Source organism: Consotaella aegiceratis, assembly GCF_036541425.1.
Lineage (GTDB): Bacteria > Pseudomonadota > Alphaproteobacteria > Rhizobiales > Rhizobiaceae > Consotaella > Consotaella aegiceratis.
This window is the reverse complement of the sequence record NZ_JAZHFT010000036.1, coordinates 1-44,196: the sequence shown is the minus strand read 5'-3', so window position 1 is coordinate 44,196 and position 44,196 is coordinate 1. Positions and strand designations below refer to the sequence as shown.

At 66.5% G+C, this 44,196-nt stretch carries 47 protein-coding genes and 1 pseudogene; 5 read left to right on the top strand and 43 right to left on the bottom strand.

Going from position 1 to position 44,196, the window contains the following annotated elements; genetic code table 11:
• Positions 1-269 (top strand): hypothetical protein (locus SMD10_RS19665; protein WP_331687435.1); only part of this gene is annotated, 269 nt, incomplete at its 5' end.
• A 2-nt stretch (positions 270-271) separates the two neighbouring features.
• On the opposite strand, the gene SMD10_RS19660 is transcribed toward SMD10_RS19665, so the two are convergent.
• Entirely contained in the window at positions 272-547 is a 276-nt protein-coding gene (locus tag SMD10_RS19660; RefSeq protein ID WP_331687434.1) for a hypothetical protein, read from the bottom strand.
• Between the two features lie 100 nt (positions 548-647).
• On the opposite strand from SMD10_RS19660, the gene SMD10_RS19655 reads away from it, so the two are divergent.
• Positions 648-1,064, top strand: coding sequence for a DUF4112 domain-containing protein (locus SMD10_RS19655; protein WP_331687433.1), 417 nt, complete (start codon positions 648-650; stop codon positions 1,062-1,064).
• 7 nt (positions 1,065-1,071) lie between these two features.
• Here the strand turns inward: SMD10_RS19655 and SMD10_RS19650 are convergent, their stop codons facing one another.
• Positions 1,072-2,292, bottom strand: a complete 1,221-nt coding sequence (locus tag SMD10_RS19650; RefSeq protein ID WP_331687432.1) for a type III PLP-dependent enzyme domain-containing protein — start codon at positions 2,290-2,292, stop codon at positions 1,072-1,074.
• A 30-nt stretch (positions 2,293-2,322) separates the two neighbouring features.
• Positions 2,323-4,023, bottom strand: coding sequence for an MFS transporter (locus SMD10_RS19645; RefSeq protein ID WP_331687431.1), 1,701 nt, complete (start codon positions 4,021-4,023; stop codon positions 2,323-2,325).
• 120 nt (positions 4,024-4,143) lie between these two features.
• Here SMD10_RS19645 and SMD10_RS19640 point away from each other — a divergent pair, with 120 nt between their 5' ends.
• Positions 4,144-4,602: a MarR family winged helix-turn-helix transcriptional regulator gene (locus SMD10_RS19640; protein ID WP_331687430.1), complete on the top strand. Its 459-nt coding sequence runs from the start codon at positions 4,144-4,146 to the stop codon at positions 4,600-4,602.
• Between the two features lie 593 nt (positions 4,603-5,195).
• Here SMD10_RS19640 and metF read toward each other — a convergent pair.
• A complete protein-coding gene (gene metF / locus SMD10_RS19635; protein ID WP_331687429.1) occupies positions 5,196-6,113 on the bottom strand; it encodes a methylenetetrahydrofolate reductase [NAD(P)H] in 918 nt (305 codons plus the stop codon).
• Positions 6,114-6,126: 13 nt separating this feature from the next.
• Complete coding sequence (locus SMD10_RS19630; protein WP_331687428.1) at positions 6,127-7,140, bottom strand: ArsR/SmtB family transcription factor; 1,014 nt, start codon at positions 7,138-7,140, stop codon at positions 6,127-6,129.
• 391 nt (positions 7,141-7,531) lie between these two features.
• On the opposite strand from SMD10_RS19630, the gene SMD10_RS19625 reads away from it, so the two are divergent.
• On the top strand, positions 7,532-7,918 hold the full coding sequence (locus tag SMD10_RS19625) for a DUF2293 domain-containing protein (protein WP_331687427.1): 387 nt from the start codon (positions 7,532-7,534) through the stop codon (positions 7,916-7,918).
• Positions 7,919-7,997: 79 nt separating this feature from the next.
• Here SMD10_RS19625 and SMD10_RS19620 read toward each other — a convergent pair whose 3' ends face one another.
• The 8 genes from SMD10_RS19620 to SMD10_RS19585 form a co-directional block, all read right to left on the bottom strand.
• On the bottom strand, positions 7,998-8,648 hold the full coding sequence (locus SMD10_RS19620; RefSeq protein ID WP_331687426.1) for a DedA family protein: 651 nt from the start codon (positions 8,646-8,648) through the stop codon (positions 7,998-8,000).
• Between the two features lie 174 nt (positions 8,649-8,822).
• Positions 8,823-9,215 carry a response regulator gene (locus tag SMD10_RS19615; protein WP_331687425.1) on the bottom strand — a complete coding sequence of 131 codons (393 nt, stop codon included), beginning with the start codon at positions 9,213-9,215 and terminating at the stop codon, positions 8,823-8,825.
• Complete coding sequence (locus SMD10_RS19610; RefSeq protein WP_331687424.1) at positions 9,205-10,686, bottom strand: HWE histidine kinase domain-containing protein; 1,482 nt, start codon at positions 10,684-10,686, stop codon at positions 9,205-9,207. Before SMD10_RS19610 ends, SMD10_RS19615 begins: the two co-directional genes overlap by 11 nt.
• 373 nt (positions 10,687-11,059) lie before the next feature.
• Positions 11,060-12,709, bottom strand: a complete 1,650-nt coding sequence (gene ettA / locus SMD10_RS19605) for an energy-dependent translational throttle protein EttA (protein ID WP_331687423.1) — start codon at positions 12,707-12,709, stop codon at positions 11,060-11,062.
• 129 nt (positions 12,710-12,838) lie between these two features.
• A complete protein-coding gene (locus SMD10_RS19600) occupies positions 12,839-13,828 on the bottom strand; it encodes a ribonuclease T2 family protein (RefSeq protein ID WP_331687422.1) in 990 nt (329 codons plus the stop codon).
• Positions 13,829-13,869: 41 nt separating this feature from the next.
• The gene (locus SMD10_RS19595; RefSeq protein WP_331687421.1) at positions 13,870-14,721 is read right to left on the bottom strand and encodes an ABC transporter permease; all 852 of its coding nucleotides are present in this window, start codon (positions 14,719-14,721) and stop codon (positions 13,870-13,872) included.
• Entirely contained in the window at positions 14,718-15,473 is a 756-nt protein-coding gene (locus SMD10_RS19590) for an ABC transporter ATP-binding protein (protein ID WP_432757279.1), read from the bottom strand. Before SMD10_RS19590 ends, SMD10_RS19595 begins: the two co-directional genes overlap by 4 nt.
• A 99-nt stretch (positions 15,474-15,572) precedes the next feature.
• On the bottom strand, positions 15,573-16,604 hold the full coding sequence (locus tag SMD10_RS19585; protein WP_331687438.1) for an ABC transporter substrate-binding protein: 1,032 nt from the start codon (positions 16,602-16,604) through the stop codon (positions 15,573-15,575).
• A gap of 161 nt (positions 16,605-16,765) precedes the next feature.
• On the opposite strand from SMD10_RS19585, the gene SMD10_RS19580 reads away from it, so the two are divergent.
• Complete coding sequence (locus tag SMD10_RS19580; RefSeq protein ID WP_331687419.1) at positions 16,766-17,731, top strand: alpha/beta hydrolase; 966 nt, start codon at positions 16,766-16,768, stop codon at positions 17,729-17,731.
• Positions 17,732-17,773: 42 nt separating this feature from the next.
• Here SMD10_RS19580 and SMD10_RS19575 read toward each other — a convergent pair whose 3' ends face one another.
• From SMD10_RS19575 to SMD10_RS19430, 30 genes and pseudogenes are all read right to left on the bottom strand, one after another.
• On the bottom strand, positions 17,774-18,634 hold the full coding sequence (locus SMD10_RS19575; RefSeq protein WP_331687418.1) for a COG3904 family protein: 861 nt from the start codon (positions 18,632-18,634) through the stop codon (positions 17,774-17,776).
• The gene (locus SMD10_RS19570; protein WP_331687417.1) at positions 18,634-19,920 is read right to left on the bottom strand and encodes a hypothetical protein; all 1,287 of its coding nucleotides are present in this window, start codon (positions 19,918-19,920) and stop codon (positions 18,634-18,636) included. Before SMD10_RS19570 ends, SMD10_RS19575 begins: the two co-directional genes overlap by 1 nt.
• Positions 19,921-20,213: 293 nt before the next feature.
• Positions 20,214-20,702: an iron-responsive transcriptional regulator RirA gene (gene rirA, locus SMD10_RS19565; protein ID WP_331687416.1), complete on the bottom strand. Its 489-nt coding sequence runs from the start codon at positions 20,700-20,702 to the stop codon at positions 20,214-20,216.
• Between the two features lie 260 nt (positions 20,703-20,962).
• Positions 20,963-21,466 (bottom strand): cytochrome c-type biogenesis protein, encoded by a 504-nt coding sequence (locus SMD10_RS19560; RefSeq protein WP_432757278.1) that lies wholly within the window; start codon positions 21,464-21,466, stop codon positions 20,963-20,965.
• The gene (locus tag SMD10_RS19555) at positions 21,463-23,457 is read right to left on the bottom strand and encodes a heme lyase CcmF/NrfE family subunit (RefSeq protein ID WP_331687415.1); all 1,995 of its coding nucleotides are present in this window, start codon (positions 23,455-23,457) and stop codon (positions 21,463-21,465) included. The genes SMD10_RS19560 and SMD10_RS19555 overlap by 4 nt, the downstream gene beginning before the upstream one ends.
• A complete protein-coding gene (gene ccmE / locus SMD10_RS19550) occupies positions 23,454-23,951 on the bottom strand; it encodes a cytochrome c maturation protein CcmE (protein WP_331687414.1) in 498 nt (165 codons plus the stop codon). The genes SMD10_RS19555 and ccmE overlap by 4 nt, the downstream gene beginning before the upstream one ends.
• On the bottom strand, positions 23,948-25,255 hold the full coding sequence (gene ccmI / locus SMD10_RS19545; RefSeq protein ID WP_331687413.1) for a c-type cytochrome biogenesis protein CcmI: 1,308 nt from the start codon (positions 25,253-25,255) through the stop codon (positions 23,948-23,950). The genes ccmE and ccmI overlap by 4 nt, the downstream gene beginning before the upstream one ends.
• Positions 25,256-25,404: 149 nt before the next feature.
• A complete protein-coding gene (locus SMD10_RS19540) occupies positions 25,405-25,800 on the bottom strand; it encodes a hypothetical protein (protein ID WP_331687412.1) in 396 nt (131 codons plus the stop codon).
• 85 nt (positions 25,801-25,885) lie between these two features.
• Positions 25,886-27,271 carry an ATP-binding protein gene (locus SMD10_RS19535; RefSeq protein WP_331687411.1) on the bottom strand — a complete coding sequence of 462 codons (1,386 nt, stop codon included), beginning with the start codon at positions 27,269-27,271 and terminating at the stop codon, positions 25,886-25,888.
• Positions 27,252-27,923, bottom strand: coding sequence for a response regulator transcription factor (locus SMD10_RS19530; protein WP_331687410.1), 672 nt, complete (start codon positions 27,921-27,923; stop codon positions 27,252-27,254). The genes SMD10_RS19535 and SMD10_RS19530 overlap by 20 nt, the downstream gene beginning before the upstream one ends.
• A 97-nt stretch (positions 27,924-28,020) precedes the next feature.
• Positions 28,021-28,383 carry a hypothetical protein gene (locus SMD10_RS19525; protein ID WP_331687409.1) on the bottom strand — a complete coding sequence of 121 codons (363 nt, stop codon included), beginning with the start codon at positions 28,381-28,383 and terminating at the stop codon, positions 28,021-28,023.
• A 94-nt stretch (positions 28,384-28,477) separates the two neighbouring features.
• The gene (locus tag SMD10_RS19520; RefSeq protein WP_331687408.1) at positions 28,478-28,681 is read right to left on the bottom strand and encodes a hypothetical protein; all 204 of its coding nucleotides are present in this window, start codon (positions 28,679-28,681) and stop codon (positions 28,478-28,480) included.
• A gap of 46 nt (positions 28,682-28,727) precedes the next feature.
• On the bottom strand, positions 28,728-32,627 hold the full coding sequence (locus tag SMD10_RS19515; protein WP_331687407.1) for a baseplate multidomain protein megatron: 3,900 nt from the start codon (positions 32,625-32,627) through the stop codon (positions 28,728-28,730).
• A 4-nt stretch (positions 32,628-32,631) separates the two neighbouring features.
• A complete protein-coding gene (locus SMD10_RS19510) occupies positions 32,632-33,075 on the bottom strand; it encodes an NlpC/P60 family protein (protein ID WP_331687406.1) in 444 nt (147 codons plus the stop codon).
• Positions 33,072-33,965 carry a DUF2163 domain-containing protein gene (locus tag SMD10_RS19505; RefSeq protein ID WP_331687405.1) on the bottom strand — a complete coding sequence of 298 codons (894 nt, stop codon included), beginning with the start codon at positions 33,963-33,965 and terminating at the stop codon, positions 33,072-33,074. The genes SMD10_RS19510 and SMD10_RS19505 overlap by 4 nt, the downstream gene beginning before the upstream one ends.
• On the bottom strand, positions 33,962-34,597 hold the full coding sequence (locus SMD10_RS19500; RefSeq protein WP_331687404.1) for a DUF2460 domain-containing protein: 636 nt from the start codon (positions 34,595-34,597) through the stop codon (positions 33,962-33,964). Before SMD10_RS19500 ends, SMD10_RS19505 begins: the two co-directional genes overlap by 4 nt.
• Positions 34,598-34,600: 3 nt before the next feature.
• A complete protein-coding gene (locus tag SMD10_RS19495; protein WP_331687436.1) occupies positions 34,601-35,161 on the bottom strand; it encodes a phage tail tape measure protein in 561 nt (186 codons plus the stop codon).
• 17 nt (positions 35,162-35,178) lie between these two features.
• Entirely contained in the window at positions 35,179-35,349 is a 171-nt protein-coding gene (locus tag SMD10_RS19490) for a rcc01693 family protein (protein WP_331687403.1), read from the bottom strand.
• 59 nt (positions 35,350-35,408) lie between these two features.
• On the bottom strand, positions 35,409-35,753 hold the full coding sequence (locus SMD10_RS19485; RefSeq protein WP_331687402.1) for a gene transfer agent family protein: 345 nt from the start codon (positions 35,751-35,753) through the stop codon (positions 35,409-35,411).
• Positions 35,754-35,755: 2 nt separating this feature from the next.
• A complete protein-coding gene (locus SMD10_RS19480; protein ID WP_331687401.1) occupies positions 35,756-36,169 on the bottom strand; it encodes a phage major tail protein, TP901-1 family in 414 nt (137 codons plus the stop codon).
• A 106-nt stretch (positions 36,170-36,275) separates the two neighbouring features.
• On the bottom strand, positions 36,276-36,686 hold the full coding sequence (locus SMD10_RS19475) for a DUF3168 domain-containing protein (protein ID WP_331687400.1): 411 nt from the start codon (positions 36,684-36,686) through the stop codon (positions 36,276-36,278).
• A 330-nt stretch (positions 36,687-37,016) separates the two neighbouring features.
• On the bottom strand, positions 37,017-37,349 hold the full coding sequence (locus tag SMD10_RS19470; RefSeq protein ID WP_331687399.1) for a phage head closure protein: 333 nt from the start codon (positions 37,347-37,349) through the stop codon (positions 37,017-37,019).
• On the bottom strand, positions 37,349-37,909 hold the full coding sequence (locus SMD10_RS19465) for a head-tail connector protein (protein WP_331687398.1): 561 nt from the start codon (positions 37,907-37,909) through the stop codon (positions 37,349-37,351). Before SMD10_RS19465 ends, SMD10_RS19470 begins: the two co-directional genes overlap by 1 nt.
• Positions 37,910-37,984: 75 nt before the next feature.
• Entirely contained in the window at positions 37,985-39,244 is a 1,260-nt protein-coding gene (locus SMD10_RS19460; protein ID WP_331687397.1) for a phage major capsid protein, read from the bottom strand.
• Between the two features lie 57 nt (positions 39,245-39,301).
• Complete coding sequence (locus tag SMD10_RS19455; RefSeq protein WP_331687396.1) at positions 39,302-39,751, bottom strand: HK97 family phage prohead protease; 450 nt, start codon at positions 39,749-39,751, stop codon at positions 39,302-39,304.
• On the bottom strand, positions 39,748-40,095 hold the full coding sequence (locus SMD10_RS19450; RefSeq protein WP_331687395.1) for a DUF6107 family protein: 348 nt from the start codon (positions 40,093-40,095) through the stop codon (positions 39,748-39,750). The genes SMD10_RS19455 and SMD10_RS19450 overlap by 4 nt, the downstream gene beginning before the upstream one ends.
• 141 nt (positions 40,096-40,236) lie before the next feature.
• The gene (locus SMD10_RS19445) at positions 40,237-41,472 is read right to left on the bottom strand and encodes a phage portal protein (protein ID WP_331687394.1); all 1,236 of its coding nucleotides are present in this window, start codon (positions 41,470-41,472) and stop codon (positions 40,237-40,239) included.
• Between the two features lie 329 nt (positions 41,473-41,801).
• Positions 41,802-43,139 carry a DNA-packaging protein gene (locus SMD10_RS19440; RefSeq protein WP_331687393.1) on the bottom strand — a complete coding sequence of 446 codons (1,338 nt, stop codon included), beginning with the start codon at positions 43,137-43,139 and terminating at the stop codon, positions 41,802-41,804.
• Complete coding sequence (locus SMD10_RS19435; RefSeq protein WP_331687392.1) at positions 43,136-43,726, bottom strand: hypothetical protein; 591 nt, start codon at positions 43,724-43,726, stop codon at positions 43,136-43,138. The genes SMD10_RS19440 and SMD10_RS19435 overlap by 4 nt, the downstream gene beginning before the upstream one ends.
• A gap of 338 nt (positions 43,727-44,064) precedes the next feature.
• Positions 44,065-44,196: pseudogene (locus SMD10_RS19430) on the bottom strand (IS5/IS1182 family transposase); the annotation flags it as partial.

The window sequence follows — 44,196 nt, the reverse complement described above, 5'->3', positions numbered from 1 at the left end:
GCCTTCCTGACTACGATCGCTGCCGAACAACGCCGCAGCGCATTCGGCAAACGGAACGAAACGAGTCCAACACTCAAGAGCGAAGCCGCATGACCTTGGCGCTTGCCGAGCCTTGCACAACGTCTGAAATCCTGCGGCTGGTCGCTCACCTCCTGCTTCGCCACTCTTGGCCGCCGATCTTCATCCTCGCCTGGTCGCGTTGGCGACGAAACCATCAAGCCCTTGCCGCCCTCGCTCATCAGAAAACCCGTATAAAAGTGCAACTGTAGTACTAGTCCTTGAACAGCTTGTCGAAGCTCTCCTGGTCCCACGGCAGGAACCAGACCGACGTCGCCAGATAGCCGAACCCGAAGGTGACCCCAAAGCCCATCCCTAGCATCACCAGGGGCGGAATGGGATCGCTGGCGCGGCCGACGCGGCTGCCCATGCCGCCGATGTCGAAATACAGCAGGGCGGCCGCCACGCCCCAGCCGAACAGAACGCCGATCACTGAATTCTTGAGCACGAAGCGGATCAGCTTCGGCATCTTCACGGAACTCCCCGCCATGGCATCGGTTCTCCTCGTCGTATGAGGATCATAGCGCAACCGACTGGCGATGCACATCGTTTCGCACCGCCGCTCGTTGCGCCAACCGCTGGAGCCAGCGATGTCGAGCACCGCCGGAACTGCCCCTGCCTACCTCACCCACGCCGACCGGCTGCGCCGATTGAAGCGGTTGGCGACGCTGTCGCGCGCCATGGACACGGCTGTCCGCATCCCGATCGTCGGCATCCGGTTCGGGCTCGATTCGGTCGTCGGACTGGTCCCGGGCGTCGGCGATATCGCGGGTGGCCTCGTCGGCCTCTACATGGTCAACGAAGCGCGTCAGATGGGAGTGCCGGCCCACAAGCTGGCGAAGATGCTCGCCAATGTCGGGATCGACGCCGCCGTCGGATCGGTGCCGGTGCTGGGCGACGTGTTCGACGTCTTCTTCAAGGCGCACTGGCGCAACCTCGACATTCTTCTCGACCACTTCGACGAATTGCGCCCCGACCTCGCCAAGGACGTCACGCCCGGCCGGTGATCGCGGTTCAGTCGGCCATGGTCTCCAGGCTGGCAAAGCCTTCCGCCGCCGCTCCGGCATCGAAGGGCTGTTCAACCTCGACGAAGGTATCCGGATAGAACCCGTTGAAGCGGGTGCGCAGGGCCATCGAGTAGGCGCCGATATGGCCGATCTCGATCCAGTCGCCGGTGTCGACCGTCTCCGGCAGCCAGAACGGCCGCGACAGGATGTCGACGGAATCGCAAGTGGCGCCGCAGACGCGGAAGGCGCCGATCCGCTCGGGGTCGCCGTTGCGGGTGCGCCGCGCCGGATCCGGGATGAAGCGCGCCGGCAGGGTGATCTTGCCGGTCCATGAATCCGACAGCGACGCCCAGATGCCGTCGTTGATGTAGAGCCGCCGCCCCTTCCTCAGAAGCACCCGCACGATCAGCGAGAACGCCCGCGCCACGACGACCCGGCCCGGCTCGGCGACCAGCGGCAGATCGGTGAACTCCCATTCGGCGAGGTCCGCACGCAGGCGCCCCATGATCTCCTCAAGATCGGGCAGCAGCACCTTCTTGCGGCGCGGATCGTGGCCGTAGGTGGCAGGAAAGCCGCCGCCGACGTCGAGCCCGGCCAGCGGCACGCCGGCCCGGTTGCGCACCCAGTCGGCGGTGACGATGGCGCGGTGGTAGGTCTCCGGGTCTTCGATCTGCGAGCCGACATGGAAGCAGAGGCCGACCTTGAAGCCGATCCGGGCGCAGCGCTGCAACAGTTCGACCGCGTGAGCCGGCCCGGCGCCGAACTTCTTCGACAATTCGTAGGCCGCCGATCCCTTGGTCTGGAGGCGCACGAACAGTGTCAGCGTCGACGGGTCGAGATCGAGGGCGTGGACGATCCGCAGGATCTTGGCCACCTCGTCCTCGTGGTCGAGGGCCAGCACGCGGATGCCATAGGTTTCGAGCGCGAGCCGGATGTCCGATTGCGCCTTGACGGGATGCATGTAGAGCATCCGCGCCTTGGGCGCGACGGCCCGCACCGCCGCGAATTCGCCCGGCGAAGCGACGTCGAAGCTGGTGATGCCGGCGTCGGCGAGAGCCTGCAGGACCATGGGCTCGCCATTGGTCTTGACCGCATAGGCGGTCTCGCCGGGAAACGCCTCGACGAAGCGACGCGCATCGGCCGCCAGAACCTCGGGGCGGAAGCAGTAGACCGGCGCGTCCGGTCGCAGCGTCAGCGCCGCCTCCTTGGCCGTAGCGAATCTGTCCATGGTCCCCGCCCTGTTCGACGGGGATGCCAACTAGAGCCCCGCGCCTTCGGGAACAGACGAGTCCAGGCTTTTTCCTGACGCCGGGTCGCCGGCATCGGACGGTTCCGCCACCAGCACGACCTCCAGCCCCGATGGTGCCGCACGCTCGATCGCCGAGGCGAAGCTGCCGTGAACCAGATCGGTCAGATCGTGGCGATGCGGCGTGCCGACGACCAGAACCGCCGCTCCCAGCCTTTCGGCTTCCTGAAGGACCGCCTCGGCCGCACGGGCAGCGCTTTCCTTGATGAGCAGAGGACGGACTGCCAGCCCGGCGCTGCGGACGGTGGCCAGGGAGCGATCGAGGATCGCCGCCGCACGCCCCTCTTCCTCAAGGTCCGCAGCATCCTCGGCGAAGACCTCGCGCATCTGCACGTGAAGGACCAGGACTTCCCCCGCCCCGGCGCGCGCCTTGTCGATCGCCCGCGCGAGCACGCCCGCGTCGCTTGCACTACCGTCGACGGTCGCGACCACAAGGCCAGCCGCCGGCACCGTCGGCGCAGCCGCCTCGCCGTGCCCCACTGCTTGACCAAACACGCCGAGGGTCTGCCGGCGCAGCAGAAGCACCGCCGGCGCGGCGACCGCGGCCAGGGCCGCGATGACGAAGGTCGTCTCCACGCCCCAATGCTCGGCGATCGTCGGCGCGGCGAAGGGCGCGACGACGCCCGCGAACCAGCGCAGGAAATTGTAGCCGGCCGAGGCGACCGGCCGTGGCGCGTTCGAGACCTCCAGCGCCATCTCGGTGAAGACGGTGTTGCAGATGCCGGAGATCGCGCCGCTGAGGATGACGCCGACGGCCACGGCCCAGCGCGGCATCAGCCCCATCGCCACCAGCAGGACGCCGAAGAGCACGAGGCAACCCGCCATCAGCGCGGGAGCGCTGAAGCGTGCCTGCAGCCGCGGCGCCACGATCACCGAGAAGATCGCCACCAGCAGGCCCCAGCCGAAGAAGATGCCGCCCACGGCATAGGCCGACATCTGAAGGACGAAGGGCACGAAGGCGAGCACGGTGAAGAAAGCGTAGTTGTAGAACATCGCCGCCAGCGCGACGGTCAGCAATCCGGGATGGCCGAGCGCCTGCACCGGTGCGCTCAGGCTCGTCTTCTGCGCCGGTTTGGGCTGTTCTGGCAGGAACAGCGCGATCGCGCCGAAACCGATGGCCATCAAGGTCGCCGTGCCGAAGAACGGATAGCGCCAGGACGCCGCGCCCAGGGCCGCGCCGACGAGCGGGCCGGCCGAGATGCCGAGCCCCAACGCCGCCTCGTAGAGCAGGATGGCGCTCGCCGTGCCGCCGCGCGACGCGGCGACAATGACCGAAAGTGCCGTGACGACGAAGAAGGCGTTGCCCAGCCCCCAGCCGCCCCGATAGAGAACGAGAGCCAGCACCGAGTTGGAGGTCCCGGCCAGGCCGGCGAAGACGACGATGAGCGCCGCCCCGAGGAGCAGGGTCTTGCGCCCGCCGAGCCGACTGGAGACAAAGCCGGTCAGCAACATCATCACCGAAGTCACGAAGAAATAGCTCGTGAACAGCAGCGACACCTGGCTTGCCGAAGCATTCAGCCCGGCGGCGATCGACGTCAGGATCGGATCGACGAGGCCGATCGACATGAAGCCGACGACGCAGGCAAAGGCCGTCGCCCAGACGGCACGGGGCTGATCGAGAAAATGGGGCGTGGTGGCGGAGTTCGCAGACACGGGACGGGACAATCACATAAAACGATGGGAAGACCTGCGCTTATAAAATCCAAGCCGGAGCCAGAACAAGGTGTATGATACAAATAATTTGCATAGCAGGCATTTGACGGAAACATCGCGATGACGGGACAGATCGGCAGCTCCGACCAACGGCTCGAATGGGAGATGACCTTCCTGGGGCGCAATCTTGAAGCGCTCTATCGCAAGCGGCACTATCCCCTGGAGCGGGCGCATTACCTGCTGCTGCTGTCGCTTCGGAACGGCCCGATGAGCATCGGCGAGCTCGCCGCCAGCCTGTCGCTCGACCATTCGACCGTGACCCGGCAGCTCGCCGCGATGCATCGCCGAAATCTCGTTGAGCGCCACCCGAATCCCGCCGACGGGCGCAGCTCGCTCATCGAGGCGACCGACGAGGGCCGACGTCTGGCCGATGCGATGCAAAGCGACCGCATCCGCCGCGTCGAGATGATGACGGCGGACTGGAGTGACGCCGACAAGGAGGCGTTCGGCCGACTGCTGGGCCGTCTCAACGCAACGCTCGGCGCGCGGCTCGGCGAAGACGACGAATTCCGGCCCTGACGCCGTGGCGCGCGTGGATCGATCCTCGTGGCGGATCCTACGAGAACCCTGCGACATTCCGCCTCAAGGAAAGCCCCATCTACACGTCATGGTAGAACAGCTCTGATCCCTTTCGGTCGCCTTGAACGGCTCTTGGAGGGGCCGTGAAACGATCGAAGTCGTGATCAAACCGATTAGTGAGACAGCCGAAATTGCAAGCAGAACCGGGGCTTGGCAGCGGGTGGAACCCGCCGGCCCGAAAATTCTTCTTTACGTCTATGAATAATCCGTTACCTTTGGAGACACTCGACTACGAGGAGCTAGGGAGGAGCTAGACGACCATGGAAATCGCGCGTTCGATCAATTTCGTGATGATCTGCGCCGCGTTTGTCTTCATTGGCGCTGCGGTGATGGGGGTTCTTCCCTGAGCCGCGTCCGGCGCCGTTAGCGGCGTCGCCCTGAAGGGCATTCAGCGAAGCCGGGGCTCTGTCCTCGGCTTTTTTCTTGCCCGCCTTATTCCCATTCCATGCAATTCCACGTGGAAGAGACACCGCCGAGCAGCAGCGTTTTGGCCCCGCCTCCGCAGGCGTCCGTAGGACAGGCGAAATGCCGGCCTATCCGGCCGCCGGCTCGCCCGATGCCACCCGGTCGGCCGCCACATCGCCGCGCAGGCCCAGGATGTGGCAGATCGAATAGACCAGTTCAGCGCGGTTCATGGTGTAGAAATGGAAGTCGGTGATCCCGCGCTCGACGAGATCCAGCACCTGCTCGCTGCAGACGGCCGCCGCCACGTGCGAGCGGGTTTGTGGATCGTCCTCCAGCCCTTCGAAGCGTTCGGCGAGCCAACGCGGGATCGACGCGCCGCAGGCCGCGGAAAACATGGCGATCTTCTGGAAGTCGTGGATGGGCACGATGCCGGGGACCACCGGCACGTAGATGCCGGCGCGGCGGACGCGCTCGACGTAACGCTCATAGGCGTCGTTGTCGAAGAAGAACTGGGTGATCGCCCGGCTGGCGCCGTTGTCGACCTTGCGCTTGAGGAAATCGATGTCGGTGGCGAAATCGGGACTTTGCGGATGCTTCTCGGGATAGGCCGACACCGAGATCTCGAAATCGGGGTCGATCGCCTTGATGCCGGCCACCAGGTCGATCGAATTGGTATAGCCCTCCGGGTGCGGCTGATAGCGTTCGCCGACGCCGTTGGGAGAATCGCCGCGCAGCGCCACGATGTGGCGAACCCCCGTCTCGCGATACTGCCGGACGACGGCATCCACTTCGGCTTTCGACGCGTCGACGCAGGTGAGGTGCGCCGCCGGCTGCAGATCCGTCTCGGCCAGGATGCGCTGAATCGTCTGATGCGTGCGTTCCCGCGTCGAGCCACCGGCGCCGTACGTCACCGATACGAAATCCGGCTGCAGCGGCGCCAGGCGCTGGACGGCGCTCCAGAGCGACTGTTCCATCTTCTCGGTCTTAGGCGGGAAGAACTCGAACGAGACGTCGATGCGCGAGGAGGTGGACGGTCGAAGAGACATGCAGAATTACCGTTCAGAGGGTTGCGGCCAGCTCGGCGGAGCGCTGAGCGACTTCGGCAAGCGGTCGGGTTTTACGGGCGAGCCAGATGGTCACCGTGATCTGATCCGCGCCGTGCCCTCCGGGCTCGACCGTTTCGATCGCCGTTACGTCGAGGCCTGCCGCATCGAGATAACCGCGAACGAGATCGGCCGGGAAGCCAAGGCGCAGATGCGCGTGCTCCTCGCGCAGGAACTCCAGATCGTGCGGCGCGAAATCGACGATCGCCAGACGGCCGCCGCGTCGCAACGCTGCCGTGGCTTCCAGGATCGCCGATGCGGGATCGTCGAGATGGTGCAGGACCTGATGGATGGTCACCAGGTCGAAGCTCCCCTCCTCCACCGGCAGATGATAGGCGTCTCCCTGGCGCACGGTGGCGTTGACGAGTTGCGCTTCGTCCAGCTTGGCGCGGGCGATCGCCAGCATCTCGCGCGAGGCGTCGACGCCGAGCGCACGCTCGCATTGCGGCGCCAGCACCTCCAGCAATCGGCCGGTGCCGGTGCCGATATCGAGCATCGCGCCGATACGGCGGTCGCCGAGCAGGCGGAGCAAGGCCGCCTCGACGTCGGCGTCGGGCGCGTGCAGCAGGCGAATTTCGTCCCAGCTCGCCGCGTTCTTGGCGAAATAGGCGGCGGCGCGGGCGGCGCGCTGGCGCCGCACCTCGGCGAGACGCTCGTTGTCTTCTACAATCAAGGGATCGCCCTCCTCCAGCCGGGCCAGCAGCGCCCGGATCATGCGGCCCGGCCCCCCCTCATCCGTGAGATGGAAATAGGCCCAGGCTCCCTCGCGATAACGGTCGACGATACCCGCCTCCGTCAACAGCCGCAGATGACGCGAGACGCGCGGCTGGGATTGGTTGAGGATCGAGGTCAGATCCGTCACAGTCAGGTCGTTTTTCGACAGGAGCATGGCCATGCGCAAGCGCGTCGGCTCGGCCACCGCCTTCAAGGCTTCCACGGCACACGCGAACGAGAGCGGATTGGACGGCACAACGAACTCCAACAACATATAAAGAAATGTTTATATCATAGCTTGGAGGTGATCAAGCCCATCCGGATGCTCCATTCGCGCCGCCGTCCGGTACGCCTATGAACCCTCGGGCGGGTTCTTAGGCCTTGGCGCGCGATTCTATCTTTTCCCGAAATGCTCTAACCGTTGGTTCGTCCGATGAATTCCATTCGACGAAACCCGATCATCCGTCGGCCGCGAAACCGACGACCGGCATCGATGGCCTGCAAGGGGCGGAGGTCGACGGCAGCGCCGGGATAGCCTCCGTCCTTGTGCGCTGATAGGACGGAACCATGGCGACAGCATACCATACCGGGCGGATTTCGCCGCGCTTCGGCGGTCCGCGAGCCGCTGTGGGTCGGAGCGATCCGCGATGGCCCGCGCGAGCCCGCATTCGCTGATGCCAAGCCAACGGCAAAAGGCGATCGCCCGCTCGCTGAGCCTGACGATCCCACGCGCGCCCTTCATCGACGCCGAGGCGATCCGGCAGGCAGCCGGGGCCAAGCGGCTGCGCTCGCTGCCGCCCTCGACGGCGCTGTGGCTCTCGGCGGTGGCCCATATCCGCCATGTCCACACCGATTACGATGCCCTGATCGACGAGGGCTACGGGCGCGACGCCGCCCGCTTCTTCGTCCTCGACGACATCAATGCGGTGCTCGACCATTGGGGCGCGACGCGGCATCTCGATTCGAACGAAGCAATGGACGAGGTGCCCGCCGGATCGGCCGGTTTCGATCTTCGGGATGACGATACCGACTGACAGCCCGCCCGCGAGTTGATCAGTCGATGCACCGCCTCACGCTTGGCAGACACCGGCAAGGCCAGACCGGCAACGCGCGCTATTCACTGGCCGTGGCCGAGGCATGGCTGTCGTCATCTCCGCTCGCCCGCCGGCGCTCGGTGTCGAAGGTCGCGACCCGATAGGCATAGGCCAGGACGATCACCGCGAGGGTCACGTTGGAGACCGGCCCCACATAATCCGCGACCGCCTCGTAATTGCGGCCGAGCGCATAGCCGGCAAGCGCCAGTGCCGAGGTCCAGATGGCGGAGCCGACAGCGGAAAACACCAGAAACGCGGGCATCGAAAGCCGCGCGACACCCGCCGGCACCGAGATGAGCGTACGCACCGTCGGCACCAGCCGTCCGAACAGCACGGCCAACGGACCGCGCCGACGAAACCACCGCTGGGTTGCGTCCACGTCGTCGGCGCCGAGCGTCAGCCACCGGCCGTGCCGTTCGGCCAGCCCGCGCAACCGCCGCTCGCCCAGAAGCCGCCCGGCATAATACCAGGGCACCACGCCGAGCAACGAGCCGATCGTGCCGGCGACGATCACGCCGACGATCGACAGGGTGCCTTGCGCGGCCTGGTAGCCGGCCAGCGGCATGATCAATTCCGAAGGCATCGGCGGAAAGATGTTTTCCAGGAACATCAGCAGCGCGATGCCGGAGGCGCCCAGCTGCTCCATCATGCTCTGGACGAACGTCTCCATGGGATCATCCTTATCCGCGCGGCACGCCGCCGGCACCGCCGCTCATGTGGCAAGCCGGCCATCCCAGCGTGGGGATGGCCGGCCCTACGCCCCGTCCTGCGGGATCAACGCGCCTATGCCGATTGCGTTTCGACGTCGCGATCGTCTTGCGGCCGCTTCGCCTTTTTGGGGCCTTCAGGCTTCCGGGTCGGTTCCGGCGCGCGCCGACTCGATATAGGCGGCGAGTTGGTTGGAGGTGTAGGGCTTCTGAAGGATCCGGCAGTGCCGCCAATCGACGTCGACGCCCGAGCGTCCGTAACCCGTCGCAAAGACGATGGGCACGCCGCGGCCGCAGAGCTTTTCGGCGACCGGATAAACCCGTTCGCCGCCGAGATTGACGTCGAGCACGGCGACATCGATGTCGTGCAGCTGCTCCAGCATCTCCAGCGCCTTGTTGAGACGCATGGCCAAGCCGACGACCTCGCAGCCGAAGTCGATGAGCATGTCCTCCAGCTGCATCGCGACCAGCGCTTCGTCTTCCACCAGGAATACGCGCAGCCCGGCCAGAGGCAGAGTTTCAGTTGGCAACAGAGTCGGCTCCCTGCTCGAGAACGAACAACGGCACTTCGACCTGGCAATTTATTCCGTCGGGCTGGAGTTCGATAGCCAGCCGCCCGCTCAGTTCCCCTTCGACGATGCGAGCCAGCATCATCGCACCGAAGCCGCCCTTCAAGGACTTCGGCTTCTTCGGCGCACCTGTCTCGATCCAGCGGAGCGCCAAGATGTCTCCTGTCTCGTCGGGAAACTGCGTCCACTCGACCAGCAACTCGCCGTCGTCGGACGCGAACGCGCCGTACTTGGCCGCGTTGGTCGCCAGTTCATGAAACACCATGGCCAAGGCGATCGCGGCCTTGGGATTGAGGTCGATCTCCGGACCATTGAGATCGAACCGGTCAGCGGCGAAGACCGAGAGCTCCTGTTCCAGAAGCTGCGTCAGCTCGGCCGCCTCCCAATGGCGGCCGCTGAGCAGATTGTGGGCCCGCGACAGCGCGATGATGCGCGCCTCGAAGGCGGCCTTGGCCGTTTCGGGCGCCTTTGCGCTGCGAAAGCTCTGACGGGCGATCGCCTGGACCGTGGCCAGCGTGTTCTTCACACGATGGTTGAGCTCGTCGATCAGCAACCGCTGGCGGCGCTCGAAGCGAATGGCGTCGGTCCGGTCGGCACCTTGCAGGAGCACGCCCGAAATGTTTCCGGAATGGTCGCGAACAGGGCTGAGGGAGAGCTCCACGAAGATCTGCCGGGTCGCCTCGCCCGGCAGGCCGAGAACCAGCGGCAGGCCGAAGCTCGGCTGCGCGGCCGCAGCTTCATGGACCGCATCGAGCATCTCGATCAGGCCCTGGCCCTCGATTTCCGGCAGGACCTGCCGGATCGTCGCGTTGATCACCTCCCGATCGCCCAATAGCCGACGAAAGGAATCGTTGGCGAAGCTAAACCGGTGCTCCGGCCCCTGCGTGATCGCGATCAAACCTGGAGCTTGTTGGAACAGCCTGCGAAACTCCGCGCTTTCGATCGCCGTGGCGCGATAGGCTTCCTCGGCCTCCTGCGCCCGCTGCACCAGCTCGACCTCGCCGGAACCGAGCCGGAACGGCAGCTCCGCCGCCGCTTCCTTCAGATGAACGAGTTCGGTCACGTCGGCTGCGTTCTGCAGGACGAAGATGACGTTCTTGTCCTTGTCGAACAGCGGGCTGTGAACCACCGTCCAATAGCGCTCGACAGCCATCGGGTCCTGCTCGGACCGGCTGGGCGAGCAATAGCGCAGATAGGCGATCGAATCCTTCTGGCCGCTGGAGACGACGCGCTCGATGGAGCTGCGCAGCCGCTCCACGGCGTCCTCGTTGGGAAAGAGTCCGAGCAGATTGCAGCCCACGAGCGCGTCGCGCGGGCGCCCGACCAGCCGTTCGTAAGCTTCGTTGACCGCAACGAAATTGTTGGTCAGGTCGAGAATCATATGCGGCCCGGGGAGAGCCGCAAACAATCCTTCGAAATCGAGACGTTTCATTACGGTTGCAGCTCTTTCCGCTCGGTCCGCGCCATCGTAAAACTCCGACGCGTTATAGTACGTCTGACTTAAAAATCGCTAGGCGTTTGCAGAATGGGCCGAAGTCCCCCGGCATCCATCGGCGCGTTCCCGTCTCGCTGACTTCGGCTCCCGATATTTGCGAAAGTATCCGCTTCTTTTGCGGCGACAAGACCCGCCCGGATCGCTTCGTATGCCGCCTACCGGCTCCCTTGCAGGCGAACGCGAGCGACCGCGGGGCGCCATGAGGAGCCCCCGCAGTATCGCGGCCGGGATGGCGATACGATGACCGAAGGGGTCGTCCCGCCCAAGGACCACGATCCCCTTCGGCGGCGCCGACATGCCTTAAGCCGGATCAGCGCGTCAGCGGCTTGTAGGTCACCCGCTTCGGGTTGACCGACTCGGGGCCGAGGCGGCGGATCTTGTCGGCCTCATAGTCTTCGAAATTGCCCTCGAACCACTCGACGTGGCTATCGCCCTCGAAGGACAGGATATGGGTCGCCAGCCGATCCAGAAACATTCGGTCGTGGCTGATCACCACGGCGCAGCCGGCGAAATCCTCCAGCGCATCCTCCAGCGCCGATAGCGTCTCTGTGTCGAGATCGTTGGTCGGCTCGTCCAACAGGATGACGTTGGCGCCGGACTTCAGCATCTTGGCCAGGTGAACGCGATTGCGCTGGCCGCCGGAGAGCGTCCCGACCTTCTGCTGCTGGTCGGTCCCCTTGAAATTGAAATTTCCGACATAAGCCCTTGAATTGACGTCATACTTTCCGAGCTTGATGACGTCGACGCCGCCCGAGATCTCCTCCCAGACGTTTTTCGCGCCGTCGAGCGAATCGCGGCTCTGGTCGACATAGCCGAGATGGACCGTATCGCCGATCTTGACCGAGCCTTCGTCGGGTTGCTCCTGGCCGGTGAGCATGCGGAACAGCGTGGTCTTGCCGGCGCCGTTCGGGCCGATAATGCCGACGATGCCGCCCGCCGGCAGCTTGAACGACAGATTGTCGATCAGCACCCGGTCGCCATAGCTCTTGGTGAGGCCCTCGACCTCGATGACCTGCTGGCCCAGCCGCTCGCCCGCCGGAATGACGATGCGACCCTCGGCGGGGCGGCGCTGCTCGGAGCGCTCCACCAGCTCCTGATAGGCCTGGATACGAGCCTTCGACTTGGTCTGGCGCGCCTTGGCGCCCTGCTGAATCCACTCGCGCTCGCGGGCGATGGCCCGGGCGCGGGCGTCGTCTTCGCGGCCCTCCTGCGCCATGCGCTTGGCCTTCTTCTCGAGATAGACCGTATAGTTGCCCTCGTAGGGCATGCCGCGGCCGCGATCGAGCTCGAGGATCCAGCCGGTGACGTTGTCCAGGAAGTAGCGGTCGTGGGTGATCATCAGCACGGAGCCGGGGAACTCGCGCAGGTGCTTCTCCAGCCATGCGATGGTCTCGGCATCGAGATGGTTGGTCGGCTCGTCCAGAAGCAGCAGATCGGGCTGCGACAAGAGCAGTTGGCAGAGGGCGACGCGGCGCTTTTCACCACCCGACAGGTTTTCGACGGAGGAATCGCCGGGCGGGCAGCGCAGGGCTTCCATCGCCATCTCGACCTGGCTGTCCAGGTCCCAGAGGTTCTGGGCGTCGATGACGTCCTGGAGCTTGGCGCCTTCGTCCGCCGTCTCGTCGGAGTAGTTCATCATCAGTTCGTTGTAGCGGTCGAGAATCGCCTTCTTTTCGGCAACGCCCTCCATGACGTTCTCGAAGACCGTCTTGGTGTTGTCGAGCTGTGGCTCCTGCGGAAGATAGCCGATCTTGGCGCCTTCGGCCGCCCAGGCCTCGCCGGTGAACTCGGTATCGAGGCCGGCCATGATCTTCAGAAGCGTCGACTTACCCGAACCGTTCGGCCCCAGGATGCCGATCTTGGCGTCGGGATAGAAGGAGAGATGAATGTTCTCCAGGACCTTCTTGTTGCCGTAGGCCTTGGTCAGGCCGGACATGTGATAGATGAACTGGCGTGCCATGGAGCGCGCATCTCCAGAAATCGACAAAAGGGAGAAAGTTGAGCGCTAGGTAAGCGATAACGTCGTCATGGGCAACGCTGGAGCGCAGAAATACCGTTCAACCGGCGGAAAGACGAGACCTATCCCGGGTCACTGAAAACCCGGAGGATCGACGATTCCCGATTGGCAGTCGCTGCGCACGGCCGGCGCGGCGAGGATCAGGTCGGTCAGGTCGGAGGCCGGCGCGATCAGCCCGGAAAGCCCGATCGTCATCTCGGTGATCACCCGGCGCTTACCGTCGAGCGCGCAATCGAGACCGACGCGCGCGCCGGTGCCCCGGCCATACTCTCGGTCGAAGGCTGCGCGCACGTCGCGCAGCGTCAGCGTTTCGCCGGCACGCGTGAGGAACAGGCTGACCAGATCCGAGCGGTTCAACTGGTCGACAAGGCGGATGGCGTCGTCGAAATACTCTTCCGCGTCCGAGCCGTAGCAGCTTCCATGCCTGGCCCATTCGTGGCGATGGAGGGCGGAGCGGACGCCCGGCATCACCCGCTCCAGCCTGCTCCGTGTCTCTGCGCTCAGACGCGGCTCCGGCAACCGGCTCCAGGGCACGTCGCGCAGGCTCTCCGCCTTGCCGCAATAGTCGCCCGATTGCGGCCACAGCCCATGCAGCGAAAATCCGTTACCCGTGCCGCCCCGGGCGCATTCGGGCGCCGTGGGCTTGGTCTCGCAAAAGGCGGGCTCCCAGGTGACGGCAAGGACGTTTCGGCGCGACGGCTGCACGCCGGACGCGGCGGGCGCAGGCCGCGCATCGGACGCCGCAATGACGGTGGCCGTCCGGCCGGCGCTGCGGCTCTGCTCCTCGACGCGTCCGCAGCCGATGGCGACCCAGCGCCGCTCGGGCTCGGCCCCCGGCACGACGATGTAATAGTGGCTGGCCGGGTCGGCATTGCGTCCGACGAGGTCGTAGCGCTCTCCGGGCTCGACCGCGACGTCGCCGGGATTGGTCTCGCTACGGATCGACCGCAGCGCCGGGCAGCGCGCCTCGGCGAGAAAGCTGCCGACCATGGGAACCTGCGCCAGGGCCGACGAAGCGAGCCCGAGGAACAGGACGAATGTGAGAACGATCCTGCGTATCATGCGCCGGATTTAGTCCGTTCTCGCCGTCAGGGAAATGGGGCTCATCCCGCCATCATGTTGGAGCGATGCGCCCAGCCGGTGGAACGCTGCTCGATCCAGGCCATCACGGCGTACATGACGATGCCTTCCACGGCCAGCATGACGAGACCGGCGAACACCAGCGGCACGTTGAACTGCGACTGGGCGCCGAGCATCATGTAGCCCAGGCCGGAATTGGCGGCGATCGTCTCCGAAATCACCGAGCCGACGAAGGCGAGCGTGATGGCCACCTTCAGCGAGCCGAAGAAATACGGCATCGAGCGCGGGATGCCGACCTTCGTCATGATGTCCCATTTGGAGGCGCCGAGCGCACGCAGCACGTCCTCCATCTCCGGCTCGATGGTGGCGAGGCCGGTCGCGACGTTCACCACGATCGGGAAGAAGGCGATGAGAAACGCCGTCAGGATCGCCGGGATCGTGCCGATGCCGAACCAGATCACCAGGATCGGCACCACCGCCACCTTGGGGATCGAGTTGAAGCCGATCATGAGCGGATAGAGCCCAGCATAGATCGAGCGCGACCAGCCGACGAGGAGACCGAGCGCCAGGCCGAAGACGACCGCCAGCGCGAAGCCCGCCACGGTAGTGAACAGCGTCTGCAGCGAATTGGTCCAAATCGCCGTCCAGTACTGGAAGATCGCATCCACGATGACGGTCGGCGCCGGCAGCACGTAGACGGGAACCCGGAAGCCGCGCGCGATCAATTCCCAGAGCAGGAACAGGGCGATCGTATAGACCCAGGGGGCGGCCTTGATCCAATCGATGCGCGGACCGGCCGTTTCGGCCGGGGCGATCGGCCCGACCTCGGTGACGACGGCGTCGCGGACGGTCTCGGGAGCGGGCGTGTCGGTCATGCAGCCTCCCTCGCCTCGGCGATTTCGGCGCGCAGCTCGTGGACGAGATCGACGAAACCGCGCTCGTACATCAGGTCGAGATCACGCGGTCGGGCGAAGGGCACGCGCTTTTCGATCTTCACCATGCCGGGACGCGCCGTCATGACGAAGATCCGATCGGCCAGAAAGGCGGCCTCGCGCAGATCGTGCGTGACCAGGATCACCGTGATCTTCTGCGCCTGGTGCAGATCGCGAATGACGCACCAGAGCTCTTCACGCGTGAAGGCGTCGAGCGCGCCGAACGGTTCGTCCAGCATGATCAACTCGGGCTCGTGGATCAGCGCCCGGCACAGATTGGCGCGCTGCTGCATGCCGCCCGAGAGCTGCCAGGGATACTTTTCGCCAAAACCCGCCAGCCCGACCGTCTTCAACAGCGCTTCGGCCTTGGCGACATATTCGTCGCGATTCTGGCGCAGGCGACGGCGATGCGGCTGCACGATCTCCAGAGGCAAAAGCACGTTGTCGAGCGTCGTGCGCCACGGCAGAAGCGTCGGGTTCTGAAACGCCATGCCGACGATCGAGACGGGTTCCTCGACGTATTTACCGGCCACAAGAACGGTCCCGTCCTGCGGGCGGTGAAGCCCCGTGACGAGCTTCATCAAGGTCGACTTGCCGCAACCGGACGGCCCCACCACGGCGGCGAACTCGCCGCGCTCGACGTTGAGCGAAAGGTCCTTAACCGCCAGCGTCCCGCCGGCTCCGCCATAGGTCATGGCAACTTTATCGAGGGCAACCAAGGTCATCGATCGTTCCAAAAACAGGGCCGCCGCGCGCACGAGGCACCACGGCGGCCAGCCAATTCGACAGAGCGGCTACTGGAGCATCCGTTCTTCCTTGGGCGGCAGATAGGAATCGTCGAAAACGCGATCGACCGAGGGCGGGTTCTTCAGACCCATCGAGGTCTTCAACAGGTCGATCGACTTCGCCATGCGCTCCTCGTCGATGCCGCCGAAGCCGTTTTCCTTGACCCAATCGGTGGCGATGTGCAGCTCGTTCGCCATCTCAAGACGCCCGATCTCGGTCTCCTTGGTCAGGATGTTGTTGGCTTTCATGACCGCCTCGACGCCCTCTTCGGGATTGGCCAGCGCGTCCTTGAAGCCGTGCACGATCGCCGCGAGCACACTCTTCACCGCATCCGGGTTTGCCTCGGCCCATTCGGTGTTGACCATGATGGCGTTACCGTAGAGGTCGAGCCCGTGATCGGCCATCAGCATGGTGACGATGTTGTCTTCCGGAATGCCCTGGGCCTTGAGGTTGACGGCGGAGGTAAAGGAGAAGCCGAAGACGGCATCGACGTCACCCTGGGCCAGCATCGGTTCGCGCAGCGGGAAGCCGACGTTTTCGATCTTCACCGTCGAGGTGTCGATGTCGTTCAGCTTGGCGAAGACCGGCCACTGGGCGTAGGCGGAATCGGGCGGAGGAGCCCCGAGCGTCTTGCCCTCCAGCGACTTCGGATCGTCGGTGATGCCCTTGTCGGCACGGCCGACCACCGCGAAGGCCGGCTTGTTGTAGACCATCATCACGGCCTCGATGGGCTCGTCCGGATTTTCGTCGAGGAACTTGATCAGCGCGTTGATGTCGCCGAACCCCATGTTGTAGGTGCCGGTCGTAATGCGCGGGATCGCCTCCAGAGAGCCGTTGCCCGTGTCGATCGTGACGTCGACGCCGTTCTCTTCGAAATACCCCTTGTCCTTGGCCAGCAGGAACCCCGCCGACGGCCCCTCGAAGCGAAAGTCGAGAGTGAATTTGACGGGGGTCAGCTCCTGGGCCCGCCCATGGAGCGGCGCAGCGATCGACAGGGTTGCAGCAAGGGCAAAACTCAGCGCCGCGGCGCGCCGGGACATCGGCATTCAACTCTCCTTCGACAAGATCCAACCAATCGATCCTGGCGGCTGCGAAACCGCCGCGCAAGACATTTTTGGGGCAGAATTGTCGCACGATTAAATATTACGCAAACTGCCTTTGGATTGATCAGAGTTGAACTTCGACCACGACGTGACGTTGAATGAAATCCACTCCAGCCATCCGGGCCGCGACCGTGTTCGACGACATCCAAACTCTCGATAGTCCCAGCGGTGCCGCGCTCGCCGTCCGCCTTTGCCGGCCCAGCGGAATGGTGCGCGCGGTCGTCATCGTCAGCCACGGCCTGAGCGAACATTCCGGGCGTTATGCCGCCTTCGCGGAGCGTTTGGCCGAGGACGGATTGGCGACGCTCGCCTACGACCATCGCGGCCACGGCTCCACGACGGCTCCGGATGCGCCGCTGCGCCGCTTCGCCCGTCGCAACGGCCCCTCGAAGCTGTTGACCGATCTGTCGGCCGTGCGCGCCCATGCGGGCGATTTATTCGCCGGAGCGCCGGCCATTCTGTTTGGCCACTCCCTCGGTGGGCTGATCGCGCTGGCCTATGCCATTCGCCACGGCACCGACCTGGCCGGCGTCGCGGCCTGGAACACCGGCGTCGTTTCCGGCGCGAGCCTCGCCGTGGGGCAATGGTCCCTGAAGACGGAAAGGGCCTTGAAGGGGTCGGACGTGGCGAGCCGCGTCATGGCTCGCGCGACCTTCGAGGCCTGGGCGCAAAGCATCAAGGGGCGCCGCACCGAATTCGACTGGCTGTCGCACGACCCCGAAATTGTCGACGCCTATGTCGCCGATCCCTTGTGCGGCTGGTCACCGACGATTTCGATGTGGGAGGACGTGCTGGCGCTGAATGCGGCGGTGGCGACCGGGCTGCCGTCTTTGCCGGCCGACTTGCCCGTGCACCTATTGGGCGGGACCGGCGATCCCGTCACCAAGGCCGGGCGAGACGTCGAGGCCTTGAGCGATCGGCTGTGGCGTGCGGGCTCGCGACAGACGACGATGCGCCTCATTCGCGACGCTCGGCATGAGGCGTTGAACGAGCCCTCGACCTATCGCGAACCGGCCTTCGACGCGTTTCTCGCCTGGCTTAAGGAAATCTGCCTGACGGATTGAGGACGGCCGTCCGGACGGTGGCGGAACTGGGAGTGAGCCTGTTCAGGCAGCCGGAGCCGCCTTGCCTCCGGCGCCGTCGGTGACCAGCCCGTAGTCGTGCAGTTCGTCTTCGGTCAGCACGTAGAGCGCCTCGGGCGGCGTCAGCATCGCCTTGATCCACAGGTCCGGTTTCACGCCCATGTCGAGCAACAGTTGCTGGCATTCGGCAATGGTGCCCTGCACCTCGGAAATCGAGCGGCCGACGTCCGGGGCCGGTTCCGCCCCGCTCGGCGACAGGGCGTAGACCTGATGGACGCCGATCCAGGAATCGGTCCCGGCCGACCGCGCCACGCCGCCGGCAAACAGCAGCGGACAGGCCGATGCGCAATAGCCGTCGTCGGGGACGACGGTATCGAGCCCCTTTTCGCGCACTAGGCGCGCCATGGCGATGGCATCCACCACCGAGCCGCCCGGCGAGTGGATATGAAGGGAGGCGACATCGTCCTGGTGATCATCGAGGAACGCGCGAAAGGCTTCCGCCGTGCCGACGTCGATCCGGCCGATCAACGTCGCCGCGCCATCCTCGGCCAGGATGAACTGCATCGGCTCGGCCATCGCCGTGCCGTCGACCGGACCGTCATAGCCCGGCAATGACGGCTCGCCGCGATCGGGCCCGACGGGAATCGTCTTCGGCAGATAGGGTCGGATCTGGTCGCCGGGCTGCGGCCGATCCAGAGGCAGCGGCTCGGTGCGCGCGATGCGCTCCTGATCGGCCTGGGCACGCGCCATGTCGCGATAGTCGAGTGCGACGATCGCCACGGCGAGGCCGAGCAGCGTATAGAACACGCCGCGCAGGATCAGCCCTTCCGGCAAGGCCTGGAACAGGCGCTCCGGGCGGCCCGGCGCGATCTCGGAACCGATCATCAGCGGACCGCCTTGGGGAATGCGGCGGGAGCCGCCGGCGCGGGCGGATCCTGCTCGACCACGACCTCGTCCTCGTCGGGCATGTCACCCTCCCGCGTCTCGGCGGCGCGTAGCTTACGCTGGATGCGCAGCGCGCGCATCAGTTCGGCTGCGCTCATGTCACCGACCTCCATTTCGTCGCCGTCCTCGCGGCGGATCACGTCCTGCACGATGCAGAGGATGAAGATCAGCACCGCCGGCAGCAGATCGATCGAGATGGCGCCCGCCCAGGACGGCAGGAAATCGCGGGCATAGCGGATCACCGCCTCGGGCGCCGACAGCGGCGTGAAGCGCAGATCCTCCACCGCCGGGCGCGCCAGGATCTCGTCGGCGGCCGAGGCCAGCGCCTGGCTCTGCGCCTGAACGGCCGCCTCGACCTTGCCGACGACCTCGGTCTGCCGGTTCTGCAGTTCGACGTCGCGACCGTCAGCGACCGGCGCGATGAAGCTCCGCCCCAGATCCTCCGCCGCTCGGCGCACGGCCGGAGCGACCGAGGTCTGTTCAAGCGAGGAGATGATGCCCGACAGCTTGACCGCTTCCTCGGCATAGGCGTTGGCGCGCTCGTCGATGGCACCCGACGAGGACACCAGCTCGCGCATCGCCGCCAGCCGCTCGCCGCCTTGCTGGAAGAGCGTGCGCACCGCCTCGCGCGAGCCTTCGATCTCGGTCTGCAGGCCCGACAACTGCGTCGACATCTGGCTCAAGAGCTGCACCACGGTGCCCGAGCCGGAGGTGCCCGTCAGCGCGCCGGACATCCGCTCCTCGTCGGCCAGCCGCGCGAAACGCTGCGAGGCGAGCTGGATATCAGGCAACAGACTCTGGGCGGCGAGCGCATTCTCGTGCGCCTCGTTGAGCTTGTCCTGATAGTCCTCGGTGGTGTTGGCGAGATGCTGTTCCAGCGCTGCCGAGCCGGCGAGCGCCGCGGCGTTCAGCCAGGACGACATGGCGATGATCATCGCTGCGCCGATCAACATCGCCAGATAGAGCATGCCGCGGCTGCCCGGCTGGCGCACGTGAGGCATGAAGCGCATCAGGTACGACCAGAAGGCGTAGATCGCCACGGACACCGCCGAGGCGTAGATCACCGCGCCGAGGAGCACGAGGGTGGCAGAGCCATCCAGCAGTTCGCGCACGCCGAGATAGGTGTAGACGCCGCTCGCCATCGCCAGGACCGCCAACGTGATCCGCGTCGTCGTGTCGAGGCGGGTCAACTGTCCCCGCAGCGTGTAGGATTGCGATGCGCTCATCCGCCCTGCCCATTGCCAGCCATCGACGACCGGAAGCTGCCGGTTGTCGTTAACGACAGATTAAGGCTTTCGACGGACTTGCACACCTCCTTCAAGACAAATGGCGTGCGACCCCCAACGAAACTTCAGAAAAGAGTTAACCGGACCGGGCTCGTGCAGGGGCCATCATCACGCAAACGTGGTCGGCTGCCGGTTTTTGCAGCCTATCGAATCCGAGTTTTTCGTGCGCCCAATCGCGCGCGATATCGGCGCGCGCGATATTGGCCGAAGACGGCCGATCGAGCAGACGACCCTCAGGCCGGAACCGCCTCCTGGGCCGAAGCATGCGGCAGATCGCCGGGGGCCTTGTCGAGCCCGAGCCGTTCGCGGACCGAGCCCTTTTCCTGCACCAGATTTTCGATCGTGTAGCTTCCAAGGACGCCCAGAAAGGCGTCCAGCGCCTCATGCAAAACCGAGTTGAGCGTGCAGCTGTCGACGAGTGGGCAGTCGGCAACGCCGGTCTCGAAGCACTCGGAGAGGTCGAAGCTCTCCTCAGTGATGGCAACCACGTCCCGCAAGGTGATCTCGCTGGCGGGTCGCGCCAGCCGGATGCCGCCCTTGCGGCCCCGCAAGGTCACCACCATACCGGCTTCCACCAGCGGCTGCAGGATCTTGAATAGGAACAAGTCGGAGACGCCGTAAGATTTCGCAATGTCCCCGACGCGGCTCAGACGACCACTGTCGTTGGCCGCACAGTACATCAGGAGCCGGATGGCATAGTTGGTGTGGCGCGTCAGTCGCATCACGCCCTCCCATCGTTCCAATTATCGATTCTATTCTAGAACGACTCGAAGATGAAAGGAACGAATGCCGAGCCCTGACCGCCGCGACCTGGCGACGCAACCTCGTTTCGCTTCCGATTGTCCCTGAGGCACTGCCGAAACGTCGTCAGATCACTCTATGGCGCCAGCACGCCCCGCCGGCCCATTGTTCTCCCTGGCTCTTTGGACGGCGCCTGATCGTTCCGCCCAACGGCCGAACCGAAACACCGCCCCCCCCCCCGCTACGAGGGTCGGCGACGGTTCATCACGTCGGCAATGGCCGCCTCTTCGTCGGCGGTCAAACCCGCGGCCGGCTTGTTGCGCGATCGGCCGCGGGCGGCGAAGACGAGAAAGACCGCACCGGCCAGGAGGATCACGATCGGCATCGACCAGAGGAGCAGCGTCTGTCCCTCGAACCGAGGCTTCAGGAGCACGAATTCGCCGTAGCGCGAGACCAGATAGTCGCGGACTTCCTCGTCGCTGTCGCCCGCCGTCAGGCGTTGACGGACCAGCACCCTCAGATCCTTGGCGAGGTCGGCATTGGAATCGTCGATCGACTGGTTCTGACACACCAGGCAACGCAGCCCTTCGGAGATCTCGCGCGCCCGCGCCTCCAGAGCCGGATCGGCGAGCATCTCGTCCGGCTGGACGGCGAAGGCCGGCGTGACAGGCGCCAAGACGCCCAGGCTTGGCGTTCCGCCCAACATAACGGCCAGAAAAAGCGCCGCAGCGAATGTCCGTCTCATGCCCGCGCCCCGGCCCCCTGCCCGGTCACCCGGCGCCGGCTGCGGGCCGGCGCGCCGATGCGCAGGCGCCGATCGGCCAGCGAGACCATGCCGCCGAAGGCCATGATGAAGGCGCCGCCCCAGATCAGCGTCACCAGCGGTTTCCACCAGACGCGCACGACGACCGCGCCGCCATTGGAATCCGCATCGCCCAGCGCGACGTAGAGCTGCGAGAAAAGTTGGGTGTGGATCGCCGATTCGGTGGTCGGCATCTGGCTGGCGTTGTAGACGCGCTTGGCCGGCTCCAGGGTGGTCACCTCCTGGCCTTCCCGCGACACCACGAAACGCCCGACCTCCTCGGTGTAGTTCGGGCCGTTGCCCGGCGTCATGCCTTGGAACTGCAGCGAATAGCCGCCGGCTTCCAATGTCTCGCCCGGTTTGACGGTGGTCACCAATTCGGTCTGAAACGCGGTCGCCGCGATGATGCCGAGCACGGTCGCGCCCAAGCCGAAATGCGCGAACATGGTGCCGAAGGCCGAGCGCGGCAGACCGATCAATCGCCGCCAGGCGACGCCCGGCGCGGCGCGCGGCAATCCCGTCCGCAAGACGATGTCGGTGAGGCTGCCGATCATCAGCCAGGCGGCCAGCCCAACGCCGAGCGCGGCGAGAACCCGCGTCCCGGACGTGACGGCGAGCGTTACGATGACGGCGAGCAACGTCAGCGCGGCGGTGGCATAAAGGCGCTGGGTCGCCGCCCAGAGATCGCCCCGCTTCCAGGCGAGCAGCGGCCCGATCGGCACCGCGATCAGGAGCGGAATCATCAACGGCCCGAAGGTGAGGTCGAAGAACGGCGCGCCGACCGAGATCTTGGCGCCGCCCAGCACCTCGAGCAGCAGCGGATAGAGCGTTCCGACCAGCACCGTCGCCGTCGCCGTCGTCAGGAACAGGTTGTTGTAGACGAGAGAGCCCTCGCGGGAGATCGGTGCGAACAGGCCGCCGGTCTCCAACGTCCCGGCGCGCGCGGCGAAGAGCGCCAGCGAGCCGCCGATGAAGGTCATCAGGATCGCCAGGATGAAGACGCCGCGCGACGGATCGGTGGCAAAGGCGTGCACCGAGGTCAGCACGCCGGAGCGCACCAGGAAGGTGCCGATCAGCGACAGCGAGAAGGTCAGGATCGCCAAGAGGATCGTCCAGATCTTCAGCGCCGACCGCTTTTCCATCACCAGCGCCGAATGGAGCAGCGCCGTGCCGGACAGCCACGGCATGAAGGAGGCGTTTTCCACCGGGTCCCAGTACCACCAGCCGCCCCAGCCGAGCTCGTAATAGGCCCAATAGGAGCCCATGGCGATGCCGACGGTCAGGCAGATCCAGGCGCCCAGCGTCCAGGGTCGGACCCAGCGGGCCCAGGCCGCGTCGATGCGCCCGTCGATCAGTGCCGCGACGGCGAACGAAAAGGCGACCGAAAAGCCGACATAGCCGAGATAGAGGCAGGGCGGATGCATCGCCAAGCCGATATCCTGCAGGATCGGGTTGAGATCCCGGCCCTCGAACGGCACCGGAGAAATGCGGGCGAACGGATTGGAGGTGATCAGGATGAACAACAGGAAGGCGACCATGATCCAGGCCTGGACCGAAAGGACGGTCGCCTTGAGGCTCTGTGGCAGGCCGCGGCCCAACACGGCGACCAGGGCGCTGAACAGGCCCAGGATGAACACCCAAAGGAGCATCGATCCTTCGTGGTTTCCCCATGCGCTGGTGAACTTGTAGAGCAGTGGCTGCTGCGAGTGCGAGTTTTCGTAGACGTTGAGGACGGAAAAGTCGGATGTGACATAGGCGGTGATCAGCACCCCGAAGGCCAACGCGATCAGCAGAAAACTGCCGATCGCGCAGCTCGTACCGGATTCCATCAGCCGCACCTCGCCAAGCCGCGCGCCGACCAGCGGCAACACCGACTGAACGAGCGCCAGACCGAGTGCCAGGATCAGTGCATAGTGGCCGGTCTCGACAATCATGAGCCGGCTCCGGCCACCTGCTGCGCAGGCTGGCTCGGTTCGGGCGCCTCGGCCTGGTCTTCCATATGGCGCCACAGACCGCGCTTCTTCAGATCGTCCTCGACCTCCTTCGGCATGTAGTTCTCGTCATGCTTGGCGAGCACGGAGTCGGCGACGAACACGTGGTTGGGACCGAGCGTACCCTCGGTCACGACGCCCTGCCCTTCGCGAAACAGGTCGGGAAGAAGACCGGTATAGGTGACCTGGACCGCTTCCACCGTATCGGTGACGCGGAAGCGGACCGTCTGTGAGGCGCCGCGCTCGACCGAGCCCTCTTCCACCAGTCCGCCCAGCCGCACCCGCTGGCCCGGCCCGGGAGCCTGGGCGACGATATCGGACGGCGACATGAAGAAGGCGATGGAATCGGACAGCGCCGAAAGCACGAGGCCGGCCGCCGCCGCCAGGACGATCAGGATACCGCCGATGGAATAGAGACGCTTCTGCTTGCGTGTCATGGTGTGTTGGTCTCCTCCGGGCTGCCCAGCCCGAGCTGACGCGCCAGCGCGGCGATTTCGGTGTGCTCTTCCGAGCCCTCCGGAAACACCTGCTCGGCGCGGTCGTAAGCCGCCTCGGCGCGCTTCGCATCGTTGAGCACGCTATAGGAACGGATCAGCCGCTTCCAGCCCTCGACGTCATTGGGCGAATCCTCCAGACGCTGGGCCAACTGCGCGACCATACCCTCGATCATCGCCTTCTGATCGTCGGGCGACAATTCGGCCGCCGCGGCCATGTCGGCGCTGGTCGGCCCTGGCGTGGCCTGGCTGTCCGGCACTGGAGCAGCCGGTTCGACGGCGCCGGATTGACCCGATGGCTCGTCCGTCGCGGCGGTCTGTTCGGGATCGGAGGGCACATCCTGCAGGGCCGTGATCGGCTGATCCCCGCCGGCCTCCATCTCCGCGGCGAGCAGGGCCTCCCGCGCCATGGAATTCCAGGGCGCGTCGGGCGGGCTGTCCTTCAGCAGGGAGCGCCACGCCGGGATGGATTCTGCGACCCTGCCCTCCTGCGCCATGTCGAGCGCCACGAAGAAGCGAGCCGGCAGGAAATCCTCGTTCTGCGCCAGAGCTCGATCGAAGGCGGCCCGTGCCTCGTCCGTCACCTCGCCGCCGGCGACTCGGGTCAGTGCCTCGCCCAGCCCCGACTCGCGCATCGCCGTGGAGCCGAGCAGGCGGATCGCGTTGCGGAAGGCGGTCACCGCGTCGGCTGGGCGGTTCAGCCGCAGATAGACTGGCGCGATCACGTCCCAGCCGCGACCGTCCTCCGGAGCCGCCTTCAGCCGCTCCTCGACATGCGCCACCAGCGACGACACGCCGGTGTCGGTCGGTGCGTCGCCGCGACGCGACGCCAACGGAACGTCCGGCATGCCGGGCGAGCCGATCATCTGATAGAGGCCGACGGTCACGACGGGAATGACGATCGCGGCGCCGATGGCAGACACCGCCGCTCCCTTCCACTGGCGCGCGTGCGACACCGTCGACTCGCGGTCCGCCCGCCGCGCCGCCTTGAGCAGCCGTCGGCCGATCTCGGCCTTGGCGGTCTCCGCCTCGTCGGAGGTGATCGTTCCGCGAGCGAGGTCGCTTTCCAGTTCCGAGAGCTGCGAACTGTAGACCTCGACATCCAGATCGGCTTGCGCAAGCGCCGCACTCGTCGTGCGTCGCAACAGCGGCCATAAGGCGATGATCGTGAAAAGCGCGGTCAGGCCTGCGGCAATGAACCAAAACAGCATGACGTCCGTGGTCTCTTGGTCCCCGATCGAAGCCAAGGACCGGCTTCGATCATTGCGCCGCCTCGTCCTGCCGGGTTCGCGCAAGGGCGAGACGCGCCGACGCCGCTCTAGCAGAAATCCTGACTACGAGGCCATGGAATTCAACGTGAGATACACCGCTTAATGTGGAACGATTATGATCTGAATCATACAACGAGCTTCCACGCACCGGCCTCGGTGCGGCAAGCGGTGCCAATCTGCTCGACGGTCTGCGAGCCCCGTGTGACCTTTTGCCTATAACCGCGACAATCCTGCGACCCGACGCGATAGAGTTGTGTCGGAATCGCCTCGCCGTGATAGCTTCCCGCTTGCCACGGCACGGCTTGGCCGGCCGGCGCGAATTCGAGCGCCTGGAATTCGGCGTCGAGCGCGCTGCGTCGCACATCCTCGGGCAGGCCGCCCCCCGGCATCTGCCCAATCAATCCGCCGCCGAGCGATGCCGCGCCAGCATCCAGCGGGCCCAGCTCCGAGCCGCTTGTCAAACAGCCGCCGAGCACACCAGTCGTCAGGACAATGAGAGCCGCATTCAGAAACTTACGCATTTACCCCTTCCGAGCATGACGTCCTTTGCCGCTTGCGCGGCCGCCCGCCGGGAGCAGAAGGCGCGTCGCCGAGCCAAATAATATCTCAGGAAACGTCCTCGCCAAGGGCTCGCGGCAAGGTAACCTTAGCGCGCAGTCCACCAAGGTCGGAGACACCGAGCGCGAAGGAGCCGCGATATTCCGCAACCGTGTCGGCGACGATCGAGAGTCCCAGTCCGCTGCCGGGACGGGCTTCGTCGAGACGGCGGCCACGTTTCATCACCTCGGCCATCTCGGTCTCGGAAAGGCCGCGGCCATTGTCGTCGACCTCGACCGTAAAGGCAGTGGCGGAGATGGCGCGGGCCGCCAGGCGGATGTCGCCCCGGCTCCATTTGGCGGCGTTTTCGAGAAGATTGCCGATGATCTCCTCGAAGTCCTGCTGTTCGCCGGCAAAGACCAGTTCGTCGGCGCCGTCCATGTCGAGTTCGACACCGAGCTCCGGATTGAGCTTGGCGACGACGCGCAGAAGCCGTTCCAGCGCCGGGCGCACCGGCGTGCGAAACGTCGTTCCCTTGCTCTGTGCCGCCACTCGCGCACGGTCGAGATGATGCTGCACCTGCACGCGCATCGCCTCGCCCTGTTCGGCGATCAGACGCCCCTTGTCCCCGCCTATGGCGCCGGCCTCGTTCATCAGAACTGCGATCGGCGTCTTCAGCGAATGCGCCAGATTGCCGACCTGCGTGCGGGCGCGCTCGATAATCCGGCGGTTGCTGTCGAGAAGCGCGTTGAGCTCGCCGGCCAGCGGGCGGATCTCGGCCGGGAACTCGCCATGAAGCCGCTCGGCCCGCCCCGTTCGGACATCCCACATCGCACGGCGGACGCGCCCCAGCGGCCGCAGGCCGAACAGGATCGCCGACGCGTTGATCAGCGTCGATCCGAAGCCAAAGATGCCGAGATAGAGGATGAGGCGCTCGTTGAACTGCTCGACGTCGGTGCCGAAGGTCGCCGTATCCCCCATCACGCGGAATCGGGCGACGTGATTGTCGTTGTCGAGCAGAACCTCCGTCTCCACGACCTGGAGCGTCGCCCCGCGGGGACCCTCGACCTGATATTGCCGGCGGTACTGTTCTCCGAAAGGCGCCTCGCCGACCGGAACGGCGGCGACCTTGGCAATGCCGAGCGATCGCGACGCCAGCCGGCCGCTGGTGTTGTCGCTGGCCGGGATCACCTCCCAATACCAGCCGGAGAGCGGCTGCAGATAGCGCAGGTCGCCGAGGTCCGGCGCGCCTTCAAGAACGCCCTGCGGCGTCGCGCCGACGCTGTTGACGAGGTTGTAGAGCTGGGCGACCAGCAGGTCCTGAAAGGCGCGGGACGCGGCTTCGCGATAGAGCGTCGAGATCAGGCCGCCGATCACGATCAGCGCGGCGACGGCCCATAAGGTGGAGAGACCGACGACCCGGCCGGTGAGCGAATCAGACGGTCTGATCCGCATTGCGTATCCTGTAGCCGAGCCCGCGGACGGTTTCGATGAGATCCACGCCGATCTTCTTGCGAAGACGGCCGACGAAGACTTCGATCGTATTGGAATCGCGATCGAAATCCTGATCGTAAAGATGTTCGATCAACTCGGTGCGCGAGACGATCTCCCCGGCATGATGCATCAGATAGGAGAGCAGCCGGTACTCGTGCGACGTGAGTTTCAGCGGCGTGCCGTCGACCGTGACCTTGGAGGCCTTGGTATCGAGCCGCAGCGGCCCGCACAGGATCTCGGAGGAGGCATGGCCGGCGGCGCGCCGGATCAGCGCCCGCACTCTCGCCAGCACTTCCTCCATATGGAAGGGCTTGGCGACATAGTCGTCCGCGCCGGCATCGATGCCGGCCACCTTGTCGCTCCAGCGGTCCCGCGCGGTAAGGATCAGCACCGGCATCGTGCGACCGTCGCGGCGCCAGCGCTCCAGCACGCTGATCCCATCCATCTCGGGCAGGCCCACATCGAGGATGACGACATCGTAGGGCTCGGTATCGCCGAGGAAATGCCCCTCCTCGCCGTCGGTGGCGCGGTCGACCACATAGCCGGCGCCGATCAGCGCTTCGCTCAGCTGGCGATTGAGATTGTGATCGTCTTCGACGACGAGGATCCGCATCCCTGTCCCCTCTACTCGGCGGCAACAGCCGTCAAACTCCGGTCCGCCTACGTTCGTTCGCTCCCGTCGGCCAGCGGCAATCCTGGTCCGCGGCCCCTCACTGCGGTACGGTGATGGTCGTCTTGCGCGGCCGTCCGCCGTCCGGACTGGGCACCAGGACCGTCACCACGCAGACCGTGCGTCCGCCCTGCTGCCGGCTTTGTACCGAAAGCACCTGGCCGCCGGTCTGAGAGCGCGCTTTGGCCGCCGCACCGGAGCAGTCGCCTTCGGCCACCAGCATCGGCCTGCCGGCCGGCGCCCGGTTTTCCATCCGAGCGTCGGGACCGTAACCGAGGATGGGATGGGCGGCCGGAGGAGGCACTTGGCGCGGCGCCGCCGCGACGGGCGCGGAGACCAGAAGGAGGGCGGCCCAGAGCGCCCAGGCCAACCCGATAGTCCTGTTTGCGAGACGGTTCGTCATGAGTGACCTGAGTTCAAACTCCTGTCTTTGTATCGCGATCTCGCTGAATGTCGAATGAACGGTGGGCGCGTCCTGGAACCGCACCCCACCGCCATCAACCGATGGTCGTGCGGGCGCTCAACCGGCCGACGATGGCAACGACCGCTCCGACAGCAGCCGCGCCGTTGGTGAGCGCCACCGTCAAGGCCTCCCCCGAAGCCGCGTCGATCTCGTGCCCGAAGAGGCCGAGAACGCACGAGCCGAGGACCACCAGCGATCCCCATATGGTCTTCGATTCATACCATTTCTTGGCGTCCATCCCTGTCTCCTTTCGTCTGGGTTGGTCGTCTCGTCTGGGTTAGTCGTCAGTTCTGGCGATCGAACCAGCGGCGCCGAGCCGTTCCGGCTCCGTAGCCGACGCTGACCTGAGAGACGGTGGCGGACAGGCGGACCGGCAGGGCGCCGAAGGCCTCGATCTGGTCCGCCGCGTCGACCACCGCACGAGGCGTTGCCGTCTCCAGCGACAGCGTTCGTCCGACCTCGTCGGAAAGCGTTAGCGCATAGCGCTCGTCCTCCTCGCCGAGTGGCACGTCGAGACCCTCCCAGCGGTCGCCGCCGATCCGTGTCCGCCGCAGCCAGGTGATCGTCACGGCTCCGTCCGCCGCGAACGTGGCACACAGATGAACGGGCGACAGCGGCAGCATCGCCCGGCTGCCGAGATTCGTGACCGCCTCGACCCGCGTCGCGGCCTCGATCGGCCGGCCGGAAGGCAAGACCCGCCAGTAGATCTCCCGGCCGATCTCGCTGGTGCGGAGGTCGAGCGCTGCCGTGCCCTCGTCCAGCAGAACGAAGGCGCTGCCTGCCGATGCCCCCACGGCCATGGCATCCTCGGTCCCGCCTTGAGCTCTGAGCAGGCCCGACAGAACGAAGCGCATCGACGCCACCTCCTCCGCCGTCTCGAACTGAAGCACCTCCCAGTCGGCGCCGCCGCTCCGGACGGCGCAGAGATTGCCGCCGGCCAACAGCTGTTCGCGGGTAATCGAAAACAGCGCGCCGCGCTTGAGATCGACGACGATCCGATTGGCCCGGTCGATCAGCCCTTCCGGTCCCGCCTCCAGGGACTCGACCAACGTTCCGACGGTGGCCCGGCGCGCCTGGATCAGGCGTGTCGTATAGTCCGAACCGGTGGCGGACGCCTGAACGGCATAAGGCACCCAGGGCACGGCATGGATCGCGATCCGCGCGGCACTCTCTGGCTCGCCTCCCTCCATGAGCGGCAGGTCGAGCCAATGAACCAGAGGCCGCGACGCAACGGCGGGTGCCTTCGTGCGCGGCGCCGGAAGATCGGCCGTCGTGTCGCGCGTTTCGTAGGCCCGTTCCGGCAGGCGGCGCGCTTCCAGCCGGCGCGACAGACCTGTTTCGATCCGCGTCACCAGCCAGTCGCCGGCCCGCCCGTCGAGCCTGACGACGTCGCCGCTTTCACGGCCGATCTCGGCCGGCGAGATCGCGAACCGCGCACTTTCTCTGGCCCCAAGCCGGTCGGCAAGCACCGATGCGGCCAGGCGGCGCGCCTCGCCTTCGCCAAGCACGACGGGCAGTTCGACCGTCTCCTGGCGCGGATGGTCGGTCCCCGCAAGCAGTGCGTCGGCAGCCCCGGTCTGATAGTCCCGCGAGGGGTCGGAAAACCCGACGACGATCTCGTCCGGCAGTTCGTCCGCCTGCGCCCTGCGATATTCGACGATCGGCGTCTCGTCCGCATCGACGTAGCCGGCAATCGGATCGGCCAACCCGGCCCGGCGCAGCGATCGGAACACCAGCCGATCGCCGCTCGCATAAGCAACCGTCCCGGTCAGCGTCAGCAAATCCTCCAACGCCGCCCGTGCCGAGACCGGGCCGTCGATCAGATAGCCTGCGACCTCGGCGTCGACCGCGCCGACATCGAAATCGGCGAACCCGTGCGCGCTGAGAAGCTCGGCGATCAGATCCCCCAGCGGCGCGCGGCCGAACCGGCCCGAGAGCCAGTGGCCACGCCGCCAGTTGGGACCGTCGCTCCAGATGTCGGTTCGATCGGGAAAGGTCGGATAGGGCCGGGCGTCCCAGGCCCAGAGATGGATCGCGGTCGGCTCCACCATGCGCGTGCCATAGACCGGCGAAACCGGGTTGTCGGCAGCCTCGAAGCCATCCGCCTGCGGATTCCAGAACGCCAGATGCGCCTCGAGAAAACGGCGCTGCGCCAAGCTGTCCTCGGCCCCGCTGGAAGCGTGCGGCAAAGCACTTTCCGCCGATTTGGGATCGACGAACACGTTGGGCTGGTTCGCACCCTTGTCGACGGCGGGACAGCCGAGTTCGGTGAACCAGATCGGCTTGCCTTTCGGCGCCCAGGCGGTCGCCTCGCCCAGTTCCAGGCCGCCGCGCCGCTCGACATGCGGCATGGCCCACCAGTTCCAGAGGTCCTTGGCGCGAAACACCCAAGGCTTTGCGGCCTCCCCATCGGTGATCGGGGTACGCCGGCGCTGTCGGCGGTCCTCGTCGCTTGCATAGTACCAGTCATAGCACTCGCCGCCGCGAATGCCGGCCCGGAGAGCATCCCGATCGTAGGGCGACGGGATGGCATCCGGTCCGCCGTCGGACCAATCGACAGTCCGCCAGTCGGCGATCGGCAGATAGTTGTCGATGCCGACCATGTCGATCGCCGAGCACGCCCAGAGCGCATCGAGATTGTAGAAGACGTCGCCCGAGCCGTCGGCCGGCTGATAGCCGAAATATTCGCTCCAGTCGGCGGCATAGGTGACGAGGGCCTCCGGCAGCACCATCTTCACAGCCTCCGCCAGCGCGATCAGGGCGTCGACGAAGGGGAAATTGCCCTCTGCTCCTCGAATACGGGTCAGGCCGCGCAGCTCCGACCCGATGACGAAGGCCGCAACACCACCGGCCGCCTTGGCGAGATGCGCCTGATGCAGGATCATTCGGCGATAGGACCATTCGTCCGGCCCGTGATAGGAAACCGTGCGTCCGGACAGCGAGAAGTCGTCGACATCGGCCGTGCCGATGAAGGCGGCGATCGCGTCGTCGGCTGCCGTGGTCCCGTCCGGCGAGGTCGCTTCGCCGACCGCAACGTCGAGGCTGATGCGCCCACGCCAGGGATAGGCGCCCTGCTCGGCCGCGCCATAGGGGTCGGCCAACCCGTTGCCCGGTGGGATATCCATCAACAGAAACGGATAGTATGTGACCGCCAGGCCGCGCGCCGCCAAATCCCGGATCGCGCGGACGACACCGGCGTCCGACGGCGTTCCGCCATAGGCCGGCCCGCCATCTTTGGTCGAGATGAGATGAGCGTCGCCGCGCTCCGTCCCGCCGACCCGCCAGGTCTCGCTTTCGTCGCGCAGGCGCGTTTCGACGCCCGGCTTCGATTGGCAGTGGCCGGCGCGCAGATCGGTGCCGAACCATGCGACGGCCAGCGCCACCCGTTGGAGCGCCGGTGCGAGCGCCTGCAATTCGTCCAGTGAGGCCTCGATATCGCTGACGCCGTGCAGGCAGTGGCGGTTGAGGACCTCGTCCTCGCCCTCGTCGAGCGTTTCGCGCACCGGGTCGGGATCGAGCCCGTGTTCGGTCGCGCCGGGGATCAGCGCGACGGCCGTCATCCGGCGTTCCAGATCGCCCACCGGCCGGATCACCTCGCAGGCGATCTGCGGAATGCGATTCCCCCAGCGCTCCAGCGGCATCCGCTCGAACACGATGTAGGCCAGCCCCCGATAGGCCGGCGCGTTGCCTTCCCCCTGCTTGGCCTCGATCAGCGGGTCCGGCAACTGTTCCTCGGTGCCAGCGTAGAGCCGCCAGGTCACCGCCGTGAGATCCAGTTCCTCGCCATCGGCCCAGACGCGTCGGATGCCAGCCACCGGCCCCTCGCAGAGGCCGATCGCGACATTGCCGAAATAGCTGTAGGTGGTGACCTCGACGCCGCCGCCTCCCCCCTTGCCGCCCTGGCGTTCGGTCTCACTCGTTTCCTCAAAGCGCGTCGTCCAGATGACCTGGCCGGCGATCCGCGCCGTGCCGAAGAGCTGTGCCACGCCGGCACCTTCGTCGGCCTCGACGACGCGGCTCGTGGTCAGCCGCGTCCCCTCGACCGAGCGGGTCTGGGAAAACAGCATGTTGTCGATGGCGGCACCGCCCAGCGCTCCGAGCGCACGCCCGGCGATCGCGCCGAAGGGACCGCCGATCAGGCCACCGACGAGCCCGCCGGCCGCTTGCAGGAGAATGGTCGCCATGAGGTTAGGCCTCTGTCGGGTCGGGAAACGAGAAAGCGCCGGCGATACGGCGCGACCAGCCGGGCGTCAGGACGGACGACACCACGGCCGCTCCTTCGTAGGCATGGAACAGCCGGCCGCCGTCGTCGATGATGCCGCAATGCTTGGCCGGCGCGACGCGGCGCCAGCGGAACAGAAGCACGTCGCCCGGCTGTGCTTCGGCCGTTTCCAAGGGTCGCAGATGTCGGCGTGCGGCTTCCAACAGCCGGTCGCGGCCGCCCGTCTCCGCCCAATCGGCGGAATAGGCGCCGGGAGCCTCGGCCTCTTGCCCATAGAGCTCCCGCCAGACGCCGCGGATCAGGCCAAGGCAGTCGCAGCCGACGCCCTTGCGGCTGCCCTGATGGCGGTAGGGCGTGCCGCAAAAGGTGCGCGCGATCGAAAGCGCCCGCCGGCGCGTCGCCTCGCTCACGGGACCACCGGCGAGCCGTCGTTGACGGCGTCCTTCTTGGCGATGCCGAGCGCCGCGTCGGTGCCGGGCAGATGCGGAAAGCCGCGAAAGTTCAGGCCGTTGGCGTAGCGGTCGCGGCAGGTCGCGAAACTCTTGTCGCAGCCGGCAAAGATCGTGAGCTGGTCGCCGGTCTCGATCTCGACGTCCGGCATATCGATCAGCGCGAGTTCGGCCTGCCCGGCTTCTCCGCCGAGCGTGAAGCTGGCTATTGCGGCGCGCAGTCCGACAGCGGCGCCGCTCGTCCATGCCACATGACCATAGCCGAACGGCTCGGCCTCGAGGTCGGGCAGCCCACCGATGCGGCACCAGCCGCCGCGCGCTTCGAGCACGACGGCGGCGATCGACAGGCCCGCTGCCGTCAGATCGATGCCGCAACGGTCATCGCCGAACACCGCATCGCAGCGCCGGCGATAGATCCGGCCTCGCCGTCGGTCGAGCGCCGCGGTGATGTCGCGCAGTTCGGCGCTGAACGCCGTGCCGTCCCGCTTCACCTCACCGAGTTCGGCGACGCCGACGAGGAGATGATCGTCGGGCTGCAGCCAGTTGACGGCGAAGGTCTCGATGCGCGAGCCGTCATAGCGCCCGGCGCGGATGTCGGCTTCATCGATCGCCAGCGACGACAGCGCGCCTTCCACTTCCTGGGTCCCCGCCGACAGGCCGATCTCGGTTTCGGCCTCGCCCGCCGAGAGGCCTGTCGCGGCCTCGAAGGTCGTGCCGTCGAAGGTCAGCGGCTCGTCGTGGTCGGTGAACCCCAGGACGATCCCGTCTCGACGGCTTAGGCGCCAGCAGTTGGCGAGCGTCGTCGACTGGCCGGCGAGATGCGCGGCCAAGGATGCCGGAACAGGTCTCACGGGCGGATCTCCACCAGCGGGATGGACGGTATCTCGCCGGCCTCGAAGGCGGCGAGATTGACGGTGATCTGATCGAGGTCGAAGCGCACCGGCACGTCGAACTCGAAGCCCGCGGTGATCGCGGCTCCATCAAGTGGCGCTTCATCGAAGAAGACCGTTCCCGTGGTCTCATCGACCTGGAATCCGTCGGACATTTCAGTCCCGGCTACGGCGACGCGCACGGTTCCCGCGACGGGTTTCTCGATCGGCCGGGCATAGGCGCCCTCGCCCTCTCCATAGGTCTTCGTCAACGAAAAGACCGTGGTGGTGCCGTCTCCCGTCCCGATCGACTGATCGAACGGCGTCACCGCCATTCCGAAGCGCGTGGACCGATGGTCGAACGGATCGCGAAAGCGGAAGCCCGTCAATTGGCCGCGCCTTGCCTCGAAGAAATCGAGCACGACTGCTAGGTCGGCCAGGCTCTTCACGCCCGAACCGGCGTCGTAGTGCCGGGTCGCATGGCGCTGCCGCTGGTTGCGGCTTTCATATCCGGTCGACAGCCGCACGATGTCCGTGCGCCGCTCCGGGCCGCCGCTTGTGCCGAACGCGATCCGCAGCGGAAAGCGCTCCTCGCTGAAGGATGCGATCGTCATGGCTCAGATCCCTCGCCGGCCACGGCCCACGGCGCGCGCCAGCATCGCCTGGACTTGCGCCTCGGAGCGTCGAAAGCTCGCCGCGTCGCTGGCCGTCACGTTGAAGACGATCGACGATCCGCCCTGCCCGGCTGCCGGCGCCGAAACGCCGAGCGTGCCGTCGGCACCACGTTTCAGCGGCAGAACGGCTTCCGCGCCCGCCTCACCCATCAGTCCGATCCGCCGCGCAGTCGGAAAGTAGGTGGGCGAAGCCACCACGCCGCCCTTGGCGAACGGCAGGATCGAGGCGGTCGTGCCGCTCGTTCCCGACAGCCCGCTCAGGCCCCCGAGAAGACCCTGCAGGAGGCCGGATAGCGCGGTGTCGAGCGGCTTCAGCGCCGCATTCAGCGCGATCGAGGACAGCCGTTGCGCCAGCTGCTTCAGCACGCCCTCGAACGACCGCCCGCCGCTGACCGCGCCCTTGAGCGCGCTGGTGATCGCCGTTCCGAAAGCGTCCGCCCGGATCGTCAGGTCGCCGAGCGCCTTTTCGAAACCGCTCGTGTCCGCCTCGATCGCCACGGTCATCGTGTCGTCCGGTTCCATCACTCACCTCGCATGTCGGGAAATCGCCGCATCAAGTCGTCGAGCGCCGGGCGGCCGAGCGGCGCCAGGGGGTCCGGCAGAAAGAAGGCCAAGGCCTGGGCCAGTTCGCACGGCGTCATCGCCCAGAAGTCTTTGGACGAAAGACGCAGCAGTCCGAGACCGGCGGACATGGCCTCGTCCCACGGAAAGGCCGCACCGAGCTCACTCGCGCCGGAGGCCGATGCGGCGTTCAAGGGTTTGCGGATGCGCGCTCCGCTTCGCTCGTCGCGCCGAAGGCGGCGGTCAGCAGCTCCGCCGCGATCGCCGCGGCCCCCGCCGCTCCGCCATCGATCCGCATGGCCGCCACCTCGGCGTCGGAAACGGGCTCACCCCCACCACGCAAGGCTGCGGCGATGATGCGGATCAGATCCCGCGCACAGAGCCGGCCAGAGCCGAAACGGGTCGCCAACTCGGCGATCGTGTCGTTGGCGAAGGCATCCTCCAGCTCGGCCAGCGCGCCTAGCGTCAAGCAAAGGATGCGCTCACGCCCGTCGATCGTTGCGGCCACCTCGCCGCGCCGTCGGTTCGCCGCCATGGTCAAGCCGCCACGAAGTCGAGCGCGCCGGCCGATTCCAGCGTCATTTCGAAGGTGACCTCGCCATTGTGCTCGCCGGCGAATTCCAGGGCCGTCACCTGAAACGGGCCGGTCACCGTGCCGAAATCCGGGATCATCGCCTGGAAGGGCACGATGCGACTGTCGAAGAAGAGCTGGCGGACCGCCGCATCGGATGCCGCGTCCTTGAAGATGCCCGCCCCCGACAGCGCGGCGCGCTGAATGCCGGCGCCGCCCAGCAGCTCGCGCCAACGGCCGGCGCTCTCGGCATCGGTCACGTCGACCGTCTCGGCATTGAAGGCGATCCGCCGCGTCCTCAACCCGGCCACGGTCATGAAATCCGTTCCACCGTCGGGAACGAGCTTCAACAGCAGGTCCTTGCCTCGTTGTGCCGTCATGATGTCTCCTCTGCAGGCGTTGCGCAGAAACGAAAAAGGGCGGCCCCGCGGACCGCCCTTCGATCAAATCTGTATGGAAGCGTCGGCGGATGCCGACAGGCCGAACCTAGGCCAGCGGCTCCGTCACCGCGCGGAAGCGCAGGATACCATGATAGGTCGGCTCATCCGGCTCCTGCCGCGCCTCGGCATATTGCAGCTGCAGGTTCACCAGATGGTGCCCCTCCACCGGCAGATGGGCGCCGTGCAGCTTGGCGGACACCTTGTCCATGATCTCGTAGGTTTCCTTCTTGCCGCCGCCACGCGCCCAGACATGCAGCGTCAGAATGTGTTCCGACCCGTCCTCGGTGCCGGTGGACCAGTCCATTACCGCCGTGCGACCCAGGGTAAGGTAGGGGAAGCTCGCCCGCTCCGGCGTCCGGTCGAACACCTTGGGGCCGCCCAGCAGAGACAGAACGCCGGGATCGGACGTCAGCGCCTGGAAGATGCTGGTCTGAAGCTCGGAGCTTGGATGGGTCATCGCAACACCTCCTCGTTGGCGTTCACGCGGCATTTACCTTGTTAATATGGCGCGACCGATGCAGCTTGTCATCCACCCCGTTAAACATTCTTGCCGCCGCTCGTTCCACATTAGAATCAAATATTTATGATCGCTCGTCCGGTGCCGGCGGGACATCGGGGACCGGCAGCCGACCGATCGCTCGCCATGACGACGTCTTCGGCAAGCCGCCCCTCAGGCCGAGGCCGCTATCGTCCCAGTCACCGCGTCTAGCGACCGACACGGCCACCGCCAGTGCCGGAATTCTTGCGCGCAGGCGCGTTGCCCGAAAGGCCGCTTTCACACTCAGCTTCACGTTTCTTCCTCGCAGCGGCAGACGAGGTAGCGGCTGCTCTCGTCGGGGTCGTGGATCGACAGGATCGTCAGCCACCGATCTCCGAGAGCGAATGTCATCCCGCGATCGATGTCGTTGCGAAAGCGGCAGGTCACCCGATGCGTGACCGTCGCCTCTCGCTGACCGAAAACCTCGCGGCTCGCGACGCTCACCGGCTCGACGTGGACGGATACCTCCGCCACCTCGCTCCAGCTCGGCGCACCGCCGCCCATGCCATCGGGCACCAGGTCCATTCGCAGGACTCTCGCCCGCTTGCCGAGCAGGCCGGGGTCGAGAAACAGCGTCCCCATCAGAGCCGAACCTGGCGATAGGAGGCGATCAGCGCCGCCGCCGACGCCGGCACGATGGCCGGCTGAGCGGCCGGATGCACTGCGCTTCGAACCTCATAGGACGTCGCCACGATCTGCTTGAGCGCCAGACACAGCGGCTCCGGCACTGTACCGGCGGCAAATCCTGCTTCGAACTCCACCTCGACACCGTTGGTGGCTGCCGCGCGAACCGCCGGGGAAAGGCGCAAGGCTTCCACCCCCAGTGCCCGCCCGATCACCACTTCGTCGAGACCGAACGAAACAGGCTCGCCGCTTCCGTCATAGGCGACGAGCGAGGTGACGGCGACGAGTGGCTGGCGCGCGATCTCGATCCAGCCGGTGCTCGGCACCGGATCGACATAGAGGCGGAAGCCGCGACGCACGAGCACCAGGCCGGTCGCCGCCTCGATCGCCTGACGCGCCGCCCGGATCAGAGCCACTACGAGGTCGTCCTCGTCGGTGTTCTCGATGCGGCACCAGCCCTTGGCGACGGCCAGGCTCACCGGCTCGTCGAGGTCGGTCCCGAGATCGACGATGGTCATGTCGTTTCCTCTCTTCGGCAAAAGGAAAGGCCGGACGTCTCCGCCCGGCCTCCGTGGGATGGCCCCGAAATCGCGTCAGGCGGAGAAGTCGAGGAACTTCGCCGCGTCGAAGTCCTGGACCCCGCCGCCGACCCGCTTCGTCGTGTAGAAGAGGACGTAGGGCTTGGCCGAATAGGGATCGCGCAGCACCCGCACGCCCTGCCGGTCGACGACCAGATAGAACCGGGCGAAGTCGCCAAAGGCGATCGCCTTGGTGCCGGCCGCCATGTCGGGCATGTCCTCGGCCTCCACCATCGGGAAGCCCATCAGCGTGGCGCGGGCTCCAGCACCCGCCGGCGGCTGCCAGAGATAGGCGCCGTCGTCGTCCTTCAGCTTGCGCACCGCGGCCTGGGTGCGTCGGTTCATGACGAAGCTGGCGTTCTGGCGATACCCGGCCTTCAGCGCATAGACCAGATCGATCAGGCTGTCGGCCGCCGTATTGGCCAGGAATGCGCCGTCCGCCCCCGTCGCGACCGTGCCGACCTTGCCCCAGGTCCAGGCGCTCTCGTCGACCGTTGGATAGGTCATGAAACCCTTGGGCTTGGAGTTGCCGTCGCCGTTGACGAAGGCGGCACTTTCCTGCGCGGCGAAGGCCTGTTCCACCTCCTCGCCGAGCCAGCGGTCGATATCGACCGCCGAATCGTCCAACAGCGCGTTGGTCGCCGCCGGCATGGCATAGAGTTCCATGGTCGGAAAGCTCAGCTCGGCCAGCTGCGGCGCACTGGTCTCGGGCCGCGCGTCGGTCTCCGCCACCCAGCCGGTCTGCGCCCCGCTCACGGCGAACGGCTTTTTCAGAACCGAGGACGAGACCATGCGCACCGAGGCGATGGAGCGGATCGGAGAAATCGCGGCGAGACGGCGGCCGATCTCGGTCTCCGTCTCCTCCGGCACCAGGAAGCCGCCATCGGCCCCTGTAAGCCCGGACATCGCCTTTTCCTCGATGCGCCGCAGCCGCTGTTCGTCGCCGCCGCGGATATAGGCGTCGAAGGCCTGGCGATGGTCCGACGGCACTGCGGCCCGCGTCTCGCCGCCGGCCTCCAGAGCGGGCCGCATCTGGCGGAGCGTCAGCCGCTCGAGCCGCCGCTCGTGCTCATCGAGAGCGCGGCCGATGCGGTCGACCTTCTCCTCCGACAGCACGTCGGCGCTCATGCGGCTCTCGATTTCGGCAAGCCGTTCGTCATTGGCCTGCCGGAAGCTCTCCAGCACCGCCATGAACTGATCGAACGCCTGGCCTGCCTCGTTCGACGGCGTGGTCGGCGCCTTCGTCTCCGGCGCATTCAGATTGATCTCCGGCATATAGCCTCCTTGTGCTTGTCGGGTTGCTGAAACATCGGTGCGATGCTGCGATCCGCCTCACGTCCTGGCGAGGCGGGCTTCGCTCTGCATGGGGAAGGTGACGATCGAGACCTCCCAAAGGTCGATCTCGGTCAGGACGCGCTTGCTCCCGGCGCCGCCGCGTCGGGCGTGTCGGGTGCGGAAGCCGATCGACAGGCCGTCGACGGCGCGCGCGGCGATCAGCGCCGCCACCTCGCGGGCGCGGGCACTGGCAAGCGTCAGGCGCCCTTCGACGAAGAGGCCGGTTGCGTCCTCGCGAAGATGCGTCCAGACCCCGATCGGCTGGCTCGGATCGTGCTGCCACAGCATGCGCACGCCCGCCGCCCCGCGCCGTGCCAGAGAGGCGACGAACGCGCCCCGCTCGATCCGGTCGCCAGCCTGGTCGGTCCGCCCGAAGAGGCTGGCATAACCCCGGACGATGCCCTGGAGCTGCGAAGCTCCGCTCTTGGCAAGCAGCGCGCCGGTCATCGTCCACTCCGATCCTGGCTTGCGTCCGAGCGGGTCCGAAACACCTGGTCGGCAAACCGCGACAGGATGCCGAGGGCCCACCAGGCGCACAGGCTGGCAGCTGCCGAGCCCATCATGGCGACCTCTCCGGGAGAGAGCAGCCGGCCGACGCCGAGATGCTCGGCCAGGGCCAGCCCGGCCGGCGTGCCGAAGACGAGCCCCGTCACCAGTCCGGTGACGAAGCGCACCGCGGCCTCGCGGCGCCCATGCGGCAGAAGATAGACGACCGAAATCGCCGAACCCGCGACGGCTCCAGCGAACTTGGCGCCCCACATGATCAGCGTGGTGGTGTTGTGAAGGGTCATCGCGAGCCGGCCTCCATTGCTAAGTGATTGACAAGCCGTGCGTCTGGTCGCATCCTGTCCTCGTCCTGATCCTCGATTTCTGATGATCGCGGGAAAGCGGTGTCGGTCCGTCGGCGCCGCTTTCTCTTTGAGGGGGTCTGTTCAGCCTCGCCCATCGCCCGACCGTTTCGGCCCATAGCCGGTGGCCTCGCGCTTTTCGTCCTCGGTCAGGAAATCGGCGGCTCCGATGCGCGCCCACAGCGCCTCGCGCTCCTGGGAAAGTCCGTCGATCCGGTCGGCGTCGAAGCCGAGCCGGAACTCCGCCTCCCCGAAATGACCGGCCAGCCAGTCGCCGATCGCGCCGGTCAGCCGGGCGATCAGCGGCAGCACCGTCAGGCGATAAAAGGCGCGGTTCGCCTCGGCATAGTTCGCATAAGTATTGTCGCCCGGGATGCCGAGCAGCATCGGCGGCACACCGAAGGCCAACGTGATATCGCGCGCCGCCTGGTTCTTGGCCTCGATGAAGTCCATGTCCTTGGGCGATAGCGCCATCGCCTTCCAGTCGAGGCCGCCTTCGAGCAGCATCGGCCGCCCGGCCCGCGCCGCGCCGGTATAGCCCGTCTCCAGTTCCGCCTTCAGCCGGTCGAACTGGTCGACCGAGAGGTTGCCGCCGTCGCCGGGCTTGTAGATCAGGGCGCCAGAAGGCCGCGCCGAATTGTCGAGTAGCGCCTTGTTCCAGCGCCCCGCCGCATTGTGCAGGTCGAGCGCCGTTTGGGCCGCCGACAGCGGCGCATAGCCCTCGCCATCGCTCAGCGGATGAAACAGCCGGATGTGCAGGAGCGGCCCCGGCCGATCGGCGCTCCCCTCCGCTGGCATCCTCCGCAGCGTCGCGCCCACCCGGTATTCGTAGGCCTCGGGCCAGCCGTCGGCGCCTTCGACGATGCGCATCCGGTCCGGCCGCAGCACATGCAGCGCCCTCGGCTCGCCGTCGATCGCGGTGGCCTCCAGATAGCCGTCGCCGGACAGGAGCAAGTGGCCGCACAGCGTTTCGATCAGCCCGGCGCCGTCCTGGCCGGCATTGGGCCGGCGCAGCAGGCCGAGTATGGCATGTGCCTCGACCTCCCGCGTGCCATCGTAGAGCAACAGCGGGATCGCCGCGGCGGTCTCGGCGATCAGCCGCACCGAGCGATAGACCACCGGATTGTTCATGAAGCCGGCGCGGCTGAGGCTCTGGTAGGAGCGTTCGCTCCAGGCGGCGCCATCGCCCGTTCCGGAAAACAGGAAAGCGCCGGCGGTCAGCGGCACGGCTTTCGTCTCGCCCGGCCGCGGTGCTTCGGCAGCCTTGGCCGGTTCGGCGCGCACGCCGAGCGCGGCCGCGATCCTCGATCGCAGTCCCATGAAGTCGTCCCTTTCGAATTGATGCTGCGCGGTCGGTCGGCGCCGCCGCTATGCGCCGAGCCTTCGTATTTCCGTCGCCGGATCGCATCGCGGCGGCGTTGCAGGTATGGATCCCGGCTCAAGGCCGCGATGACGATAGGGCGAAGCGGGATAACGACAGGACGAAGGTCGCGGTCGATCTCACGCGTCGCATCCGAGGTTTACCTTGCCATCTCCAGCGGTCGTCATCCCAGCCATGAGCCGGGACCATGCGTCTTCGCTCCTCTTGTCCCCGGCGCTGCAAGCACTTCGGCGGCAGCTCCATCGCCAGCTCCCATCGGGACAGCCCCTCACAGCCCGCGCACGCGCGGCTCGGTGACCGGCCGCATCAGCGCCGTTACGGCCCAGACCAGTGCGTCCAGGCGATCGGGCGATCGTCCGCCCGACAGCCCGTCCGGCCCAAAATCGCACAGCTCGTCCTCCAGCGCGGCGAAGCTGCCGGCATGGCGCACCCTGCCCTGCTCGTAGAGCGCCGCCACAGGCTCGGCGCGCAGCCATTTGCCGCGCGTCGCGCGCACCGGTTTGACCGGCACGACCGGCGCCACCGTGCGGATCACCGCCTCCACCATCTCGCCGCCCTGGTTCACCTCGGCGACGATCCGGTCGGCGTCCAGCCGCTCGTAGAGAGCCACCGCTGCCCGCGCCCAATCCTGGGGCTTCGCTGCTCGCCGGCTCGCGTCGGCAAGCACATAAGCCGTTCCATCGGCCGCGAGACCGGCCGCGACGATGCCGCAGGCGTCCGACCGCCTGGTCGAGGTCGCCGGCGGGTCGACGGCCACGACGATCCGCTGCATCTCCGGCGCGGCGCGCACGCGCAGCCGGTCGATCGTCGCGCGATCGAACAGCGCGTCCTCGCGCTCCTCGATCAGCTGTCCGTCCAGTTCCTGCCGCCCCAGCCGCGAGCCGCCATAGCGCGCGGTCATCGCGTCGAGAAAGCCGGACGCCAGGTTGGCGGCGTTTTCCGCCGTCGTCATCTGCGTCACCGCCGTTCCCGCCTCGGCCATCAGCCGCTTCAGCAACGGCAGCGGCCGCGGCGTGGTGGTAAACAGCGCGCGCGGCCGCCCGCCCAGCCTGAGCGCCAGCTGCAGATTGTCGAAACAGGCGTCCGCATAGGTCCATTTCGCCAGTTCGTCGCCCCAGGCCGCCTCGAACTGATAGCCGCGCAGCGCGTCCGGATCCTCGGACGAGAACACCTGCGCCACCGCGCCATTGGCGAAGACGAGGCGCCGCCGCGTCGCCTCGAACACCGGCTTGGTCCCGAACTCGATCGCCTTGAGCCCGCTCTCGCCCTCGATCATCACCTCGCGCGCGTCGCCCAGCGTCTCGGCAACCAGCGCGATCCGTCCGTGCGGCCGCTCGGCAAAGGGCGGCTCGCCCAGCGCCAGGGCCCGGATCCATTCGGCGCCGGCCCGCGTCTTGCCGGAGCCGCGACCGCCGATCAGCAGCCATTGCCGCCAGTCGCCCGGCGGCGGCAATTGTTGCGCCCGTGCGATGCGCGGCCAGTCCGGCAGCGCGCCGCGCAATACGGTCGCCGGCTGCGCCGCGATCTCGCGCTCGATCGCCTGCCATGCCTCGCTTTCGCTCAGGCCACACAGGGCGGCCCGCCTTGCATCGCGCTCGCTCGTCATGCGGACCGGACGGCCTCGGCCCGATCGCCGCCGGCCGCCTCGGCCTCGCCGAACAGACCGGCGCCGTCCAGGCGCTGCGCATCGATCGCCTTCAAACGCTTCATCATCTCCTCGCGCAACCGCAGCGTCTCGGCATCGTCGGCATCGTCCGCGCCGCGCATCGCCAACGCCTCGAGCTGCTTCAGCTCCAGAAGCTTCTCCAGCGTCCGCGTCATCTGGCCGATCGCCTCGATCCGCGCCTTCAGATCGGCCCCGACGCCGGCCGCCGGCTTGGCCCTCGTGAGGGATGCGGCCGCCTTCCCGCTCGAAGCCTTTCCGACTGCCTTGCCAGCCTTGGTGGTGCGCCCGGCCGATTTCACCGACATCGGCCCGCACGTCGGCGGTTGGACGGCCACGTCCGCTCCCGCCTCGGCCCCCGTCTCCGTCGCAGCCCCGACCTCATTCGAAGCGAAACCCTGCCGCGAACTAGGATTGATATCCTCATAGCTCGCCTCGAGCCGCTGCATCTCGACGGTCAGCACCGCCAGCAGGCGATCGGACAACAGCGCGTCGTTCCGCGCATCGCTCCGGTCCTTGACGTTCCTCACCCGCCTCTCCTGAGCGCACGAGACCACCGAGGCTGCGGCACGATCCGCCAGATCGACGAAGCATCGCCGCAAACCCGAATGGTTTCCGGTTTCTATATGAATTGCCTCAGAAACAGATTCGTGCATTTGGCGCCTGGAGGCGACAGACCGATTCCGCTTCGTCCCACCGCCGTCGCGCGATCCGCCTCCGCTTCCGGATACGAAAAAGCGGCGAAGGCCGTCCGCCCCGCCGCCCGCAATTTTTCGACTGTAGCTGAACTCTACCCAAGCACCGTCACGGTGTCAAGGACTTTTTTCCTATTTATAGACGTGACAAAGCATGAGTGTCCGATTCAAAACTAAGCAGATGAATTAGCGAGCCTTGCGACGCGGCGAGCGAGGAGTTGGACCGAGGCGAGGAACAGCCATGCATTGGCAGATGCGATGGTCTGCTCGAAGTCCTTGGCAAGCCGTCGATTGCGATTGAGCCA

What these genes read in the sequence shown, in the direction of transcription:
- SMD10_RS19660 (WP_331687434.1), bottom strand. Translation starts at nt 547, where the DNA reads ATGGCGGGGAGTTCCGTGAAGATGCCGAAGCTGATCCGCTTCGTGCTC.
- SMD10_RS19655 (WP_331687433.1), top strand. Translation starts at nt 648, where the DNA reads ATGTCGAGCACCGCCGGAACTGCCCCTGCCTACCTCACCCACGCCGAC.
- SMD10_RS19650 (WP_331687432.1), bottom strand. Translation starts at nt 2,292, where the DNA reads ATGGACAGATTCGCTACGGCCAAGGAGGCGGCGCTGACGCTGCGACCG.
- SMD10_RS19640 (WP_331687430.1), top strand. Translation starts at nt 4,144, where the DNA reads ATGACGGGACAGATCGGCAGCTCCGACCAACGGCTCGAATGGGAGATG.
- metF (WP_331687429.1), bottom strand. Translation starts at nt 6,113, where the DNA reads ATGTCTCTTCGACCGTCCACCTCCTCGCGCATCGACGTCTCGTTCGAG.
- SMD10_RS19625 (WP_331687427.1), top strand. Translation starts at nt 7,532, where the DNA reads ATGGCCCGCGCGAGCCCGCATTCGCTGATGCCAAGCCAACGGCAAAAG.
- SMD10_RS19620 (WP_331687426.1), bottom strand. Translation starts at nt 8,648, where the DNA reads ATGGAGACGTTCGTCCAGAGCATGATGGAGCAGCTGGGCGCCTCCGGC.
- SMD10_RS19610 (WP_331687424.1), bottom strand. Translation starts at nt 10,686, where the DNA reads ATGAAACGTCTCGATTTCGAAGGATTGTTTGCGGCTCTCCCCGGGCCG.
- ettA (WP_331687423.1), bottom strand. Translation starts at nt 12,709, where the DNA reads ATGGCACGCCAGTTCATCTATCACATGTCCGGCCTGACCAAGGCCTAC.
- SMD10_RS19600 (WP_331687422.1), bottom strand. Translation starts at nt 13,828, where the DNA reads ATGATACGCAGGATCGTTCTCACATTCGTCCTGTTCCTCGGGCTCGCT.
- SMD10_RS19595 (WP_331687421.1), bottom strand. Translation starts at nt 14,721, where the DNA reads ATGACCGACACGCCCGCTCCCGAGACCGTCCGCGACGCCGTCGTCACC.
- SMD10_RS19590 (WP_432757279.1), bottom strand. Translation starts at nt 15,473, where the DNA reads ATGACCTATGGCGGAGCCGGCGGGACGCTGGCGGTTAAGGACCTTTCG.
- SMD10_RS19585 (WP_331687438.1), bottom strand. Translation starts at nt 16,604, where the DNA reads ATGTCCCGGCGCGCCGCGGCGCTGAGTTTTGCCCTTGCTGCAACCCTG.
- SMD10_RS19580 (WP_331687419.1), top strand. Translation starts at nt 16,766, where the DNA reads ATGAAATCCACTCCAGCCATCCGGGCCGCGACCGTGTTCGACGACATC.
- SMD10_RS19575 (WP_331687418.1), bottom strand. Translation starts at nt 18,634, where the DNA reads ATGATCGGTTCCGAGATCGCGCCGGGCCGCCCGGAGCGCCTGTTCCAG.
- SMD10_RS19570 (WP_331687417.1), bottom strand. Translation starts at nt 19,920, where the DNA reads ATGAGCGCATCGCAATCCTACACGCTGCGGGGACAGTTGACCCGCCTC.
- rirA (WP_331687416.1), bottom strand. Translation starts at nt 20,702, where the DNA reads ATGCGACTGACGCGCCACACCAACTATGCCATCCGGCTCCTGATGTAC.
- SMD10_RS19560 (WP_432757278.1), bottom strand. Translation starts at nt 21,466, where the DNA reads ATGAGACGGACATTCGCTGCGGCGCTTTTTCTGGCCGTTATGTTGGGC.
- SMD10_RS19555 (WP_331687415.1), bottom strand. Translation starts at nt 23,457, where the DNA reads ATGATTGTCGAGACCGGCCACTATGCACTGATCCTGGCACTCGGTCTG.
- ccmE (WP_331687414.1), bottom strand. Translation starts at nt 23,951, where the DNA reads ATGACACGCAAGCAGAAGCGTCTCTATTCCATCGGCGGTATCCTGATC.
- SMD10_RS19540 (WP_331687412.1), bottom strand. Translation starts at nt 25,800, where the DNA reads ATGCGTAAGTTTCTGAATGCGGCTCTCATTGTCCTGACGACTGGTGTG.
- SMD10_RS19535 (WP_331687411.1), bottom strand. Translation starts at nt 27,271, where the DNA reads ATGCGGATCAGACCGTCTGATTCGCTCACCGGCCGGGTCGTCGGTCTC.
- SMD10_RS19530 (WP_331687410.1), bottom strand. Translation starts at nt 27,923, where the DNA reads ATGCGGATCCTCGTCGTCGAAGACGATCACAATCTCAATCGCCAGCTG.
- SMD10_RS19525 (WP_331687409.1), bottom strand. Translation starts at nt 28,383, where the DNA reads ATGACGAACCGTCTCGCAAACAGGACTATCGGGTTGGCCTGGGCGCTC.
- SMD10_RS19520 (WP_331687408.1), bottom strand. Translation starts at nt 28,681, where the DNA reads ATGGACGCCAAGAAATGGTATGAATCGAAGACCATATGGGGATCGCTG.
- SMD10_RS19515 (WP_331687407.1), bottom strand. Translation starts at nt 32,627, where the DNA reads ATGGCGACCATTCTCCTGCAAGCGGCCGGCGGGCTCGTCGGTGGCCTG.
- SMD10_RS19500 (WP_331687404.1), bottom strand. Translation starts at nt 34,597, where the DNA reads ATGACGATCGCATCCTTCAGCGAGGAGCGCTTTCCGCTGCGGATCGCG.
- SMD10_RS19495 (WP_331687436.1), bottom strand. Translation starts at nt 35,161, where the DNA reads ATGACCGTGGCGATCGAGGCGGACACGAGCGGTTTCGAAAAGGCGCTC.
- SMD10_RS19490 (WP_331687403.1), bottom strand. Translation starts at nt 35,349, where the DNA reads ATGTCCGCCGGTCTCGGACTGCTGCGTCTTTCGTCCAAAGACTTCTGG.
- SMD10_RS19485 (WP_331687402.1), bottom strand. Translation starts at nt 35,753, where the DNA reads ATGGCGGCGAACCGACGGCGCGGCGAGGTGGCCGCAACGATCGACGGG.
- SMD10_RS19480 (WP_331687401.1), bottom strand. Translation starts at nt 36,169, where the DNA reads ATGACGGCACAACGAGGCAAGGACCTGCTGTTGAAGCTCGTTCCCGAC.
- SMD10_RS19475 (WP_331687400.1), bottom strand. Translation starts at nt 36,686, where the DNA reads ATGACCCATCCAAGCTCCGAGCTTCAGACCAGCATCTTCCAGGCGCTG.
- SMD10_RS19470 (WP_331687399.1), bottom strand. Translation starts at nt 37,349, where the DNA reads ATGGGGACGCTGTTTCTCGACCCCGGCCTGCTCGGCAAGCGGGCGAGA.
- SMD10_RS19465 (WP_331687398.1), bottom strand. Translation starts at nt 37,909, where the DNA reads ATGACCATCGTCGATCTCGGGACCGACCTCGACGAGCCGGTGAGCCTG.
- SMD10_RS19460 (WP_331687397.1), bottom strand. Translation starts at nt 39,244, where the DNA reads ATGCCGGAGATCAATCTGAATGCGCCGGAGACGAAGGCGCCGACCACG.
- SMD10_RS19455 (WP_331687396.1), bottom strand. Translation starts at nt 39,751, where the DNA reads ATGACCGGCGCGCTGCTTGCCAAGAGCGGAGCTTCGCAGCTCCAGGGC.
- SMD10_RS19450 (WP_331687395.1), bottom strand. Translation starts at nt 40,095, where the DNA reads ATGACCCTTCACAACACCACCACGCTGATCATGTGGGGCGCCAAGTTC.
- SMD10_RS19445 (WP_331687394.1), bottom strand. Translation starts at nt 41,472, where the DNA reads ATGGGACTGCGATCGAGGATCGCGGCCGCGCTCGGCGTGCGCGCCGAA.
- SMD10_RS19440 (WP_331687393.1), bottom strand. Translation starts at nt 43,139, where the DNA reads ATGACGAGCGAGCGCGATGCAAGGCGGGCCGCCCTGTGTGGCCTGAGC.